A 56,561-nucleotide genomic window follows, 5' to 3' on the forward strand; every position below is an offset into this window, starting at 1 on the left:
GTCGCGAAGCTGCGGCGATAGTCCTCGATCAGGTGCGGATAGCGGGGATTGCCCTGCAACCGGTAGCCCGGCGCACTGAGGCTGTCCGCATAGGCGATGCGTACCGGCCTGCCATCGCGGGTGTCGTTCCAGGTCCAGGCGGTGCTGCCCGGTGTGTGACCCGGCATGAAATGCGCGGTGAAGTGCATTCCGCCCAGCGACACGACCTCGCCGTCCATCAGGATGCGGTCGGCATTGGCCGGAGGGAAGGTGATGTCATCACCGAAGTGCAGATCGTTGCTGCCCCCGCGCGCCAGCAGGACGGCCGTTTCGGCGTTGCTGGCGATCTGCGCGCCGGTGCGGCGCTTGAGTTCGGCCACCGCACCGGCGTGGTCGGCATGGGCATGGCTGAGCAGGATCCAGCGCAGCTGCTGCGGTGCGACGCCGCGCTGCTGCAGGTTGGCCAGCAGGTGATCGGCCATCTGCGGCATGCCGCCATCGATCAGCACCGCGCCGTCGTCGGTCTGTACCAGCAGTGCGGTCAGGTTCTCGGTGCCGATCTGCGAGGTATGGTCGGCGATCTGCAGCGGCCTCATCGGCTGCAGCCATGAAGCATCCACCGTGTAGGCCCGCAGCTGGGGCAGGGGCGGCTCTGCTGCATGTAGCGGCGGGACCGCCACGGCAAGGACGAGGGCAGGCAGGAAAGAACGCATCGTGAAGGTTCGCTGGGAGGAGGCGCAGAAACTAGCATGGGCCTCGTCGGTCGCGTTCCGCATAGATTTCATGGCTCCCATAAGGCTAGGCGAGCCCGGCCCGCAGCCGGTCGTACAGGCGGACCAGGTCGACCAGCGTGCGCGCGCCCATCTTGCGCATCACCTGGGCGCGGCGCACCTTCACCGTGATCTCGCTGACGCCCAGGTCCGCAGCGATCTGCTTGTTGAGCCGGCCCCGGACCACGCCATCCACCACGTCGCGCTCGCCGGCCGACAGCGACTCCCAGCGCTGCTGGAGGGCGCCCAGTTCGTCGCCTTCGCGGCGGCGCTGGCGATCGATGCCGATGCCCTTGTGGATCGCATCCAGCAGTTCCTGGTCGCGGAAGGGCTTGGTCAGGAACTCGATCGCACCGTCCTTGATCGCGTTGACACCCATCGCGATGTCACCGTGGCCGGTGATGAACACCACCGGCAGGTGCAGGCCACGCTGGCGCATGCCGCGGTGGAATTCCAGGCCGCTCTGGCCCGGCATGCGCACATCCAGCACCAGGCAAGCGGGTGCATCCAGCAGCGGTTGTTCGAGGAACGCCTGGGTGGACGCGAAGCCCCGTACCTGCAGGCCCATCGAGGCCAGCAGATCCTCCAGCGCCGCGCGCACCGAGGGATCATCGTCGATCACGTACACGATGGGCGCCGGCTCGACGGCCGGTGCAGCGGGTCTACGCATGGCGGTCCCCGATGGCAACAGGCAGGTCGAACACGAAGCAGGCGCCACCGCCGGCAACGCGTTCCGCGCGGATGTGGCCGTCATTGGCCTCGATCATGGAGCGGCTCAAGCTCAGGCCCAGGCCGAGGCCGCTCGACTTCGTGGTCCAGAATGCCTCGAACACGCGCTCCGGCTGTTCCGCCGGCAGGCCGATGCCACGGTCGCGCACGCTCAGGGTGATCCGTTGCCCGTCGCGCCGGCTCAGCAGTGACAGCCGGCGTTCGGCCACCGCTACGCCTTCCATCGCATCGACGGCATTGAGAATCAGGTTGCCGATCACCTGCTGCACCTGCACGCGGTCGGCCTGCACCGGCGGCAGGTCCGGCTCCAGCAGCAGGGCCACGGTCACCCCATGCTGGTCGAGTTCGCTGCGCGAGAGCGCAAGCATTTCCTCCACGGCCTGATTCAGGTCGAAGGTGTCGCGCTGGGGTGCCGCACCCCGGGTCAGTCCGCGGATGCGGGCGATCACATCGCCGGCACGATGCGCGTCGGCGAGGATGCGTGACAGCGCCTGCCGTGCCTTGTCAACATTCGGCGGTTCCTGCGCCAGCCAGCGCTGGCAGGCGTCGGCGCTGCTGGCAATGGCCGCCAGCGGCTGGTTCACCTCATGCGCGATGGACGTGGTCAGCTCGCCGACGGTGGACGCGCGGGCGACCCGCAGCAGGCGTGCCTGCGCCTCCTGCACGGCCGCCTTGGCGGCTTCCATCTTCAGCGCCAGCCAGGTGGTGATGGCGATCACCAGCATGCCGATCACCGAATTGACCAGACCGATGCGGTAGGTGCCGAAACGCGTCAGCACGAAGCTCAGGCCGGTCAGGGCGACACAGGCCACGGCCAGGGCCAGCAATCCGCGCGGCGAAAGCACCCGCGAGGCTGCCAGGATCACCGCCGCATAGAAGCAGGCGGCTGCCACCGCGTAGTCGGTCAACGTGTCGAGCAGGAAGATCGCCACTACGGAGACGATCAGGGCCAGCAGCACCAGTGGACGGCGGGACGACAGCGAAGGCATCGGGACAGCTCCCTGGCGGGATGGAAAGGATAGCAAAGCCGGATCTGCCTTCCGCGGCAGGGCGTGTGGCCCGTGATGGCAGCGGCTGCCGCGCTGCACGTGCGCGCGATGATCTCGCGTCACTCCTCCAGGCTGGCATTCCAGAACCCCTGCAGGACGCCGGGCGTGGTGGATAACGCCGCCAGGATCGCATCCAGCTCGTCGCCATCGGCGGTGGTGGCATACAGCACCGCTTCGATCTCCACATCGCGCTCGCCGAAGGGATGGTGGTCCACCGCGCGCACGGGGTACTGGGCCTGTTCCAGCAACAGCAGCAGGCGATCCAGTACCTCTGCCTGCTGTTCGCGCTGGCAGACGACATTGATGGCATAGACGGCTTCGCTGAACGTCTCCGGCAAGGGCTGCCGCTGGATGCGGTTGACCACCGGCCGCAGCAGCGTGTTGGCGGCGAGCACGAACAGCGTGGCCATCACCGCCTCCGGCAACAGCTTGATGCCGGCACAGGCCCCCACTGCCGCCGAGCCCCACAGGGTGGCGGCGGTGTTCAGGCCCGAGACCTGCGCGCCCTCCTTCATGATCGCGCCCGCGCCCAGGAAGCCGACACCGGAGATCACGTAGGCGACCACGTGCAGCGGCGACGGCGGCCCGCCGTACAGGTCGTGGAAACGGACAGCCAGGTCGACGAACACCGCCGCGCCGACGGCTACCAGCGTGTTGGTGCGCAGCCCTGCGGTACGTTGGCGCAGCTGGCGCTCCAGGCCGATGGCGGCACCGAGGACGAAGGCGGTGGACAGGCTCAGCAGCGAGCCGAGCGTGGCGCCGGCGTTGAACGCGGGCAGGTTCAGGTTGATGGCGGACATCAGGATCTCCCCAGGCACGGCCGGCAACGCCTACTGCCAGCCGTAGCGACGGATGTAAAGCTTCTTCAGTGCAGTGGTCAGTGCGGCATAGCCGAACAGGATCGCCACCAGGAACGGCCAGTACCCTGCCGGCAGTGCCTGCAGCCTGAAGTAGGCGGCCAGCGGGCTCATCGGCAGGATCACGCCCAGAGCCATGATCAGTCCCGTCATCAGCAGCAGCGGTGGCGCGGCGATGCTCTGCAGGAACGGCAGCTTCGGCGTGCGGATCATGTGCACGATCAGGGTCTGGGTCAGCAGACCGACGACGAACCAGCCTGACTGGAACAGGCCCTGGTCGGCGGGTGTGCGAGCGTCGAACACGTACCACATCAGGGCGAAGCAGCTGAGGTCGAAGACCGAGCTGATCGGTCCGAAGAACACCATGAAGCGGCCGATGTCCGCCGGGTTCCACTTCAGCGGCTGCCGCACCAGTTCCTCGTCCACGTTGTCGAACGGAATGGCAATCTGCGAAACGTCGTACAGCAGGTTCTGCACCAGCAGCTGCAGCGGCAGCATCGGCAGGAACGGCAGGAAGGCGGACGCTACCAGCACCGAGAACACGTTGCCGAAGTTGGAGCTGGCGGTCATGCGGATGTACTTGAGCATGTTGCAGAAGGTGCGCCGGCCCTGGATCACGCCTTCCTCCAGCACCATCAGGTTCTTTTCCAGCAGGATGATGTCGGCCGCTTCCTTGGCGATGTCCACGGCGCTGTCGACGCTGATGCCGATGTCGGCGGCGCGCAGCGCGGGCGCATCGTTGATGCCGTCGCCGAGAAAGCCGACCACCTTGCCCTGCGCGCGCAGCTGGCGTACCAGTCGCTCCTTGTGCAGCGGCGTCAGGCGGGCAAACACGCGGTGGTGCTGCAGGGCGTGTGCCAGCGCTTCATCGCCCATGCGTTCGATCTGCGGGCCGGTCAGGATCGTGTCCGCGTCGAGTCCGACCTGGGCACAGACACGGGCGGTGACCAGTTCGTTGTCGCCGGTGAACACCTTGACCTCGACGCCATGCATCGCCAGTGCCTGCAGTGCCTGTGCAACCGATTCCTTGGGCGGATCAAGAAAGGCCACGTAGCCGATCAGGGTCAGTCCACATTCGTCGGACTGGGTGTAGGTCGCCTGCTGTGCGCTGGTTTCCTTCATCGCCACCGCCACCACCCGCAGGCCCTGTTCGTTCAGTTCCTCGGTGGTCTGCCGGACCCGCGCCAGCCGCCGTTCGTCCAGTGGCATGTCGTGGCCGTTCTCGCGCACGGTGGAGCACACCGCGAGCATCTCCTCGACCGCGCCCTTGCAGATCAGCTCATGGTGATTCCCGCATTCGGATACCACGACCGACATGCGGCGGCGCTCGAAGTCGAACGGTATCTCGTCCACCTTCCGGTAGTCCTGGCTCAGGCGCAGCGAGCTCTGCAGTTCCACGTGCTCCAGCACGGCGCGGTCCAGCAGATTGATCAGGCCGGTCTGGAAGTGGCTATTGAGATAGGCGAACTTCAGCACGTCTTCCGAGTCACGGCCGAACACGTCGGTATGCCGTTCCAGGGCGATCCGGTCCTGGGTGAGCGTGCCGGTCTTGTCGGTGCACAGCACGTCCATGGCACCGAAGTTCTGGATGGCGTCCAGGCGCTTGACGATCACCTTGCGGCGCGACAGCAGCACCGCCCCCTTGGCCAGGGTGGAGGTGACGATCATCGGCAGCATTTCCGGGGTCAGGCCGACCGCCACCGACAGGGCAAACAGGAAGGCTTCGGTCCAGTCACCCTTGGTCCAGCCATTGACCAGCAGCACGAACGGCACCATCACCAGGGCGAAGCGGATCAGCAGCCAGCTGACACTGTTGACCCCGGCCTGGAAGGCCGTGGGCGCACGGTCGCTGGCGATGCTGCACTCGGCCAGAGTGCCGAAATAGGTGCGGTTGCCGGTAGCCAGTACCACCGCGGTGGCCGTGCCGGAGACCACGTTGGTACCCATGAACAGCAGGTTGTGCTGATCGAGCAGGCCGGCCTGCGCATCGCCCGGATGGGCGAACTTCTCCACCGGCAGTGATTCCCCGGTCATGGCCGCCTGGGCCACGAACAGATCCTTGGCCGACAGCACCCGGCAGTCGGCCGGAATCATGTCGCCGGCCGAGAGCACGAGGTGATCGCCGGGTACCAGCTCGCGGATCGGCAGGTCCAGCAGCCGTGAGGGCCGCCGGCTGTGCAGGTGCGCACCGAAGTACTGATCGGCCAGGTCTGCCGCTTCGGTTCCAGGGGTGCGCCGCAGTACACGCGCCGTGTTCCCCACCAGTGCCTTCAGCCGTTCAGCGGCGCGGTTGGAACGCCCTTCCTGGACGAAGCGGATCAGGGTGGACAACAGCACCATCGCGCCGATCACCACCGTGGCCTTCGCATCCTCCGTCAGCCAGGAGACCGCTGCCAGCACGGTCAACAGCAGGTTGAACGGATTGCGGTAGCACTGCCACAGGTGGCGCCACCACGGCAGCGGCTTTTCGTGATCGACTTCGTTCGGGCCGAGGGCGGCCAGCCGTAAGTCCGCCTCGTGCTGGCCCAGGCCATCGGCGTGCGAGTCCAGCCTGCTCAGCAGGTGCGCTTCATCGAGCTGCGCCAAGGTGACCAGGCCGGCGGTGAGGTTGAACGGTACGCTCCCGCTGTTGCCGGGACCGAAGCCGGCTTCGGGCATCGCCCGGCGCCGGAACAGGTTGCCGGCGCGCCGGCTGCGCAGGAAAGCGTTGAACCAGGCATTGAGCAGGCTCATGGGGAACTCCTTGATGGGGCCGGCGCAGGACCGGCACGCAGGGGGCAGGGCGTCGCGTCGCCGTTCAGGCGGAGCGCAGGGCCAGTACGTCAGGCGACCAGGGCTGCATGCGAAGGCGCTGGCTGCCGCCGATGCACAGCGGCTTCATCGCGTCGCGGAGGGGGTAGGGCAGATGGCGCAGGACGCTGATGCGCTCGCTGATCGGCAGCAACGAAAGGACGTCGGCCACCACGCGTGGCGAGCCCAGCGCCAGCGAACGGGCAAACAGCACTGGGCCATGCACCCACAGCTGGCTGCGCAGGGCGGTGACATCGCGCGTACCCATCAGGCGGCGCAGGGTGATGTAGAGGGTCTTGCAGGACATGGGGGCACTCTCCAGGCAGGTGCGCCTGGCGGCCCCCCGCACTCACGCAGGCAGGGACCGGCCGCCAGGCGCCCGGTACGGGAGGAAACAGGCAGGCAGGGGCGCGTTGCGCCCGGCAGGGTCGGGATCCATCGGCGTCTCCGTGCAGGTGGGAAGGGGCTGCCGGGCGCGTTTCCCGGCGGTGGTGCCATTGTCGGCCGCTGGCCGGGCACGGCCTAGAGGCCCGTGGGTTAGCGTCGCTATACCTTGGTATAGCGGCCGCAGTCGAAGCTGACGGAATTGTCAGGCAGGCGACAGCATGGTGCCGGAGGTTGCCACCCAGGATGACGGCAGGCCTGCGCAGACCGGCGCGGGCACCGGATTGGACCCCCTGCCATGCGATTGCCTGATGTCACTGCGCTGCTGCGCCGCCGCCACCTCGCGCTGGGAGCGGCACTGCTGGTTGCCCTGTTGCTGGCGATGTTGTTCCACGGCGTTTCCCGCGGCGACGCACAGCCCAGCGCAGCACCGCCACCGGTACCGGTGGTCACCACGCGCGTCGAGCAGCGTGATGTCCCGCACTGGCGAAGCGGCGTCGGCACGGTGCAGTCGCTGCAGAGCACCGTGCTGCGCCCGCAGGTGGATGGCGTGCTGACCGAAGTGCTGTTCGAGGAAGGGCAGAAGGTGCGCAAGGGGCAACTGCTCGCGCGTATCGATGATCGCGCCATCCGTGCCGGTCTGGGCGGTGCACAGGCGGCGCTGGTGCGCGACCGCGCCACGCTGGACGCGGCGCGCTCGGATCTGTCACGGCTGCAGCATCTGTCCAGCGACCAGCTGGTGTCGCGGCAGATGCTGGAGCAGCAGGCCGCCACCGTGCAGCAGTTGCAGGCCACCGGCCGCGGCAACCAGGCTGCGGTGGACGCAGCGCAGGTGCAGCTCTCGTATACGCGCATCGTGGCGCCGATGGACGGCCGCATCGGTCTGCGCCAGGTGGATCCGGGCAATCTGGTGCGCGCCAGTGACACGCAGGGGTTGGTGACCGTGCAGCAGACCGATCCGATCTCGGTGGTGTTCGCGCTGCCGCAGGACGCGCTGCCGCAGCTGCGACAGGCGCTCGCCGCAGGCGGCGCACAGGTGCAGGCACTGGACCGCGAGGGTGGCCAGCTGCTGGCTGAGGGCACGTTGCAGGTGATCGACAACCAGGTGGACGAGGCCTCCGGTACGGTGCGGCTGCGCGCGCGCTTCAGCAATGCGTCCGACCAGCTGTGGCCCGGACAGCTGGTCAGCGTGCGGGTGCGCACCGGCCAGAGCACGGGCGCGCTGGTGCTGGATGCCGCGGCGATCCAGCGTGGCGTGCAGGGCAGCTTCGTCTACCGCGTGGTCGCTGATGGCAGCGTGGAATCGCTGCCGGTCACGGTCGGTGAACAGGACGGCGGGCAGGTGGTCGTGCAGGGTGAGCTGCGGGTCGGCGATGTGGTGGTACGCGATGGACAGTCGCGGCTGCGGCCGGGCACGGTGGTGGCCGAGGCCAAACCCGCCGCGGCGCCTGCAGCGGTCCGGCGCGGGGCGGCACCGTGAGCGCGCGCACCTCGCTGTCCAGCTGGTTCGTTCATCACCCGGTCGCCACGACCCTGTTGACCCTGGCGGTGGTGCTGCTGGGCGTGGCAGCATTGCCGCGCCTGCCGGTGGCGCCGTTGCCGGAGGCTGAGTTCCCGACCATCCGGGTCAATGCCAATCTGCCCGGTGCCAGCGCCGAGACCATGGCCTCGGCGGTGGCCACGCCACTGGAAACCCAGCTGACGGGCGTGCCCGGCATCATCGAGATGACCTCGACCAGTGCACTGGGCAGCACTTCGATCACCCTGCAGTTCGATCTGGAAAAGAACATCGACACGGCCGCGCAGGAAGTGCAGGCGGCGATCAACGCCGCCGCCGGCCGCCTGCCCAGTGAACTGCCGAACATGCCGACCTGGCGCAAGGTGAATCCGGCCGACAGTCCCATCCTGGTGCTCAGCGTGGTGTCGACCCAGATGTCGATGACCGAATTGAGCGATCTGGCCGAGAGCCGCCTCGCACGCTCGATCAGCCAGATCAGCGGCGTTTCGGAGGTCGGCATCGTCGGCCAGCAGCGTCCGGCGATCCGCATCCAGGCCCAGCCGGAGCGGCTGGCGGCGATGGGCCTGACCCTGTCCGACCTGCGTGGCGTGGCGCAGAACGCCAGCCTCAACCAGGCCAAGGGTGCACTGATGGGCGAGCAGCGCACGTCCACCTTCGAAGCCAACGACCAGCTGTTCAGTGCCCAGGACTACCGGCGCCTGGTCGTTGCCTATCGTGACGGCGCACCGGTGGTGCTGGGTGATGTCGCGCAGGTGATCGACGGCGCCGAGAATGCCTACGTGCAGGCGTGGCCGAACGGCCAGCCCGGGGTCGGCCTGATCATCAGCCGGCAGCCCGGCGCGAACATCGTGCGCACCACCGATGCGGTGCTGGCCGCCTTGCCGGAACTGAGCGCGAACCTCCCGGCCAGCGTCGATGTGGAGGTGCTCAACGACCGTACGCGCACCATCCGCGCGTCGCTGCACGAGGTGGAGCTCACCCTGGTACTGACCATCGTGCTGGTGGTGCTGGTGATGGGCCTGTTCCTGCGCCAGCTTTCCGCCACGCTGATCGTCGGCGCGGTACTGGTGGTTGCGCTGGTGGCGACCTTCGCCGCGATGTACGTGGCCGGCTTCAGCCTCAACAACCTGACCTTGGTGGCACTGGTGGTTGCGGTCGGCTTCGTGGTCGACGACGCGATCGTCGTGGTTGAGAACATCCACCGTCACCGCGAGGCCGGGCTCGGTCCGGTGGACGCCGCCCTGAAGGGCGCCGGCGAAATCGGCTTCACCGTGGTCTCGATCAGCCTGTCGTTGATTGCCGCCTTCATCCCGCTGCTGTTCATGGGCGGGGTGGTCGGGCGCCTGTTCGCCGAGTTCGCGCTGACCATCACCGTGGCGATCCTGATTTCCATCGTCGCCTCGCTGACCCTGGCACCGATGATGGCCGCGCACCTGATGAAGCGCATGCCGGCGCACCGGGACAGCGAGCGGACCCTGGCCGGGCGCCTGCTGGCCGGCTACGACCGCAGCCTGCAATGGGCCCTGCGCCGCCAGCGGCTGGTGCTGGCGGGCTTCGGCCTGACCGTGGCGGTGGCGGTGGCCTCGTACATAGTGATTCCCAAAGGCTTCTTCCCCCTGCAGGACACCGCCTTTGTGTTCGCCACCACCGAGGCGGCGCAGGACATCGGCTACGAGGACATGGTGGCCAAGCACCAGCAGCTCGCGCGCATCGTTGCGGATGATCCGGCCCTGCAGGCCTACAACCACGCGGTCGGTGCCACTGCCGGCAGCCAGACGCTGTCCAACGGCCGCTTCTGGTTCGTGCTGAAGGACCGCGGCGACCGCGATGTGGACGTGCACGGCTTCATTGACCGGGTGCGGGCGAAGATGGCCAGCGTGCCCGGCATCACCGTGTACATGCGCGCGGCGCAGGACATCAATCTCGGCGCCGGGCCGGCGCGGACGCAGTACCAGTATGCCCTGCGCGGACAGGACAGCCGCGAGCTGTCGCAGTGGGCCGAGCAGCTGACCGAGCGGCTGCGGGGCCTGCCGCAGCTGCGCGACGTATCCAATGACCAGCAGGTCGGCGCCAGCGTGACCCGGCTGGAGATCGACCGCACGGCTGCGGCGCGCTTCGGCCTGACCGCCAACGACATCGACCAGGTGCTCTACGATGCCTTCGGCCAGCGCCAGATCAACGAGTTCCAGACCGAAACCAACCAGTACCGGGTCATCCTGGAGATCGCGCCGGGCATGCTGGGGCAGGTCGATGCGCTGTCCTACTTCCACCTGCGTTCGCCACTGACCGGGCAGATGGTGCCGCTGTCGGCCGTGGCCCAGGTGCAGCCTCCGGGCAATGGTCCGCTGTCGATCAGCCACAACGGCATGCTGCCGGCGGTGAACCTGTCCTTCAATCTGGCCCCCGGCGTTTCACTGGGCGAAGCGGTCGGCCTGGTGGAGCAGGCGCAGGCGCAGATCGGCATGCCTGCCAGCATCAGCGGCCGCTTCCAGGGCACGGCACAGGCCTTCCAGGAGTCGCTGGCCAGCCAGCCGCTGCTGATCCTCGCGGCCCTGCTGGCGGTCTACATCATCCTCGGCGTGCTGTACGAGAGTTTCGTGCACCCGCTGACCATCCTGTCCACTCTGCCGTCGGCCGGCATCGGCGCAGTGCTGATGCTCTGGCTGTGGGGGCTGGACTTCTCGATCATGGCGCTGATCGGCATCGTGCTGCTGATCGGCATCGTCAAGAAGAACGGCATCCTGATGGTCGACTTCGCCCTCGACGCACAGCGCAACCGCGGGCTGGCGCCGCTGGAGGCGATCCACGAGGCCTGCCTGACCCGGTTCCGCCCGATCATGATGACCACGCTGGCCGCGTTGCTGGGTGCCATTCCGCTGATGATCGGTTTCGGTACGGGTTCGGAACTGCGCCAGCCGCTGGGCGTGGCGGTGGTCGGTGGCCTGCTGATCAGCCAGCTGTTGACCCTGTACAGTACCCCGGTGATCTACCTGGCCCTGGACCGCCTGTTCCTGCAGCGTCGCCGCGAGCGCAGGGAGGCGGCGGGCGCTGCCCTGGCGGACCCTGGATGAAACTGCTGATCGTGGAAGATGAAGGCAAGACCGCCCATTACCTGCGCACCGGCCTGGGCGAGCAGGGCTGGGCGGTGGATCTGGCTGCAGACGGTGTCACCGGCCTGCATCTGGCGCGCGAGTTCGACTACGACGTGATCGTGCTGGATGTGATGCTGCCGGGCATGGATGGCTTCAGCGTGCTGCGCGAGCTGCGCCGCAGCAAGCAGACACCGGTGATCATGCTGACCGCGCGGGACCGCGTGGATGATCGCGTGCACGGCCTGGGGCAGGGCGCCGACGACTACCTGGTCAAGCCGTTCTCGTTCATCGAACTGCTGGCGCGGCTGCAGGCCCTCGTGCGGCGTGGGCGCCAGCAGGAGCCGACCGAACTGCAGGTGGGCGATCTGCAGGTGAACCTGCTGGCCCGGCGGGCTTACCGCGATGGCTCGCGGCTGGACCTGACCGGCAAGGAGTTCGCGCTGCTGGCGCTGCTGGCACAGCGGCGGGGCCAGATCCTGTCCAAGACGGTGATCGCCGCCCAGGTCTGGGACATCAATTTCGACAGCAATACCAATGTGGTCGAAGTGGCGATCAAGCGCCTGCGCGGCAAGATCGACGGCCCTTACCCGAGCAAGCTGCTGCATACCGTGCGCGGCATGGGCTACGTGCTGGAAGTGCGCGAGGACGAGGGTGGGCGGGGATGAGGATGTCGATCGCCCAGCGCCTGTCGGCGATGTTCGCGCTGGCCGCATTGCTGGTGTTTGCTCTGCTGGGCGTGGGCGTCTATGGCGTGCTCGAGCGGCAGGTGGTGCGCTACCAGCATGCGGAACTGCAGACCAAGCTGCACGCGGTCAGTGGCAGCGTCGCGATGTGCGACAGCACCGAGCGCTGGAACAAGGTGCGCGAGAAGGTCGGCAACCTGATCTCCGGGGACCGCGACACTCTGGTCTGGGCATGGAGCGAGAACCCCACATTCCGCATCGGCCAGGCAGAGCCGCAGGTGCAGGCCCCCGGCAAGGGTGACAACGGCATGGGCACGCTGGCGCGTGAGGGTGGGCACCCGCTGCGCACGCTGTATGAACGGGTGCCGGGCAAGGGTGCGCGACCGGATGTGGACCTGTGGATCGGCATCGACTCGGAGCCCTATACGCAGGCGCTGCAGCGCTTCGGCGTTGCGTTGTGGGTGGCCGGCGGGCTGGGCGTGCTGCTGGTGGCCGGACTTGGCTACTGGATCGCCCGGCTGGGGCTGGCCCCGCTGCGGGCGCTGTCCAACGAGGCACGCTCGCTCAGCCCGCAGCGGCTGTCGCAGCGCCTGGCGGCGCAGGGACTGCCGGCCGAACTGGGCCACCTCACGCATGCCTTCAACGGCGCGCTGGATCGGTTGGAAGCAGCGTACACGCGGCTGGACGGGTTCAACGCGGACGTCGCGCACGAGCTGCGCACCCCCCTGGCCAATCTGATGGGACAGACCCAGGTGGCCCTGTCCCGTCCGCGTGATGTGGCGGCGCTGCAGGAGGTCATGCAGTCCAACCTGGAGGAACTGGAGCGCCTGCGTGCGATCGTCAACGATATGTTGTTCCTGTCGCGGGCCGGCCAGGGCGATATCGCGGTGGAAACGCGTCAGGTCCAGCTGGCAGACGAGGTCGCCACCGCCGGTGAATTCATGGAATTCCTGTTCGAAGAGGCCCAGCTGACGTTGCATGTCGAAGGCGACGCCACCGCCCGCATCGATCCGTCGTTGTTCCGCCGCGCGCTGACCAACCTGTTGCACAACGCCGTGCAGCATGCGCGTCCAAGCAGCGACGTGCGTGTGCAGCTGCAGTCCGAAGGCGAGGGCGTGCGGGTGGCCGTGCTGAATGAAGGGAACGGCATCGCCGCCGAGCATCTGCCCCTGCTGTTCGAGCGCTTCTACCGGGTCGACCAGGCCCGTGAGTATCGGGGCGAGCGCCATCACGGGCTGGGGTTGTCCATCGTCAAGGCCATCGCCGCACTGCATGGCGGCGAAGTGTTCGTGGCCAGTTCGGACGGTCTGACGACGGTCGGCTTCACCGTGGCACGGTGAAGGAACGATTCAGCCGGGCTGGCCGAAACGGTCGGCGAAGTCGTCGGTCGCGCGCACCAGCGCGTCGGTCGTGGCCGCTTCGTTCGCACTGTGGCCGGCAATCACCATCTCCAGCCTGGCTTCCGGCCACGCCTTGGCCAGTTCCCACGCGCTGCGTGGCGGACAGATGATGTCGTAGCGGCCCTGTACGATCACCGCCGGGAGGTGGCGGATCCGCTCCACATCGCGCAGCAGCTGGCCGGGCTCAAGGAAGGCCCCGTTGCGGAAGTAGTGCGCTTCTATCCGGGCCTTGGCCAGGATATCCATCGGGTCGCTGCTGGATTCGGCGGTCACCTCGTGCTGCAGGGTCGCAGCATTGTCCTCTCAGCCCAGCCACGCCATTGCGGCAGCAATGCGGATGGCGGGGTCCGGGCTGTCCAGGCGTGTCCAGTACGCCTGCAGCAGGTTGCCGCGCTCATCTTCGGGAATGTGCGCTTCATAGCGGTCCCAGCGCTCCGGAAATATCCAGCGCGCACCGCCCTGCGGCTCGGAAAACCATTGGTTCTCGATGTCCCGCCCCAGATACACGCCGCGCACGATGAGGCCGGTGACGCGGGCGGGATGGGCCTGCGCGTACGCCAGCGACAACGTCGAGCCCCAGGAGCCGCCATACACCAGCCAGCGCTCGATACCGAGGTGCTCACGCACCTTCTCGATATCGGCCACCAGTTCCTGCGTGGTGTTGTCGCGCAGTTCGCCGAACGGGGTGGAACGGCCGCTGCCGCGCTGGTCGATCAGCACGATGCGGTACCGCGCCGGGTCGAAGAAGCGACGATGCGTGGGTGAGATGCCGGCACCGGGACCGCCATGCAGATACACCACCGGAATGCCGTCGGGCGTCCCGCACTCTTCGACATGCAGGGTGTGCAGCGTGCTCACGGGCAGAGTGTGCTCGCGATAGGGCGTGATCGGGGGATACAGCGTGCGCATGATGGACGTCAGTGGACCGGGGCCTGACAGCATACCCCCGGCGCGCGCCTACAATGGCGTCATGTCCAGGCAGCCCACTCTCGACGACCTGCGCCGCTACGCGGTGGCGCGCACCCTGTTCCCGCCGACAACGTTGATGGCCGCGATCCGGCGGCTGGGCTTCGTACAGGCCGATCCGATCCGCGCGCCGGCCCGGGCACAGGATCTGACACTGCGGCATCGGGTGAAGGACTATCGGGCCGGTGACCTCGAGCGGCGTTACCCGCGCCTGCCGGTAGAGGAGGACTGCCTGGTCAACTACGGCTTCCTGCCGCGCGAGTACCTGGCGTTGATGCATCCCCGCGTGGCCCGGCGTGCATGGGACGCGGACACCGAACGCCGTGCGGCGGATGTGCTGGCGTTCGTGCGCGAACGTGGCAGCGTGCATCCGCGCGAGGTCGACCAGGCGTTCGCGCACGGCCGGGTGACCAACTACTGGGGCGGCACCAGCAACGCCAGCACGCATCTGCTGGAGGGCATGCACTATCGCGGCCTGCTGCGGGTGCAGCGGCGCGACAGCGGAACGCGCATCTACAGCGTGGCCGAGCATGCGCCGGCGGAGGACAGCGAGGACGGGCGCGTGCGGCGCGCGGCGGCACTGGTCGCGCTGATCGTGCGCAAGTACGCGCCGCTTCCATCGGCCAGCCTGACCTACCTGGCCCGGCTGCTGGGCTACGGCGCACCGCATCTGGCCGAGCAGACCCGGCAGGCGCTGAAGCTGGCGAAGGAACAGCTGGCGAGCGCTACCGTGGAGGGCACCACGTGGTACTGGCCGGCGGACGAGAATCCGCGCTCACGACGGCATGCGCCGGACGAGCAGGTACGCCTGCTGGCGCCGTTCGATCCGGTGGTCTGGGACCGCCGGCGGTTCGAGCTGCTGTGGGGCTGGGTCTACAGGTTCGAGGCCTACACGCCGGCGCCCAAGCGCCAGTATGGCTACTACGCGCTGCCGATGTTGTGGCGCGAGCAGGTGGTGGGGTGGGCCAATGTGATTGTCCGTGACGGCCAGCTTGAGCCATCGCTCGGCTATGCGGGGCGCTCACTGGCGCGCGACCGGCTGTTCCGCAGTGCGCTGGAGGACGAGCTGCAGCGCATGGCGCTGTTTCTGGCGGGCGGGCGCGGGGCCGGGTAGCGCTCGCAGCAGGTTGCTGTGGGCGCGTTCGCCATGATCGCCGAGCGTCGTTTCGATGACGTCGACGGCGCCTGCATGACGGCGCAGGCACAGTGGTAGCTCTGCCCGCCGGCTTCAGGAGTTCTGCATGGCCCGCCGCAAGACGCTGCGCATCGCCACGTTCAACGTCAACGGTATCGGCACGCGCTTGCCCCATCTGCTTGCCTGGCTCGACAGGACATCGCCGGACGTGGTCGCATTGCAGGAGCTGAAGGCCACTGATGCTGCATTCCCGGCCGATGCGCTGGAACAGGCCGGCTACGGTGCACTGTGGCTGGGCGAAGCGCGATGGAATGGCGTGGCCCTGCTGGCAAGGGATGCGGTGCCGGTGGAAAGCCGGCGGCGGTTGCCGGGCGAACCGGCGGATGCGCAGAGCCGCTATCTGGAAGCGGCGGTGCACGGCATCGTCGTGGGTGGTCTCTACCTGCCCAACGGCAATCCCCAGCCGGGCCCCAGGTTCGACTACAAGCTGCGCTGGATGAAGCGCCTTATCCGTCACGCGCGCAGCCTCGTCGATCTCCCGCACCCTGCAGTGCTGCTGGGCGATTTCAACGTCATCCCCACCGAGGCCGATGTGTACGACCCGAAGGCATGGCGCCGCGACGCGCTGTTCCAGCCGGAGGTTCGCGAGCAGTTCGAGCATCTGCTCGCGCAGGGCTGGACCGACGCGCTGCGCAGCGTGCACGGTGACAGCACGATCTACACATTCTGGGACTACTTCCGCCAGCATGCCGAGCGCGACCGGGGACTGCGCATCGATCACCTGCTGCTGAACCCGGTCCTGGCGGCACGCGTGGTGGATGCAGGCGTGGATCGTTGGGTGCGCCTGCAGGACAAGGCCAGCGATCACGCGCCAACGTGGGTGACGGTGCGCACCTGATCCGGATCCGGCGTTGTCCGTCGGCACTGTGGTGGGGCGTCCGCTCAGCGCGTCTGCAACGATGCCTGCAGGGCGGCGGCCAGGGCAGCATCACCTGACACCAGGTCACGCCAGCGCAGGACCACACCCTTGCGCCGGCCTTTTTCCACCAGCTTCAGGCCCTGCGGATCAAGCGTCAGGGTGTAGTGCTGGCCGTCGATCTCCAGTTCACGCCGCAGTGGCCGGTCCAGCGGCGTCATCTGCGTGCTGCCGATGCAGGCCGGGGGGCGCGTGCCGAGACGTGCCGATGGCCGCGGACATGCCAGCGCCACGGAAAGTCGACGGCGCGGCTGATGCCGATCCGCGGGCCGATGACCGGGTCCGTCGGCGGAGGTGTGCCGTCGCGGGCAATGACCACACCGTGGCTGCCCGTCACCAGATCGGCGCCGTCGAAGCTCTTGTCCAGGCCGAATGCCTGGGACAGCTTGCCTGGGCCGCTGGCAAGATCGCGGTCGTGCCGTGCGGCTGGCCTGAGTTCCCGCATCCTGTCGATGCCCTGCACGGGCTCCGCTGCACGCAGCAGGACTGCCACGCCCTCGTGTTCCTGCCCGCACACCACGTTGCTTCCCCAGTGGATGCCGTAGCTGAAGTACACGTACAGATGCCCGGCCTCCCCGAACATGCTGGCTGTCCGCGGCGTCGGTCCTCGGTAGGAGTGCGCGGCCGGGTCCTGGCTGCCGCCGTAGGCCTCGACCTCGACGATGCGGGCCGCCCGTCCATCGCTGCGTATCAGCAGCGCATTCAGGAGTTCGGGGGCGACCTCCTGCGGCGGACGCTGGTAGAAGCGGCGCGGCAGGAGCGTCCAGTGATCGGGCAGCCAGTCAGGCACGGCGGTAGCGGGTCGGCGAACGGGGGATCAGTCTGGCGCTGGCAGGGTGAAGCGGATGCGGACGCGGCGTCAATCCGGTGAACGCGGCGCGCGAAGCGCCGCACGCCGGGCGGCGTAGACTTCCGGCGTCTGCGGTTTGACGAACAGCGCCACCAGTTCCGGGTACTCACGCTTGACGGCGTTTTCGATGCGGGTGATGCAGGCCTCGATCTGCGGCGTATGCCGATCATCCTCGAACTCCGCGCTGAGCATGGCCACCACCTGCTCTGGGCCCATCTGCATGGTGGTCACGCCATTGGCGCGGCGCAGATCGGCATCGGTTTCGGCGACGGCCAGGATGCGCTCGGCCACCGCTGGATGGGCAGGCTCGCCCACCAGCAGACCCTTGGTCTCGCGTGCCAGCAGAAACGCAGTCACCGCCAGAACTGCGGCGATGCACAGCGAGGCCACGCCGTCCAGGACCGGCATGTCCAGCAGTTGCGCCGCGACCAGCCCGGCCAGCGCGAATCCGAGACCGAGCAGGGCTGCACTGTCCTCCAGAAGCACGGTGAACGTGGACGGGTCCTTGCTGCGTCGGAACGCCTCGAAGTAGCCGAGCCTGCCCTTGGTGCGGCGGAACTCGCGCAGCGCCACCCACCACGACGCGCCTTCGAAGAGGATGGAAATGCCCAGCACGCTGTAGCTCAGCACATGGTGGGTCGCCGGTTCCGGCTGGCGGATGTGCTGGATGCCCTCGTATGCCGACACGCCCGCGCCCGCCGCAAACACCAGCAAGGCCACGATGAAGCTCCAGAAATACAGCTCGCGCCCGTAGCCGAATGGATGCACGGCGTCCGGCGCCTTGCCGGCCCTGCGCAGCCCGTACAGCAACAGCACTTCGTTCAGGGTGTCGACCAGCGAGTGCACGCCTTCACTGAGCATCGCTGAACTGCCGGAGAAGCCAGCGGCGATGAATTTGGCCACGGCAATGGCGAGGTTGCCGGCCAGGGCGGCATAGATGACGAGGCGGGGACCGGTGGGGGCGGACATCGCAGGGCGGTTCAAGGAAGGTTGCCTGATCTTCCTGATGCTGCCGTCCCCGGGGCGTGCAGGGCGTCCGTCAGCGACCCTTCGGATTCAGGTAGAGCCGCGCGCCGTCGGACTCGCGAAAGCCAGACCACCGTCCGCCACCCGATGCACGGAAACGGCCGTACACCGTGTTGCTGGTGTCGGTCAGCAGCAACTGGTTACCGGAAAGCACCCAGCGGTTGGCCGGGAAGAATCCCTCTGGACAGCCCGCCGGCACATAGGCGCTGTAGCCGCCGAACCACTCCATGCTCTTCAGTTCGATCGTGCAGGTGTTCCCGTTCTCCTCGCCCAGCGTCCACGTGCCGAACAGGTCGCTGTCACGCAGATCGCGGGGATGGCGGCGTTCCTGGCCCCAGCGATCGGTGTCATCGGGGACGCCGATCTCCAGATCCACGCCGGTGCTCTCGCTGTTCGATTCGGAATGCGTCCGGGAATGGGTGCTGGACTGCGAGGTCATCGAGCCGCTGCTGCCGAAGGCCGTGTCATCGCTGCGCTGGCTTTGGCTCTGGGTGGTCGAGGTCTGGGTGGTCTGCGAGGTTTCGGTGCTCTGCTGGCCAAAGCCGAAGGATGCATCCTGGGCCATGACGGGAAGGGACAGGCAGCACAGCGCGGCCAGGCAGGTACGCGGGAGCAGGGCGATCATGGCGGGATGCTCGGGAGGGCGACCCGGAAAGCATGAGGCCGGCAGGGTGGGAGACCGCGTGATGGTGCCATGCCGGCTGCGCAACGGCACTCGATGGCGGGCACCGTGGCGGTGCCCGTCGCCCCGGTCCCGGCCCTCAGGGCCTGGGTTTCAGCCGCGCCACGCGTCGTCGGTACTGGTAGACGTTGTCGCCCTCGATGCGGGTGGCCTCGGTGCCGCGCACCTGGCCCACCTTCTGGTCCGAGCCGCTGACGGGCGCGGCCTGCACTTCGGTTTCATGCTCGAAGGCGTGTGATTTGTCGGTATTGCGGTAGTAGCGGTACAGCGCCCAGTACAGCGCGGTCGCGCCGGCCGGACCTGCCGCCAACAGCCAGAGGCCACTGTCGTCGCTCATGCGGTCGCCATCAGAATGAGGATTGCCACTGCTTCGATGATCGTGCCGGCCGTAAGGGCTGCCAGCAGCATCTTCCACTGCTGCACGGGCACGCTTCCCATGGTTTCGCCGGTACGCCCATTCACCGCGATGTAGTGCAGCATGCCGCCGTTGCGGCCGGGCTGATGATAGGAGTACAGCCAGACCGGCAGGTACATGGATACCCAGCGGGTGCCATGCACGTCCAGCTGTTCCTGCTCCCAGCGGACGCCCCGGTTGTAGCCGCGCACCGACGCTTCCACCTGTGCGCGCGCGATCGACAGCAGCTGGTCCTCCAGCCGCGGGCGCAGCGTTTCGACATCGAGATTGCGCTTCTCGGACGTGAAGCCGGCCAGGTAGGACGCGTTCCATTTCACCGCGTTCTTGGTGTCGAACGGCAGAATGGTGTTGATGATGTTGTTGGTGTTGGCACTGATGTCCAGATTGCCGCGCTCGGCAGAGGATTCCAGCGGCAGATCGTCGACGGTGAAGTTCACCTGGCGCTCGATCTGGTAGACATCGGCATCGTATACGGTGCGCTTGTTCTTCTCGCTGCCCACGGTGTATCGGCGGGTCTGGATCTCGCCCTTGCCCGCCACGGCGGCGCTGACATTGCTGTCCACGATCATGTACGGCAGGTACACGCCGACCACGTTCTCGGGCGTGAACTGAGCCTTGAAGGCTTTCAGGGCGAACAGACGGCGCTTGTCGACGAACTGGCGGATGCGGGCAACCGCATCGTCCTTGCTGATGTGGAACGGCAGTACCGCATCCGGCACCGCGCCATTGGCGATCTGCTCGTTGACGCCGAACACATGCCGGCACCAGTGGCAGCGCGCCGTCATCGTGCTCTCGGTGTTGACCGTGACTTCGGCGCCGCAGCCGGTGCATTTGAAGCTCATCAGCGCCGACGCATCGGCATCGATGTCGCGTGCACCGCTGGCAATGATGGTGCCACGCAGCTGGTCGATGTTCTCGCCCAGACCGAATGCCTCTTCCACCCGGGCGCCATGCCATTCGTGACGGCAGTACAGGCAGACCAGGATGTCTGTGCCGAGCTTGGGCCGGATATCGGTGGCGCCGCATTTCGGGCACCGGTTCAGGCCGTCCTTCAACTCGGTGGCGGAGGTGTCGATGGCCAGCGGGTCCGGGGCGTCCACTTCGTCGCGGATCGCCTGCGGCAGCTGCGAGGTGTCCAGCGGGAAGCTGCCGGGTGGGGGAGGGACGTCCCGCGGAGAGCCCGGACCGTCCAACGCCGCCCCCGGCAACGGCGGAGGTGTCACAGGGCCGGAAGCGGGCAGCGGAGGCGGTCCGTTGCGTGGATCTGACATGTGCGGTTCGCGTCCTGCGGGTTACAGGCCCAGCGCCTTGGCCTTCAACGCATCATAGTCATCCTGGGTGATCAGGCCCAGGTCCAGCATCTCCTTGGCCTTTTTCAGCTTGGCCACCGGGTCATCCGCGGCCGGGGTGGCCGGCTGCTGCATGCCGCCGACACCGAACATGCCCGATGCCATGCCGACCCCCACCAGGCCTGCCGCGCCACCGTTCTCGCCGGCGGACTGGATGCCCTGGGCGACACTGGCCTGCAGGTTGGAGTTGCCGCGCGATCCGGCCAGCGCGTCGGCGCGCTGCACGGTCTTGAGCAGTTCGCGGGTAGTGGCGTCGTATTCGATGGAGACGATCGCCGTCTTGACGATGGCCAGGCCGCGATCGCTCTGCCACTGGTAGGCCTGCTCGACGGCGGCCGACAGGCTCTGCGCGAAGCCGATCGAATCCTGCTGCAGCCGGGTGATGCGGTTGCCCTTGCCCGGATCGTTGGTGTACAGGCTGAAGGCCGGCGCCAGCGAGCCCACCACCTCATTGAACAGCTGGGTGGCGGCAGCGTTGTCCAGGTCGGTGAAGTCGAACACCTTGCCCGGCTGCAGGTAGGCTGCGGGTACGAAGTTCTTCACGAACAGGATCGGATCAACGATCTTCAACGTGTACGAACCGCGGGTGACCGCGCCGACCTGGGTGTTGAGGAAACCGTCATCCCAGTAGATCTCCGACTGGGTGCCGAAACGGTTGTCCGGCAGTTCCTTCAGCGAGACGAAGCAGGCGGCCTGCTGGCTTCCCGGCTGGCCACCGAACTTGAAGCGCTCCCAGCTCTGCTTGATGAAGGTGCTGACCAGGCCATCGCCGGCGAAGAGGGACTGCGAGTTCAGGTCGTCCGAGCGCCATTCGTATCCGCCCGGTTCGGCGACGAAGGCGGTGATCGCACCGTCCTGGAACAGCAGCAGGCCGTAGCCCTCGGGCACGACGATCTTCGAGCCGTTGCTGATGATGTTGGACGACCCGTGGGTATTGGAGCCGCGCCCGGCATTGGTGCCCTGCGGGACCGCAGCGAACAGGGCTGCGGTGGCCGGTAGGCCGGTGGGCACGGTGTAGAAGTCCTTCCACTGGTCGGCCAGCACACCACCGACCGCACCCTTCACCGCCTGTACCAGACCCATGGCCAACTCCCTGTTGTTGCGTGGACAGGCACCATGCCTGTCGAGCCCGCCTGAATATAGCAGCGGGCGGGGGCGGGCGTGCCATCCCTTGCTGAATCAGGCGGCGGGCGGCCCTCGCAGCGCCTGCAGCACGGCCGCCATGTCCAGGCCGCCCAGGCCGAGCTGCTGGGCGCGAGCGAAGAGGCCATCGCTGGCCTCGATCAGCGGTGCAGCAATGCCGGCGTCGCGTGCTGCCGCAGCCACCAGCTGGCTGTTCTTCAGCACGTCGGTGATCGACGCCTGCACCGCATAGTCGCCGCGCACCATCTTGTCGAGCTTGATCCGCGAAACGTCACTGGCCATCGGGCCGGCATCAAGCACCTGCGCGAAGCGCTCCAGCGGAATGCCGTGCGCTTCGGCGAAATGCACGGCCTCGGCCAGCCCGGTCACCAGCGTGATCAGGTACAGGTTCACGGCGAGCTTCATGCGCAATGCCGCGGGAACATTGCCGCAGGGAACGCATTGCCTGCCCAGCGGCGCCACCAGCGCGGAGGCCTGTGCGACGTCCTCGTCTTCACCTGCCAGCAGGATGACCAGCTGCGCGGCTTCGGCCTGCACCCGCGAGCCGGATACCGGGGCTTCCACATAGCGCCCGCCGGCTGCGCGCACCTGTTGTGCCAATGCCTGCGAATAGGACGCGGAGCTGGTCCCCATGTTGATCAGCAGGCGACCGGCAGCACGCGCGGCGAATTCGGGGCTGTCGCGTGCCAGCACGCTGTCGATCGCCGCGTCGTTGGCGAGCATGAGGATGATCGTGCCGCAGGCAGCGAACACGTCTTCAACGCCATCGGCCACTTCGACACCGGCGGCGACCGCCTCGGCGTCGTTGCGGCCCGAGCGCGACCATCCCAGTACCTGGCTTCCCGTCCGCGCCAGGTGCGACGCCATCGGCGTTCCCATCACTCCGAGCCCGATGAATCCGACAGGCATGACTGCTTCCGCTGGGGACAAGGCGCCCATCATGCCGCAGGGCGCCGGCGACCGGCAGGGATTGACCGCGCGCAGTCGGGGACGCAGGCTGGGCCGGCTCATGGCCGCCCGACACCCATCGCCCCTGTCCGCATCCCCGCACGCCATTGAAGGGGTGGCGTGCGCGGAGGATGCGTGGCCCTGCCTCGTGCATGCGGGGATGCCATGAACCAGAGCCCGGAACTGCTGCGCCGGTTGCTGCGTGCCCGCGACTGCATGGACCGCGCCAGCCACGAACCGTGGCCGGTCGCCCGTCTGGCCGACGTCAGCGCAGTGTCCGTGGCGCACTTCGCACGCTCCTTCAAGCAGGCGTTTGGCACACCGCCCCATCGCTACCTGCTCAGCCGGCGCATCGAGCGGGCGGTTGCCCTGCTGCGCGAGACCGAGCTGCCCATCACCGAGATCGCGCTGGCGACCGGCTGGGTCAGCCTGGGCACCTTTGGCCGCATCTTCCGTGACATCACCGGCGCCAGCCCGGGTGCCATCCGCGAACGCGAGCGCGCAGGGGTGGCAGCGCAGGGTCGGGTACCGGAGTGCCACGCCCGCGCGGCGCGACGCCCTGACCTGAAGACCGCAGTTCTGGAGAAGCGGCGACGCGACAGCGCTGCCAACGTCGCTCCCGACTGAGGGAGGTCCCATGACGAACAGCGTGAATGTGGTCGGCCTGTACGTGCGCGACCAGGATGAAGCACTCGACTTCTACGTCGGCAAGCTCGGCTTCGAGGTGCACACCGATGTGCGCAACGGTGACTACCGCTGGCTGACGGTCCGCTGCCCCGGGCAGGACGGCGTCCAGCTTGGCCTGTTCCGGCCCGGCCCACCGGTCCACGACGCTGCCACCACGGCGAGCCTGCAGCAGTTGCTGGCCAAGGGGGCGATGCCGCCCCTGGTGCTCGCGGTGGACGATTGCCGGGCCACCTACGAAGCGTGGCGACAGCGCGGGGTCGAGTTCACCCAGGAACCGGTCGAGCGCTACGGCGCGGTCGATGCCGGATTCCGTGATCCTTCCGGCAATGGCTGGAAGATGATCGAGGCCCGGTCCGATGCGAGGCGGCGGCCATGAGCCGCGGGCGCGGGGCCGGCCCCACGCTGCATCCGGTTGACCGGATCACGCCACGGCGCCGGCCGCGTGGGCGGCCAGCAGGGCCGGCAGCTCATCCATGCGCGCGAACACCCGATGGACACCTGCGGCGCGCAGTGCCTCCGGGGTGCTGTGGTGCGGCCCGCCCTCGCTGAAGCCGAACACGGTGGCACCCGCGGCCACGCCGGCCGCAGCGCCGGTCACGGTGTCCTCGATCACCGCACAGCGTTGCGGCTCGACGCCCAGCGAAGCGGCAGCGGCCAGGTAGACATCCGGATGTGGCTTGCTGCGCGGCATGTCCTGGCCGCTGAAGACATGGCCCTCGAAGGCGTCGAACATCCCGACCTTGCGCAGTTGCAGTTCCACCTTGTGCAGGTCCGCGCCGGACGCGCAGGCGATGCGGCCGCCGGTGGCGGCGTGGATGGCCCGCACGGCTTCAGGGGCACCTTCGATGGCGGTCAGGTCCCGCTCCAGGGCACGATTGCGCTGCTGGCGGAACTCCTCCAGCCATTCGGCGGTGAAGGGTTTTCCCGTGCGCTCCTCGATCAGGCCGGCCAATCCGGCAACGGACTTGCCGAGAAAGACCTCGCCTGCCTGGGCGGGGGTCAGCAGCCAGCCGCGCGCACTCAGCATCTCGGAGAGCACGCGGGCCACCAGCGGCTCGGAATCCACCAGTACGCCATCGCAGTCGAACAGCACCGCATCGAAGGGGTAGGGGGACATCGACAACTCCTGCCAGTGAAAAGCCCATCATTATCGCCGGTTCGCGCAGCGCCGGGTTGCCGGGCTGCGCATGGGATGCCGAGGGCGCGCCGACTACAGGCCCGGTTCCCGTCCCATGCGATGCGCCAACGCGAAGATCGCATCGGCCCCGGCCTGGGCAGCGTCCCTGTCTTCCGGCTGCAGGTCGCTGGTGAACAGGTCCTCGACCGACTCCGGCCCGCACATGCCCGACTGGCCGCACAGGCGGTTGAGCAGCGGAGAGTCGATTCCGCAGGGGATGCCGAGCCGGCATCCTGCGAGCATCCAGGCCGCTGTGGCGACCTCGCTGCCGGCGGGAACGCCCTGCAGCTGCTCGCGCCTGCCGGCCGCCGTCGAACCCATCAGGTTGGAAAGAGCCACGTACGCCTCGCCATCCTCCTGCAGGAGGACGGCTTCAATCAGTGTCCTGTGATCGGCCAGGGACAGATCAGAACGTGCATGCAGGATCTGCTCTTCTATCTGCGCCACCAGACTGCCCTGCCGGGCGGCCAGGCTTCGGTAGTGCCGGACGTTCCTGATGCTCTCGAGAATGCGCAGCGACACCCCGGCACAGCGCCTCTGCAACCAGGCATGGCTGCGTATCAGGGCCGCACGGCGCGCAGTCGGGATGTCGATCGTCGCGAGTGCCGCAGGGTCGAGGGACATCATGCACTCGTCGTAGATCCGGCTCAGGGCCAGGCTGGCGTCGGCGTCGCCGGTGCGCGAGCGCTGCTCCAGGTCGGCGATGAGCAGATCCAGGCGGGCCGCCTCGCGGTAGCGCGCCATGGGTGAAAGCACGGGCTTGGCCTGTCCGGTACCTGCGGCGGCTGCCGACGCCGGCGCACCGTGCAGCGCAGCCTCGGCTCCGGTAGTGGCCGTGGGTGATTGCGTGCTGTCCGCAGACCGCCGCGAGGCGACGACAAGCGTCATCGCCAGGAGGACCAGCAGGGCGGCCACGCACGCGGCCAGCCGGAACGGGAACTTCACCATCGACCTCTTCTTGGCAACCGGATCCTCCGGCACGGGCAGGGAGCTGTCTGTATGCCTGCATCGGCACGCTCGAGCCTAGCACGCCGCATTCATGTTCAAGCCCGGCGAGACGGGGCGTTCCCGCCATGTTGCGTCGCAAGGTGTCTCCCACCATTCGCACTGGTACGGTCCGGCTCGTCGCACTGCAGCGACGGGGAGAAACGACGATGCGCAAGATGCTGCTGCTGTTGATCCTGTTGACCGGTCTGTCACCTGCCGCCTGGGCGGTGACCGTCACCACCACCCATCAGACGATACCCAGCTGGGACGGAACACCGCTCGGGGTATTCGTCATCCAGCCGCAGGGGCAGGGCGAGGGACGCCTTCCGCTGCTGGTCATGCCCAGCAGTTGGGCCGTTCCCAGCGTGGAATATGTCGGCGTCGCGCAGGCGCTCGCCCAGCGTGGCTATATCGTGCTCAGCTACAGTTCGCGCGGGTTCTGGGAGTCGGGTGGGGCGATCGACATCGCCGGACCCGCCACCGTCGAAGATGTCAGCGCGCTGATCGACTGGGCGCTGGACAACACCCGGGCCGATCCTGCCCGCATCGGTGTCTCCGGCATCTCCTACGGCGCCGGCACCAGCCTGCTGGCGGCGGCGCGTGATCCGCGCATCAAGGCGGTGGCCGCACTGAGCGGCTGGGCCGACCTGCAGGCGGCGCTGTACAGCAATGACACCCCCAGCGCGCAGGGCATTGCCCTGCTGGTGGCCGCCGGCCTGGCCACCGGCCGTCCCGGTGAGGAGCTGGCCACGATCAACCGCAGGGTGGTGACCGGCAACTTCCAGGGCGCGGTGGAATCGTTGCTGCCGGTTGCGGCACTGCGCAGCCCGTCCGCCAGCGTGGCGGAGATCAACGCCAACCGCCCCGCCATTTTCCTGGCCAATGCCTTCAACGACAGCCTGTTCCCGCCCGGCCAGCTGGTGGACTTCTTCAATGCGTTGACTGGCCCCAAGCAGCTGCAGCTGCGTCATGGCGATCATGCCCTCAACGAGGCGCTGGGTGCGCTGGGGGTGCCGAATGAGGTCTACGCCTCGGTGGGGGACTGGTTCGATCACTACCTCAAGGGCGTGGCGAACGGCATCGATCGTGCCCCGGCCGTGCAGCTGAAGTCGCAGAAGGGCAGCTGGAACACCTATGCAGACTGGCAGGCGACCCGTGCCGGGGCGACCCAGTACGCGCTGACCGCGCCGGGCGGATTGCTGCTTCCCACGGGCGGCCTGGTCGAGAACGGGCGCAGCAGCGGCTGGAGCTACCGCATCGGCAGTGGCCTGCCGACCGCTGCCAACTCCGGTGTCGCGATGGTGTCCGGCTCCCTGCAGATGATCAACGTTGCGCCTGGCGCCTACGTGCCCTTCATCGGCCGCAATGCCGCCGGCGTCTGGCAGAGCCCGGTCTACTGGAGCGCCCGTCGCCTGGACGGCATGCCGGAAGTGCGCGTCACCGTCACCCCCAGCCGGGCCGACACCACGCTCTATGCGTATCTGTTCGTCGAGGACGTCCTCGGCAACGGGCAGCTGATCAGCCACAAGCCGTACACCCTGCGCAGCGCGACCCCAGGGCAGGCCAGCACGCTCGATCTGCGTCTTGAAGCGAGCAGCTGGAACATCCCGGCCGGAAGCCGGCTGACCTTGGTGATCGACACCGTGGACCTGCGCTATGCCGGCGTCAGCCAGCTGGGCGGAACGGTCACCTTCAGTTCCCCGGCCAACGCACCTTCAGTCCTGCGGGTGCCCTTGCACTGAGGCGATGCCGCGTTCCTCGACGGGGACGCGGCCGCGTGCGGCGGAGGAAGCGCACGGCGCCGCTGCCAGCGGCGCCTGCTGCATCCGCGTGCCATGCGCCGCATACCATCGCAGGTCTTCGATGAGGCGGGCGATGTCACTGGCCGACGCCGGGTCTGCCGTGCGTTGGCGCAGTGCCGGCATCAGGGCCCGCGCGATGGCTTCGATGCCACGCTCGCCAGCGATGGCCGCGCTGCCGCAGATGCGGTGGGCCATGTCGCTGGCCTTGCCCCAGACGCCCGCCTCGACCGCGACCTGGAGATCCTGCAGGTCGCTGTCATACGATTCCCAGAAGATCTCCAGCATTCCGCGTGCGATCTCGTCCCCCGGTCCGCGGCCCAGCCAGGCCCTGAGCTGGAAGGTGGAGAGAGGTTTGGTCACGACGTGATCGAACCCCGCCTCGGCGCACTCCTTCGCATGTTCAACGCCCTCCATCGCTGAGATCGCCAGGATGCTGGCACGTCCTTGCCGCCGCGAGTGTTCAATCGCGCGGATCCGTCGGCACAGTGCGTAGCCGTCCATGTCGGGCAGGTTGCAGTCCAGCAGGATCGAGCCGAACTGAGGAGCCGTCCGGATCACGCGCAGGGCATGCGCAGCATCCGTCGCCAAGGTCACCGACAGCCCCATCGCCTCGATCTGCGCCTTGAACATCCGTGCACTGTAGATATGATCCTCCACGATCAGTACCGATGGATTCCCGTGCGTGGCGGTCGCCTGCTGTTGCAGTGCGAGCGTGGGAGCGGAAGCTTCGCAGGCTCGCGCGTGACGTGCGGGAAGCACGACGTGGAAGCGACTGCCTTTTCCGGGGCTGCTCTCCACCTGGATGGAACCCCCCAGCCGCTGCGTGATGCGCGAGCAGATGGACAGGCCCAGACCAGCACCGCCCAGGGCGCGTCCCTGCTGGCTCTGCCAGTAGTCGGAGAACAAGGCGTCGCGCTCCTCGGCACTCATGCCGATGCCGCTGTCGATGACCTCGATGTTCAGCGTGCAGTGCCCGGACGTGCCGGCCTCCACCCACAGGCGCACACGTACGTCACCGTTGCGTGTGAACTTGATCGCGTTGGACAACAGGTTGACAACCACCTGCCGCACCACGATGGGATCGATCCACAGATCGCCCGGCTCGCCACCGGGCAGTTCCACATGGCAGGTTACGTTGCGTTCGCGCGCCTGCGGGCGGAACGCGCGCACCGACTCCTCGATCAGGGGGCGCAGCGCGACCCGCGTTGGCTCCGCTGCGCGGCTGCCTCCTTCAAATCGCGAGTACTCCAATGCGTTGTTCAGCAGAAGACTGAGGCTGGAGGCACTGGCCAGGGCTGCATCGAGGGCCTCTTCCTGCTCCGGAAGCACGGGTCCCTTGCCGAGCAGGTCGATTGCCGAAAGCAGCGCATTGGCCGAGTTGCGGATTTCATGGCTGACCACGGCCAGCATCCTTGCCTTCTCCTGCGCGGCGCGTTTGGCCAGATCCCGTGATCGCTTCATCTGGTAGGCCGCGAACGCCAGCGCCAGCAGGACGAGGGCGGCGGAAATCGCTTCCGTCCGGTAGTACAGCAGGATTGCGCCGACCGAGGGCGGCGTGCGGTACACCGTCTCCAGCCAGCCATCGATCACATCCCGGTGATGGGCGACCGAAAGCGCGCGGAGTCCGCTGTCGATGGTGTCCAGCAGCGCCTTGTCCTCGCGCCTGACCACCGCACGCACCACGATCGGCAGCTCCGCGACCGCACCGGACGCGACCAGGGTATGCTGGAAGTATCGGCGGATCACCGGGTTGTACAGCGCATCGGTTCCCAGCGCCGCATCCGCCGTTCCCGACTCGACCGCACCGAGGATCTGCGGCACTCCCGTGAACTCCAGCACCTTGATATCCGGATGATGGCGCCGGATCCAGTCGACGTACTGGCTGCCCTCACGTACGGCGACCACGTGGCCGGCCAGCGCGCCAAGCGTAGCGAAACCGGGCCCCGCCGCGCGCGAGAACAGCAGTGTCCTGCCCTCGAAGTAGGGTGGCGACACCAGGAAGCGGTCATCCTGCGGAAGATCCAGGTCCATGACCGAAGGCACCAGATCCACCTTGCCCGACTGAAGCTGACGGTAGGCCTCCGTGGGCGATCCGGTGGGTACGAACTGGAAGCGGACGCCCGCGAGCCCGGCGATGTGCATCATGTAGCGATAGGCGGAAGCACCTTTCCCGGTGGCGAAGCCAACCGCACGCCCTCCATCCAACTGCGGATCGGCGGCCACACGGATGATGCGCGCCTGCGTGACGTCGTCGTTGCGGGAGGAGTGATGGACTCCCGTGGCAAGCGCGCAGAGCAGAAGCGCGGCTGCAGCCAGCAGCCCGGCCATTCCTGTTGATCGTTTCATCGGCCTTCCAGAGGCGGGCAAAGCACGTGAGCGGATCTCACGGGACGTTGTGCTGAAGAAGCCGTGGCGACGCGGTGCTGTCACCCCGCGGTGCTCCTCCATTTCGGTGCTGGAAGGCTAGCAAAGAGTGCCCGATGCGTCTTTGCAACTAATTGTATTGGAGAACCTGAACGAGCCGTACATCATTCCTGCCCCGGCCCGCTGCCGCCTTCCCACTACACGAGGTGCCAACGCGACCCTGGGCGCGCCCGTCGGCAGACGCGCTCATTCCAGTCCCAACTCCGATGCGAACCTGAAAAGTTCGGCATTGCTGCTCACGCCGAGCTTGCGCATTGCCGCACGCTTCTGGGTGCTGACCGTCTGCTTGGTGACCGCCAGCTCAAGCGCAATCTCATTCACGCCCTTGCCCGCCAGGAGCAGATGTACCACCTGTGCTTCGCGAGGCGAGAGCAGTTCGCCGGCGGAATCGAATCCGTTCACATCGCGGCTGGCCAGGATGGCGGGTGAGAAATACCGGCGTCCCTGGGATGCGGCCAGCAACGCTCTGGCGACATGCCGCAGGTCATCCGACTTGCTGACCACCGCGGCCACCCCGCGCGTGAGCAGAACCTGGATGATCGGCCACTGGTCCAGCGCGGTGAGAACCACGATGCGCAGTGCCGGGTACCTGCTGCACAACGTATCCACCAACGCCAGGCCATCGCAGCCGTCGCCAGCGGGCATGGAGTAGTCGACGACGGCAACATCGGCAGGCTGGACAGCGAGGAGGTCCAGCAGTTCGACGCCGTTTGCAACGCTGGCCAGGCATTGGAATCCTGCCTGCTCATCGACGATCGCCTCAACCGCAAAGCGTGTGATCGGATGATCGTCGGCAATGACAACATCCTCGACTCGGTCTTTCATAGTGTTTTCCTTCGCATTGCGTTTTCGCGAACAGGAAACTTCACGGCCAACCTGACAAGCGTCAACAGAAGGAGGCGCGAAACATGCCTGTCGAATTCATCATCGCCGATGATCACCCTGTGGTCACCATCGGCGTTGCCCGGCTCATCGCCGCACACCCGGACCTGTCCCTGCGCGGGTGTGCCAGGAATTCGAGCGAGCTCGTCAACCTGCTGGCCACCACCAGCGTGCAGGTCGCGGTGATCGACTACTCGATGCCGGGTGGCGAGTACGGAGACGGTCTGTCATTGATCCGCTTCCTCCTGCGACGCTTTCCTCGCACGGCGCTCGTCCTGCTCACCGGGAACGACAGCAGCCACATCATCGAGCATGCGCAGCGGGCCGGCGTGAAATGCATCGTTGCCAAGTCCGATCCGCTGGAGTACCTGCCACCGGCCATCCTCGCCGCGGCGGTCGGCAGGAACCACCTGTCGCCGCGGATGCTCGAACTCGCTTCGCTGCATGAGCAGTTGCCGGGCGTGGTGCTGTCCGGGCGCGAGCTGGAGGTCCTGCGCCTTCTGGTCGAAGGTTACAGTCAGCGCGAGGTGGCCCGCCAGTTGTGCCGCAGCGTACAGACCATCAGTGCACAGAAGCGCTCGGCGATGAAGAAGCTCGGCCTCAACAGCACCATCGATGTCCATCGCTATGCTGCTGCCAATGGCTGGGTGACCTGTGCCGATGGCGGATAGGCCTGCGGCATTTGCAAACTAGTTCGATTGTGGAAGTGAACTGCCATCCATACAGTGACTGCAACTTAACTCGTAGTCCGGGGGAGCGGAATGACCATTGAACTGGATGCCTGCGTAGCCGGAGTGCTTGCACGGTTCGCTGCACTGGATGTCGAGCAGCAGCGGTGGTTCCTTGATTCATTGAACGGCTACATGTATGCGTCCGCGCCGCAGCGGAGGCAGCTGCGCAGCACGTGGGAGAACCATCGTCACGACGAGGTGGGCGGTCGCAGCGCCGTGCCCCGGCAGGCCTAGGCGACCACGCGGGTGGAGTGGGGCGCCCGCACACATCATCGCTGTTCCGTGACGCCCACGATCTGCACCGATTCCCGATACAGTGCAGCAACGCCGGACCTCGCCGCGCTTGCCTGCTCCAGTAGTGTCTCTTCCACGGGCAGAAGCCCGGAGCGACATGCCTGCACCACGTCCTTGCACTCCATCATCATCCACTTCGTCTGACTGTCGTCCATCACGATTCTCGACAGCACGCGCGAGGCTTTGCGCAGTGCGATCTCCCGCGATGTCGCATGGGCACAGACGTAGGCGTAGAGCGGGGGCGCGAGGCCATGGCGATCACGCCGCAGGTCGAACTTCATCAGAAAGCACACACGCATCCGAACACCGCATCTCCGGCCGGGTCAAACGGCGCGCCATCGCGCCGACAGTGCAACTCCAGCGGGTTTCGCTGCAGTGCAATATGGCAACAGTGCAATCAAGTCCGCGTTCTTTCCATAGAACTTTTATCAATCATTCGTTGCCGAGCTGGCCGGACAGGGCGATCCGCGCTGAACTTCGGAGTTGTTCGATTGAGTGCTCCAGCCGGCGGACATAGCATGGACGGCGCGCCGGCGCAGGAAGCGGCGAGGGGGCTGTTACCTACATGGACCATGTCGAGGGGGTCAAGACGATGTTCGCAGCGGGAGCCGGAGTACTGTCGGATCTGCGTCACTGCCTGTGCCGGGACTCCGCAACGATGCCCCATGATGAAGGTGCCATCCTGGGGCCGTCATCTGCATCGGAAGAGGCAGGCGTGCGCAGCCACATTGCCTTCCTGTGCCGATTCCCCGATCGCGATGTGCCGGTGATCACCAGCCGGTTCATGGGCCGGTCACTGACGGTAAGCATCGGGCTGGAGCCCCGTGGCGTCGGTCACGCAGGAAGGCAGGGCGCCGGGGCAGAGCAGCGTGCGCTGCGCAGCGCGTGCGGCCGCGGTCGCATCCATACCGTTGCCATATCCACACGCACCGCCGCTCCGATCACCCTGCACGGCATGTTCCGTTCGGTGCCCGATGGCGAAGGCGTGATGATCCTGTGCGCCGACGATGCGGTCCGCCAGCATGTGATCGCTCTGATGGGCCTGTCGAACCACTGTTCCAGCTGCGGCGCGACCCGCTGATTCCCTGTTACAGCGCGCGCAGTACACGAAGCTGAGCCGTTCATCCGCGCGGCCCGGGATCTCGAATTATTCGGAATAGTTGCATACCCAGGCAGAGTATCCGTCCCTATCGTAGCGCCCTTCGATGAAGAGGGTGTCGGCAACGCCGCACCCCGACCTCAAGGAAGCTCCGATGAAACGCCTCATTCTGCTGGGCGCAGCACTGCTGTTGCCCGCGTTCGCCAGCGCCGAAATGCCGTCGATCCACGTCGGCGCCATGTACGAGTACCTGTTGCCGGACCAGGGCGCATTGCTGAAGCGTGTCCGCAACAGCGGTGACGCCACGGCATTCGTGCGTGTGCAGGTCACCGAGGTGCGCTACACGGAGGACAACACGCCTTACGAGGTCGATGTGGAGCCGGGTGTGTATGGCGGTGGTGGCAATGCCCTGATTGCCAGCCCTTCGCGCCTCATCGTTCCGCGCCAAGGGCAGCAGGCCACGCGGCTGCTCTTCCACGGCAATCGTGACAAGGAGCGCTATTACCGCGTCCGCTTCGTGCCTGTGCTGCCGAAGAAGGAGGACGAGTTCGCACTGACCGAGGCGCAGTCCGAGGACTATCGCCGTTCCATCGCGGCCGGCGTCAACGTGCTCACCGGTTACGGCGTCTTCGTCATCGTGCATCCGGAAGCGCCGTCGTCCGATCTGCGCACTGATCGCCAGGCCGACCGCACCGTGGTGCACAACGCGGGCAACAGCACCGTGGTGCTCGACAACGTGCGCCAGTGCAGCACCGGCACCCAGCCCGGGCAATGCGGAGCGTCGCGCAGGGTGCATCTGTTGCCCGGACGCAGCGAGGCATTCGCACATCTGCCTGGCCAAGACCATCGCTTTGAAATCGTCGAGGGGAAATCCCGCAAATCCGTCCTGCTCGACTAGCAGCTTCCTCTGAAGCTGCGCCCACCGCCGCACACGTCGGCATTTTCCAACCCTGGAGCAATATTGCAATGAACCTGAAGTCCATCACCGTGGCCGCCCTGGCCGCCCTTGCCCTGTCGCCGGCCGTCGCCTTCGCCGATCCGGAGCAGTTCCCGCTGCAGATCAACGTCACGGCCACCGTGCCGTCGCCGACCGGCCTGCAGATTTCCCCGGTGGGTGACTGGGCCGGCGAAACCCAGGACCTGCCGTGGAACATGACCACGCAGCGCCTGGAGCCGGTGCAGAAGCAGATCGACATGAAGAGCGGCCTGGGTGCGATCACTGCGCACCTTGCCTACGACGCCAAGCTGGCGGCAGACGCCGGTGAAATGCCGATGACAGTTTCCGTGGCCGGCAAGACCCTGGACGTGGGCCCGGCCGCCGCCGTTGAAGTCGCGACTGAAGTCGAGGCTGCGGCTGGCAAGCGTGCCCTCGTGTCCATCGCAGCCGCGCCGGTCGGTGGCGACTACCAGCAGGGCAACTACAGCGGCACCGTTTCGATGATGTTCGAAAGCCGTTCGCCGTAAGCAAAGACCTGTGCAGAACGGGCGCGTCCGTTCCCCGCTGGTGCGCGGGCGCGCCCCTCAGTCTTACTCAACAAGAGAACATCATGTCTCCGCGTACCCTCCCTCTCGCCATTACCCTCGCGCTGTTCTGCAGCGCGCGTGCCGTGCTGGCTGCCGAGGGCGCGCTGGACACACTGAATCTGCTGGAGCAGTCCGATGCCCTGCCGGATGACTTCCGCGATCACTTCTTCGATGTGCCGCTGGTGGTCCGGGTAGAGCGGGACGGCGAGTATCTCGGCGACGCGCGCGCCGTGCTTACCCGCGACAACGCGGTGTCGTTGCTGGAGTTCACCGATGCGCACGGCAGCACCCAGCCCGAAGGCGAGCGCGAGCGTTGGCTGGCCGTGCTGGCCTCCCCTCATGCCCTCGGCCCGTGCACGAGGCCGTGCCGCGATGGGCTCGCCGGCCTGCACTACAGCCTCGAGAGCTCCCTGCTTTCAATCGCCTCCGAGGCGGCCGGCCAGGCGTTGGCGGTGCGGCGCCACCTGTCGCTGCCCGATTCCGGCAGCAGCGGCCTGATCCTGCGCCACCAGTTGAATGCCTACGGCGGAGAGGGCCAGCGGGCTGCCGGTCGCTACGCGCTCGCCGCACAGGGCAGCGTCGGCAACTGGACACTGGACGCCAGCTACCAGGCGGACCGCAGCGGCGAGGATGATCGTCGCGTCCGCCATGTCCTGCAGTCACTGCACGCGCAGCGTGAGTTCAAGGACCATTTCCTGCGTGCAGGATGGTTCCTCCCGAATTTCGACGGCGTTACACGGCAGCCCCGTGGCGCCGGACGCACCCGTTTCACCACCTTCGGGGTGATGGCCGGTTCGTCCGATACGCTGCTGGTCGACAGTCGTTCGCCCAGCCTGTACCCGGTATACGTGACTGCCAACCGCGAGGGCAGCGTCGAGGTCTACCGTGACGGTAGCCTGATCCTGACCCAGGCGGTCCGTCCGGGGCTGCAGCAGGTGGAGACGCGACGTCTGCCTGGCGGCATCTATGAAGTGGAACTGCGTGTGATCGAGGACGGACGCGAGACGTCACGCACGACATCCATCATCCACAAACCCACCCAGTGGCGCGATCCCAGCCGGCGTTGGCGCTACAGTGCCTTTGCCGGCGTGCAGGACAGCCTGCTGGACAGCTTCGATGATCCCGGCGCGGGCCGGCCTGCCGTGGGCGGCGTGGTCAACTATCTTGCGCATCCGCGTGCGGTGCTCGGTGTTGCCGTGCAATCCATCGGGAACGATCGCTCGCTTGCCGGTTCAGTCGACTGGCAGGTCAATGACTGGGCCAATGTCTACACGAACGCCTATACTTCCAACCGGACCGGAAAGGGCGTGGACCTGCAGGGCCTGCTGCGCTACCGCAATGGCAGCGTGGTCGCCTCGCATACGCGGAGCTGGCAGGTGCAGGGCGACCTCATCGAGCCTCCGCCGTTTCCCGGGTACACCAGCGCGCCCGTGCGCGAGGGCTGGTTGCGCACCTCCGCAGTCGGGGTCAATCACGGGTTCGGCCGGCATGGCCAGCTCTCGGCCCGGATCTCACACAGCCAGGGCATCAGCCGCGGCACCGGCTTCGACCTTTCATTCAGCCGTCGGCAGACGCTGTTCGGCAGTGACGCCAACTGGCGGGCCTCGGTCTTCGATCGCCCCGGCAGCATCAGCTCGGGCCTGCGACGCAATCGTGGCGTGGAGTTCACCTTGAACATCGCGCTCGGCCAGGATGGGCGCCGCTACAGTGGCAGCCTTGGCTCACGGACCGGGGCCCGGGGTGGCCGTGACGTCTACGCCAGCGCAGGCGTACAACAGCGCTTCGCAGACAGCATCGTGCACAGTGTCGCCGGGCAGGTCACCGTGGACAGCACCGGCATCGGCCTGGGCGGCAACGCCCACTTCGAGTCGGCTGCACTGCGCGGGGATCTCCATCTGCAGCGCTCTTCGCTGGACGGTGGTGTGAGCGGGGGCGTCAATCTGGAAAGTACGCTTGCCGTGGGCGGAGGCACCCTGGCGATCGCAGGCGACGGCCAGGCCAGCATGGTTGACACCGGCATGATCATCGATGTGCGTTCGGACCTGGCCGGCGCCACGATCCGCGCGCACGACAGCCGTGGCGGCTCCCACATCCTGCGCCCCGGCCGCAATCTGCTGCCGGTGTCCGCCTACAGGCCCGGGTCGATCCAGCTCGACTTCGATGATCACCATGCGCCTGCCGCCGCTATCCAGCCGTCGGTGCTGCCCTATCACCTCAACAAGGGTGGCATCGCCTACAACCAGGTCGATGTCGTCAGCACGATCACCGTGCTGGGTCACCTGCAGGATGCCCAGGGGCGGCCGTTGGCCGGTGCGCACGTGATCAATCATGCCGGGCGCAGTGTCGCCGAAGCCGATGGATTCTTCGCTTTGGAGATGAACAGCCGGATGCCGACGCTGGTCGTGCGTCATCCGGACATCAGCACGTGCAGTTTCGAGCTCGATGGCCGCACAACCCGGCCGCGAGGGGAGATGTGGATGGCCGGCATCCTCAGATGTCCACCTTCGGCCGTGGCCGCACAGACTGCGGCCGGCCATGCTGGAGAAGCCCCATGATGTTCCGTCTGCTGCGCCGCTTCCTTCGCCGGCTCACGCTCGGCGTGTCGATGCTGCTGCCTGCGCTGGCCGCTCAGGCGGGCGACGTGTACATCACGGCCGAGTTCAAGCCTGACCTGGCAAACCCCAACCAACGGGGATTCGTCAATACCACGCCGTGGAGCGGGGTCTGCGCCAATGCGCATATGGCGACCTGCATCGCCAACAACTGGTGGAGCATCGATACGACCGTCCGTGGCAGCAAGGAGGTAATCCGCAATGCGGACTACGGCCCGGACGGCTTCTATATCGGCATGCCGGCACCGCGCATCGTGACCGTTACGTCCGAGGATGGCGCCAGCAGTTTCGACCTCACCCTGCGGGTGATCGGCGCGGCGATGCGGTTTACCGACGAGGACAGGGACGGGGCGTCGAGCGGGTTCTACTCCAGCGGCGGACCGAACAACTGCTCGTATGGGGTGACAGGATCAAGTGCCTATACCGTCATGCGCATGCTCCTGCGCCGCGACGATGGACAGGGCGCCGTCGCCTGCGGCCTGCACTGGGTGAACACCAACAACTATGCCATTCCAGCACTGGATTTCGTCTATGCGCTGGAAACCCCGGCGCCGCTGGAGATGCGCAGTGGCATCTACACCGGTTCGACCCGCTTCTCGTTCGGGGGAACCGGGCAGGGCAGTGACTTCGACCTCGGGCACCGGGTATCCCTGTCCGACAGCCTGGTGAACGTGCATTTCCGCCTGGAGGTGCGCCATGCGTTCCGGTTGGATGTGGCCCCCGGCATGGATCACGCGGTGCTGGCGCCCAGAGGCGGGTGGAGCCAGTGGACCGACCATGGCATCGCACCGGCGCGGCTGCAGCAGGAAGTTCCGTTCCACATCAGCAGTTCCGGCCAGTTCAGTGTCTCGATGCAGTGCGAGCACCTGCAGGCAGACGGGCGCTGCGGGATCCGCAATACGAGCGTTGATGCCGATGACGTTCCGTTGGATGTCAGCCTGACATTGCCAGGTTTTCGTGATCGCGCGAGCGGCCGCCAGGTGGTGGATCTGCCGCTGCGGGTGAACCAGCCTCCGCCTGTATTCACCGCCGATGCCGTCATCATCGGGCGTTCGTCGACGCTTCGGTTCGCCGTGAACGGCGAGCCGGTACGGAAGATGCTGGATCACCCGGGCACCACGTATCAGGGCAGCGTCACCGTGGTGTTCGACGCAGATCCATAGCGCTGCGACGTGTGGTGTCTGGCATCATCGGCAGAGCATTCGGACGAGTGCTCTCCATCCGGTCCTTCCTGGGAACCTCTGATGCCTGACAATTTCGCCCCCCTGCGCGTACTCGCTTTCGCCGGCAGCCTGCGCCGGAACAGTTACAACCGGCACCTGATCGACGCTGCAACAGGCTCGGCGCCGGCCGGCCTGTCGCTGACCGTCCATGACAGCATCGCTGACATTCCGCTGTTCAACGAAGACCTGGAAGCAGACGCTGCGGGTGGTCCGGACGGCGTGATGCGCCTGCGTGCTGCGGTTGCTGCGGCCGACGGCGTGCTGATCGCCACGCCCGAATACAACCAGTCCCTGCCGGGCGTGTTGAAGAACACCCTGGACTGGCTGTCGCGCAACGATGCCGCGCTGGGTGAGGTGCTGTCCGGCAAGCCGGTCGCCATCATGGGCGCCACCCCGGGGCGGTGGGGCACACGGCTGGCGCAATCGCAGCTGCGCCACGCGCTGGCCGCGATGGGGGCACTCGTCATGACCTCGCCGCAGCTGTACATTGCCGAGGCGGCATCGGCACTCGACACCGCAACGAATGACTTCGATGACGCCACCCGCAAGCGGCTGCACCGCTTCCTGGAGGGGTTCCAGAGCTGGATTCACCAGTTGCGCGGGGAGCGCACGCCATGAACCACACTCGCATGAAACCGATTGGATGCCTTGCCCTTGCACTGGCCGCGATGCTGACCGGCAATGCCTGGGCCGAGTCAGACGAGAGCACCAAGCGCCCGTCGGCCGAGCAGTTGCAGCGGCTGATTGTCGACCGCTCGCCGCAGACTCGCGTCGAACGTCCTGACAGCGAGCGGATCACAGCCCGCCGCATCGACATCGTGGATGACAAGGGCGTGATCCGCATGACGCTGTCGGGGCAGACGCCGGCACCGATCATCGATGGCATCCAGTACAAGCGCGCGTTCAACGTCGCGGGCATGGTGCTGTACGACGACAAGGGCAGTGAGCGCGGCGTGTTCGGCACCGCTGACATCGAGGGCGGGATGGCCGTGCTGGCGCTGGATCACCCGGCCATGGATGCGATCGGCTGGCGGGTATCGCCCGATGGCGAGGTCCGCTTCTCGATCAACCAGGCACCGCCGCCGATCCGCGATGCCGCACTGGGCAACAAGCTGGTACCGGGGGTGCAGGTTCCGACGCGTATCCAGATGGTGGTGGGCGCCGACGGCACGCCGGCCATCGCCTTGAATGACAAGCAGGACCGGACCCGCCTGCGCCTGACCGTCACTGCCGAAGGCCATGGTGCCATCGAGTTCCTCGATGCACAGGGCAGGGTGGTGCATACGCTGGCCCCGGAAGCCGGTGCGCAGTAGACGCCGGACGCGGCGGTCGATGGCATCGGTCATCTGCAGATGGATCGCCGGTGGGCTGGCAATGGCCTTGCTGGCGACAGCCGCACAGGCGGAGACTCGGGCGCGCGCGCCCGTCGTGCGAACCGATGATGTGACACGCTTCTTCGCGGTGATGGACGCCAGCGGTGGCAGGCCGGATGCATTGTTGCTGCAGCGCCGCTATCTGGAGCCGGGCAGCGATGCGCTGCATCAGTTCAGCGAACTGCGTATCGGCTCGATGCAGCGGCTCGCCGATGCAATCCAGCAGAAGCCGGCGCTGTATGTGAAGGCGCGCACGTGTGCTGCGGCACTGCTGGGCATCCGCAGCGGAGTGACCCGTGCGCTGCGGAATCTCGGCGATATCGTGCCGTCGGCCCGTTTTGCTCCGGTCACCCTCCTCGTCGGACGGGGCACCACCGGTGGCGTTACCACGCCCGACGGCGTGGTGATCGGCCTGGAGACACTCTGCAACGCGGACTGGATGCAGGCCGATGTGACGGAACGCTTCGTGCACCTGATCGCGCACGAGTATGTGCACGTGCAACAGCACGGCGCCGCTGTTGAAGTACCCGCGCCTACGCTGCTGTACCAGACGCTGCTGGAGGGCGGTGCAGAGTATGTGGGTGAACTGATCTCCGGGCAGCCCGCCAACAGCCATCTGCAGCGCTGGACCGCAGGGCGCGAATGCGCCCTGGAACGGGAGTTCGTCGCGCAGCGCGACAGCACCGACCTGTCGCGGTGGCTGTACAACGGCCCTGGCGACGACACCCGCCGCGGCGATCTGGGTTACTGGATCGGGCAGCGCATCGCGCGGACGTACGTCAACCGCGCCGACGACAGGCAGAAGGCCATCGCCGAGCTGCTGGATGTAAGGCCCGAATCCGCAGAGGCGCTGTTCAGCGCCAGTGGTTGGACGCCGGCGTGCGTTCCCGACAGTACCGCGGCGCGGTAGGCAGGTCGTGCTGAAGCCATGACTTCAGGCACTGCAGGCGATCTGCCTCCATCGCCACTCTGACCGCATGTCCCAGGAAGGAGCATTGCCTTGTCTGCCATCCGACACGTGGCGTCCGTATTGCTGGCGTTCGCGCTGTACTGTCCTTTCGCCGAGGCCAGGCAGTCGCCTGCCGATGTGCTGGCGGATATCGAGCGTAACGGGCGTGCTGCCCATTCCGACGCTCTGCTGATCCAGAAGGACGGTGTTCCACTGCTGGATGTGGCCTCGACCAGCGAGCCGATTCACCTCATGTCGGCCACCAAGTCGATCATGGCGCTGGCGATCGGCCTGCTGCTCGATGACGGGAAGCTTGCGTCGCTGGACGAACCGGTCAGTGCGATCTATCCGGAATGGCGCCAGGGCCAGAAGCGGGACATCACGGTAAGGATGTTGCTGCAGCATACCTCCGGCCTGCAGAACGTTCCCAACGCGGGGGTCGAGCTGGAATCCGCGCCGGATCTCGTGCAGCTCGCGCTGGCAGCGGAAATCACGTCCGCGCCCGGCAGCGCGTTCTCCTACAACAACAAGGCCACCAATCTTCTGCCGGGCATCATTGCCCGCCTGGCCGGCCAGCCCGTGGATGCCTATCTGGAGGCGCGCCTTTTCAGGCCCCTGGGGATCACGCGCTACGACTGGATGAAGGATGAAGCGGGCACGCCCTTGGGCATGGCCGGGCTCTCCCTGTCAGCCCGGGACCTGGCCGCCATTGGTCAGCTGATGCTCGATGGCGGCGTGGCCAAGGACGGAACGCGCCTGATGAGCGAACACGCGATCTCCTTGATGACCGTCGAGAGTGCGCAGTCTGCGGACGTCGGACTACTGTGGTGGCGGCTGCCGGAATGGGAGCGATACACGCTGCGGAATGATGTGCAGCGCACGCTCCGGGAGCGCGGCGTATCTGACCGGCTTCAGCATGCGCTGCTGGCGGCGGAAGGCAGCACCTTTGCCAGCAAGTCCGCGCTGATGGCGCATCTCAGCCAGCAGCTGGGCGACGATTGGCAGCCGTTGTACGCCACCGAGATCACCGGCCGCGGGCTGAAGATCGCTGATCTTTTCCAATCCCAGCGTGGTCCGGTCAGCGCCTACGCCGCCAATGGATATCTTGGCCAGCACCTGGTGGTCGTACCGGAGCAGCGCATCGTCGCGGTCCGGCTGATCCAGCGCAGGGAAAGCCATGCCTTCCCGGTCGACGATTACGCCACGTTTCCAGCGGAGATCATTCGCCTGGCGAAGTCGATGCCTGCGTTGGCTGCGCCCGCCACGGGCATCGGCGGGGCGCAGGATGATGTTGCAGTGCACACAGAAGTACGCAGCACAGCTAGTCCCATCCGGCTATAGGAGCCCAGCGCCGCTCGACGCACACTTCGTCCCGTGAAGGCCGAAGGGAGGGGCGTGAGATGAGTCTGTACATGGGGAGACTGCGCAGGCTGGCAGTGCTTTTGTTGCTGCTGAATCCCTTGCTTGCGGGTGCGGCGCCGGCGGCATCGTCGGTGCCTGCACCCGAGGTGGTTCCGCTGTGGCCGCAGGACCACTGGCAGCAACGCGCGCGTGGCCCGGAACGGATCGGGATCGAAGGCAGTGCGAAGGGTGCGGTCTCGGGCATCAGCGATGCGCGCATGGAAATCTATCGCCCGCTGAAGCCGAACGGCTCCGCGGTGGTGATCTTCGGCGGTGGCGGCTACTTCCGGATCCAGATCGGCAGCGCCGCCAAGCCGACGGCGCAGTGGCTGCAGTCGCTGGGGGTCACGGCTGCGGTCGTCTACTACCGGCTGCCTGCCGATGGATGGGCACCTGTCTCGCCCTTCCAGGATGGCCAGCGCGCCATGCGGCTGATGCGCGCACAGGCGCCCAGCCTGGGGGTCGATCCGGAGCGCATCGGCGCGTTGGGCTTTTCCGCTGGAGGCAACCTGGCCGGGATCGTCGCCACGCGCTTCGATGCCCCGTTGTATGCGCCGGTGGATGCGGCCGACCAGCTGTCGGCGCGGCCGGATTTCCTCGGCATGATCTATCCGGTCGTTTCAATGCGTGCGCCGCTGGACCAGACCCGGTCGAAGCGGGAGCTGGCGAGCCAGAACGACGCCCAGCAGGCGTATTCGGTCGAAGAACACATCCGCAAGGACATGCCGCCGGTGTTCCTGGCCCAGGCCGTGGATGACCGCATCGTGGATGTCGGCCACAGCGTGGCGATGTACCAGGCCGCGCATGCAGCGGGTATTCCGGTGGAGCTGCATCTGTTCGAGGCCGGAGGCCACAGCTGGGGGCTGGGCCGGCCCGGCACATTGGTGGCGCAGTGGCCGCGGCTCTTCGCCAACTGGGCACGCAGCCACGGCTACCTCGGGCCAGCGCCTGCGCGGCTGCCCCCGAACGGTGGCCAGGCGATGCCGGCCGCTGCACCTCAGCCCCAGCCTGCGCTGGACGACGATGGCGCGGGCGACTGAGCCGCGCACCGTACTTCATTCGGGAGAACTCCATGAATTCACTGAAGCGTGCCGCGCTCGCCGCGGCTGCCGGCGGCGGCCTGTTGCTGGCGTCACCCTCCGTGCTGGCCGCGGCCAGCGATACCGAAGCCGGGTTGCGTGCACAGGTGCAGGAGCAGGCCAGACAGCTGCGCGAACAGGCAACCCTGCTGCAGCAGCTGAGCGCACGCCTGGCTGCGCTGGAAGGGGGAACGCAGGGCGCTGCCGCAGTGCCCGGCAGCGACGCCAACGTTGACGCGCAGGTAGCCGCCGCAATCGCCGACACCCGGCAGGACGACCTGGCCATTCTGCAGGCACAGGTGGCCCAGCTTGCCGCGACCGGTGGGGGAGGCGATGGCAATGTGCGCTGGCGCAAGGGTGGCCCCGAGCTGCGCAGCAGTGATGGCCGGTTCACCTTCCATCCCCGTGGCCGCGTGCTGGTGGATTTCAGCACCACCCACGGTTCCGGATTCGATGCGCGCAACGTCACCGGCACCGATCTGGCCAGCGGCCGCCTGGGCGCAGAGGGACAGATGGGACCGCTGGGCTACAAGATCGATGCGGACTTTGCTGGCAACGAGGTATCACTGAAGGACACCTACCTGTCCTGGGACACGCGGATGGGAGGGCTGCCGACAGAGATCTACGTGGGCAACAAGCTCAAGGACCGTGGCCTCGACGGTGGCACCAGTGGAGTGAACACGCCTTTCATGCAGCGCAATGCCGTGGCCTCGGTGGGCGCCCAGCAGAGCGGGTACTACGGACTGGGCGTCACCACCAAGGTGATCGGCGATGGCTGGCATGCCAGCGTCGCGGTGACCGGCGACGATATCGGCAATGACAGCACGGCCAGCGACACGATTGCGTATCTGCTGCGCGCGCACTGGAACCCGCTGCGTGGCCAGGCCGGCTTCCTGCACCTGGGCGGCTGGTACTGGTACGAGGATCTCGGCCAGGACGTCGGCAGCATCAACAAGACCTCGCCGATCGCACTGGGCTGGAACGGCAACGTGCGCGTATCGGCCAGTTCCATCGCCAACGTCACCGACAACCGCGCCTGGGGCCTGGAACTGGGTGGGGTGTACGGCCCGGTGTGGGCCTTTGCCGAACACACCACGCGCACCATCGAGTCGCGCACGGTCGACCCGGTCGACCAGCAGGCCACATCGATCTACGCAGGCTGGCTGATCACCGGTGAGCGCCCTGGATTCAGCAGCCGCTCCGGGGTATGGGGTACCACGCGCGTACTTCGCCCCGTGCAGGAAGGCGGCATCGGCGCCTTCGAGCTGGCGGCCCGCTATGACCGCTACGACTTCCTTGATGCTGCCCGCGGTGGCGAGGGCACGGCATGGACGCTCGGGCTGAACTGGTACCTCAACAACTGGTCACGCCTGATGCTGAACTACGTTCACTGGAAGACCGACAACAAGGTGGGCACTGCCCAAGGGCCGGATTCCGGCAATACTGTCGGCGTACGGGCGCAGGTCTCGTTCTGAGCCCGGCCGCCGATCCGGGTGCGGCATCCGCGGAGCATCCCTTGACAGGCCACGGCGCCACCACCACGCTGCGTGCCATGCATATCGATATCAAGGCGCTGGACGAGCGGCAGCTGAAGGCACTCATCGCGGCCGCCGAGCGGCGGCTGCAGCTGCTCGCACAGCGACGTTCCGCGGCCGTCGTCAGGCGTGAGCTGGTCGCCGCCGCCGCAGAATGCGGTTATTCAATCGAGGAACTGTTCGCCGGCGCCAGCGCGGTGTCCGTACCTGCGGGCGGCGCTTCCCGCAGGCGCCGGAAGACAGGCAAGGTCGCACCCAAATATCGCGACCCCGAGAACCGGCGGAATACCTGGACCGGTCGCGGGCGCATGCCGCGCTGGCTTGCGGACAAGACCCGGCACGGTCGCAGCGCGACCGATTTCCTGATTCCGGGCCTGGCCAGGCCGACGACGGGCAAGGATGTGGTCATCGGGCGCAGGAGTGTGTTCAAGCAGAAGTGATGGGCGCCCCTAGTAGCTCCCGAAACGGATCTGCACTGCGCCGTCCACCACGTTCACGACGCCGATCTCCGCAGGGCCGAGCTCGACCACGGCGGGCCAGGAATGGCGGAAACCCAGCGGCCATGCGGGAGGCGTTACCGTGCGCCAGCTCGATCCGCTGTCCTCGCTCCAGCTGACTTCGTTCAGGCACGAGGTCACGAACATTACCCCGCGCGTACTGGTCATGACGTGGGGGCCGCAGCGCTGGTCGGCGAGCGGCGTACCGAGGCCGGCCGGCCAGGTCCGCCCGTCCGTCGAGACCTTGTACGACACCGGGCATTGCGGATCATCGCCGCAGGTCTCGAACACCATCAGGTAGCCACCGGCGGGGCGGCGTGCCATGACGGGCATGCCGGGCCGGAGCTGCCCACCGCCGGGCTGTTCGGCAATCGTCATCGCAGGTCCCCAGGTGCGCCCGCCATCGTTGGACAGTCGCTGTGAAACGACCTGATTGTAGGACGGATGCTCATCGGCGCGGGTTTCATCGGCATACACCACCGACAGCGTGCCGTCGTCCAGGCGCGTCAACACCGGCTCCCACACGCCGCGGTCCTTGCGCCCGTTCGGTGCCTCGTTGCCGGCGAGGGTGCTCAGGAAGGTCCAGTGTCCTCCCAGGTCGTCGCTGGCATAGAGATGCAGCCGGTAGGAGACGCCTTCGACCAGGGAACGCATCGCCAGCAGCACACGCCCCTCCGGCAGCACCAGCAGTTCGCCGTTGTCGATCATCCGGCCGGGCTCGGCCACGTCGGACCAGGGCGCCCAGCTGCGGGCCCGGTCACTGCTGATCGAGAGCTGCAGGGTGGTCGGCTGCCCTTCATTGAAGCGCGTGGTCACTGCCAGCCAGCGGCCATCCGGCAGCTGCGCCAATCGCCCCCAGCCCGCGTTGCGGGCGGCCACGGTGGCGGTGCCGGTCCATGTGATCTCCGCTGCGTGCAGCACAGAGGCGAACCCGCTCACGGCCAGCAGGGCCAGGCAGCGCATACCACTGCGCAGAACGAATGCGTGTCGGACAGTCAGGCGCATCCAGGTCACCAGTAGGTTGCGTAGAGGGCCACCAGGATCGCCAGCACCGCCAGCGAAGCGATGTTGAACGATGGGGCGGTGGCATAGCTCACATCGTCGGTGCGGATACGATCACGATCGCCACTGGCGCGGGTGCCCAGCGCGACGCCTACGCCCAGCAACAGCGTGACCAGGAACACCACACCCATGCGGTCCATGAAGGGCAGCGAGGGCCACAGCAGCTTCAGGGCCAGCGACAGTACGAAGGAGCCGACCGCCGCAGCCAGCGCACCGGCTTCGTTCGCACGCTTCCAGAACAGGCCCAGCAGGAAGATCACCACGATGCCGGGGGTGAAGAAGCCGGTGAACTCCTGGATGTACTGGAAGCCCTGGTCGAACCCGCCCAGCAGTGGGCGCGCGGTCAGCACCGCCACGATGATCGACACGGACGCCGCGAACCGGCCGACACGCACCAGTCTGGCTTCCGAGGCATCGGGCGCGCGCTTGGCATAGAAGTCGAGCGTGAAGATGGTGGCGACGGAATTGATCTTCGATGCCAGCGACGCAACGATGGCGGCCACCAGCGCGGCGAACACCAGGCCCAGGATGCCGCTGGGAAGCAGCGCCAGCATCGTCGGGTAGGCCGCGTCCGGGCGTTCCAGGCCGGGGGCGAGCATGACCGCGGCGATGCCGGGCAGCACCACGATGGCCGGAATGAGCAGCTTCAGGAACGCAGCGAATACCACGCCCTTCTGCGCCTCACGCAGATCCTTGGCGGCCAGTGCGCGCTGGATGATGTACTGGTTGAAACCCCAGTAGCTGAGATTGGCGATCCACATGCCGCCCAGCAACACCGACAGCCCCGGCAGATCCCTGTAGAACGGGTTGTCCTTGCTGAGGATCATTTCAAAGCGTTCGGGATGCTGCTGCCACAGCTGCATGAAGCCGTCGGTGACGCTGCCGTTGCCGATCTGGCCCAGCGTGATGAAGGTGACCAGCAGTCCACCCAGAACCAGCAGCGAGACCTGCACGATGTCCGTAAGCGCGACCGCCTTCAGGCCGCCATACAGCTGATAGGCCAGTGCGAAGGCGCCCAGCAGCACCAGCGCCACGTCCTGGTTGAGGCCTGCCACGCCGGCAATGGCGATCGAACCCAGCCACAGGATCGAGGTGAGATTGACGAATACGTACAGGCCCAGCCAGAACACGGCCATCAGCGTGCGGATGCGGTTGCCGTAGCGCTCCTGCAGGAACTGCGGCATGGTGGTGATGCCGTTGCGCAGGAAGATCGGCAGGAACCATTTGCCGACGATCAGCAGGGTGATCGCCGCCATCCACTCATAGGATGCGATGGCCAGGCCGATGGCATAGCCCGAGCCGGACATGCCGATGATCTGTTCGGCCGAGATGTTGGCCGCGATGAGGGAGGCACCGATCGCCCACCACGGCAGGCTGCGGCTGGCCAGGAAGTAGTCCTGGGCCGACTTCTGCCGGCCGGCCTTCTCGCGGGAAACCCACTGCGCGAGGATGAAGATGCCAGCCAGATAGGCCAGCACGATGCTGATATCCAGGGGGGAAAGGCTCATGGAAGCTCCGCGATGGGTCCGCGCTGTGGGCACGGCGGCACGTCGTTGGGGTTGCCGGCGAACCGGGGTTCGGGAACGCCGGCGATGCCGGCGTCGGTGGCGAACAGATGGCCGGCGAAGGGGTCGCGCGCGCGCGCGGCCGCGTCCAGGCCGTCGTGCGCGCTGGTGATGAACATCGTTCGCAGCATGCTGCCGCCAAAGACCGGGCGGGTGGGCTGCGCGACCGGGACGGAAAGCGTGCGGTCCTGCCGGCCATCGGGCCGGTAGCGCACCACGCGCGAACCGCCCCAGCGGGCATTCCAGAGTCCGCCTTCGGCATCGACCACACTGCCATCGGGCTCGCCATCCTCGGCCCGCAGATCGGCGAACACAGCTACCGCTCCCGGGCTGTCGCCGTAATCGCAACGCAGGATCTGCTTCTGCAGCGAGTCGCAGAAGTACATCGTGCGGCCGTCCGGACTGAACGCTACGCTGTTGGCAATCGCCACGGTCGGTAGCGGAAGCGTCTCGAGCACGAGCTCGGCGGTGAGCCTGTAGAAGGGTGCGACGGCCTGCTTCGGACCGTTCGTGGGCTCATGCAGCATGCCGAACACGAAACGGCCCTGGCGGTCACAGGCGCCATCATTGGCGCGCAGACGCGCCCCTGTGTCGGGCAGCACAAGCACGTCACGCAGCTCGCCGCGCGCCGGATGGAAGAATGCCAGCCGCGACGCCAACGCCAGCAGCAGCCAGCCTTCGGCTTCGCACAATGCCAGTGCGGCCAGCCGCTCCGGCATCGGCCAGCGGGTGAGCGCGCCGTCACCGGGGCGATAGCGCCACAGCTGCGCCTGCGCGATGTCGGTCCAGTACACCACCGATTCGCGATCACACCACAGCACGCCTTCGCCCAGGGTGTTTGCGGCCGGCACCGCGACAGTGGCGGACCCGCTCACACCCAGCCTCCGTCGATGATGAAGTCCTGGCCGGTACACATGCGGCTGTCATCGGCGGCCAGGAACAGGGCGGCGCGCGCCAGGTCATCCGCGCGCAGATAGCCCGGCAGGCATTGCGCACGACGCAGCTGTGCTTCGCCCTCCGCGTCCAGCCACAGCCGCTGCTGCTTCTCGGTGATCACCCAGCCCGGTACCAGCGCATTGATGCGGATGCGGTCCTGCCCCAGTTCCCGGGCCAGGCCGTTGACCAGGCCGTGGACCGCGGATTTGGCCACCGCGTACAGCGGATACCCGCTGTTCTTGATCATCCAGCCCGTCGAACCCAGGCAGATGATCGAACCGCCGCCGAGGGCGCGCATGTCCGGCACCAGCGCCTGGATGGCGAAGTACTGGTGGCGCAGGTTCACCGCCATGCTGCGTTCAAAGTCCGCGATGCCGGTGTCGGCCAGGGCATGACGGGCATCGTTGGCGGCATTGTTGACCAGCACCGAGAACGGTCCAGCCAGGATGCGCGCGTGGGCGATGGCGGACCGGAGTGCCTCGATATCGGTGATGTCGCAATGCAGATAGCGCGGGGCAGTCGCAACGTCGCGCAGGCTTTCCAGCAGCGCTTGGGCGCCGCTGTCGTCGATGTCGAGAAAGACGACCTTCGCACCCTGCCGCGTGAAGTGCTCGACGAAGGCGGCGCCGATGCCGGTGGCACCACCGGTGATCAGCACCGCGCGGTTCTCAAGGCTGGGATAACGTGCCTGATCGGTCATGGCGCTCACCACTCGGCCACGCTGCCATCGGCATGGCGCCAGATGGGGTTGCGCCAGCGGTGGCCTTCGGCGGCTCGCTCGTCAACGTAGGCCTGGTTGATCTCGATGCCCAGCCCCGGGCCGTCGGGAATCCTGACGAAGCCTTCCCTGTACTCGAAGGGCGCGCGGTCCACCAGGTAGTCCAGCAGATCGTTGCTGGCGTTGTAGTGGATGCCCAGGCTCTGTTCCTGGATGAAGGCGTTGTAGCAGACCGCATCCAGCTGCAGGTTGGCCGCCAGCGCGATCGGGCCGAGCGGGCAGTGCAGAGCGATGGCGACGTCGTAGGCTTCGGCCATGGCCGCGATCTTGCGGGTTTCCGTGATGCCACCCGAGTGCGATGGATCCGGTTGCAGGATGTCCACGCCACCGGTCTGCAGTACGCGCTTGAAGTCGAAGCGGGAGTACAGGCGTTCGCCCAGCGCGATCGGCGCAGGCGAAAGGGCGGCCAGTTCCGGGATGGCTTCCAGGTGCTCGGAAAGCACCGGCTCTTCGATGAACATCAGCCCGAAGGGCGCCAGCTCGCGCATCAGCACCTTGGCCATCGGCTTGTGCACGCGGCCATGGAAGTCCACGGCCACTCCCACATCGCGGCCCACCGCATCGCGCACGGCCTGCACGTTCTCCAGTACCCGCGTGACCTTGTCATGGCTATCGACGAACTGCACTTCCTCGGTGGCGTTCATCTTCACCGCAGTGAAACCGCGTGCCACGGCGTCGCGGGCGGCACGGGCGGTGTCGGCCGGCCGATCGCCGCCGATCCATGAGTACACGCGGATGCGGTCGCGCACGGGGCCGCCCAGCAGGGCATGCACCGGCACGCCCAGTGCCTTGCCGTGGATGTCCCACAGCGCCTGGTCGATGCCCGCCAGTGCGCTCATCAGGATCGGACCACCACGGTAGAAGCCGCCACGATAGAGCACGTTCCAGTGGTCTTCGATGTGCCGGGGGTCCTTGCCGACCAGATAGTCGGACAGCTCTTCCACGGCCGCCGCCACGGTGTGCGCGCGTCCTTCGACGATGGGCTCGCCCCAGCCGCAGATGCCGGCGTCCGTATCGATGCGGACGAACAGCCAGCGCGGGGGCACCAAGTAGGTCGTGATGGCAGTGATCTTCATGCGGGGGAGTCCGTGTTCGTTCTGTTCCAGGCGTCGATGAACGCACGCGCGCGGCGTGCGACGTCGTCCGCGGGGGTCTTGGGGGCATACAGGGCGGAGCCGATACCGAAGCCGGCGGCACCTGCCTGGCGGTAGGCGGCCATGCGCTCCGGGGTGATGCCGCCGACGGGCAGCAGCGGCGTGCCGGCGGGAAGCACGCTGGACCACGCCTTCAGCACCGGGGGGGGCAGTTGTTCGGCGGGAAACAGTTTCAGTGCATCCGCACCGGCCCGCAGGGCAGCGAAGGCTTCCGTGGGCGTCGCCACGCCGGGCGTGCAGACCATGCCGCTGGCGTGGGCGGCGGCAATGACCTCCACGTCCGCGTGCGGCATCACCACCAGCCGGCCACCGGCATTGTTCACGTCCTGCACCTGCGCGGTGGACAGGACGGTGCCGGCACCGATCAGGCAGCGATCGCCGAGCTGCTTTGCGAGCAGTTCAATGCTCTGCAGCGGCTGCGGCGAGTTCAGCGGGACTTCCAGGATGTGGAAGCCGGCCTCGGCCAGCGCCGCGCCGATGGCGGGCGCTTCCTGCGGGGTGAGCCCGCGCAGGATGGCAACCAAGGGGAGGGGTTGCATCCAGGCGGTGCTCATGGTGTTTCCTTCAGCGTGGGGGTTTTCTGGACTGCCGCGCGCCCTTCAGATTGGCGCGGGAGTCGGCAATCATGTCCAGCATGGCGGCGCGCGCCGCGTCCGGCTGCTTCTGCCGGATGGCGTCGTACACGTCGAAGTGGCGCGGCAGCGAGTACTTGAAGTCCTGCGCGGTCTGCGCCGAGAGCAGGAAGAAGGTGCCCAGCGCCGCGTCGATGACCGAGAACAGGGATGCCAGCAGTTCGTTGTTGGTGGCTTCCAGCACGCTCTCGTGGAACATCAGGTCGGCCTTGGCCCACGCATCCTGGTCCGGTGCATCGGCCATGGCCTGGTACGCGCTCTTGATCCTGGCCAGCTGCGCGGGCGAACGCCGCTCGGCTGCGGAAGCCGCGGCCGCCGGTTCGATCACCTCGCGCATCTCCACCAGCTTTTCCACGAAGTCCTGGGTGGGCATCAGCGCGCAGCGCCACGCCAGGATGTCGCTGTCCAGCTGCTTCCAGTGACGCGGGTCGCGCACCCGCGAACCGGTTTTCTGCCGGGTTTCGATCAGCCCTTTGGAGCCCAGCACCTTCAGGCCCTCGCGCAGGGCGGAGCGGCTGACGGACAAGGTCTGTGACAGCAGCTCTTCCCTGGGCAGGAATTCGCCCGGCTGAAGTGCGCCGCTGATGATCCGCTGCCCGATCTCCTGGGCCACTTGGTCGTAGAGGTTGCGTACCTCGATCGGTTTCACAGGCATCCCTTTGGCTTGGTGCACCGCAGGCTGCGGTCACTCCTATTATCCGACAAAAGGACGGGTGCAGGGTGTGAGGCATGTGGGGGAGCGTCCTCATCAGAGCTTGAACCGGAAGCCCATGCCCAGGGTCTTGTCCTGGTAACGGATGTCGCGCGGCCGCGTGTTGCCGCTGCCCCAGTACTGGTGCAGGTTGTTGCCCAGCAGGTTGGTGGCCGAGAACACCACCGTGGCGCGCGGGGTCACGTCGTAGCTGATCGAGAAGTCCAGCGAGCTGGCCGGCTCGACCTGGTCTTCCGTTCCGGCGACCGTGGGCTGGGTGAAGAAATCGATGTACCGGCTGCGGTAGCCGTAGGCCAGGCGCGCACTCAGGCCGAAGTTCTCGTAGAACAGCACGGCGTTGTAGTTGTTCTTCGAGACGTTCTGCAGCGGCCGCGAGATCACGGGCCCGCCAAGGAACTCCGGAGACTTGGTATCGCCTTCGATGTAGGTGTAGTTGAACTGCGCACCCAGGCCGCTCCAGGCGCCGGGCAGGAAGTCGAAGGTCTGCTGGTAGGCCAGCTCGACACCCTGCAGATGGCCGCTGCCGGCGCTCTGCGGGGATGACAGCTCGTAGTCCTCCCCGGCGATGACCACATTGGTGATGTAGTTCTGGATGTAGCCATCGATGTCACGATAGAACACGCCCGCACTGACGTAGCCCACCGGGGAGAAGTACCACTCCAGCGACATGTCGTAGTTGGTCGACTTGATCGGGCTCAGGTCGGGGTTGCCACTGCTGGCCACGCCCGCACGGTTGACGGTGCCGGGATTCAGCGAGATCGACGGGTTCAAGGCACCGAAGTCCGGATAGCTCAGTGTCTTGGCCGCCAGCACGCGCAGCTGCCAGGCATCGTTGAAGTGCAGGTTCAGGCTCGCGTTGGGCAGGGCATTGGTGTCCTGCGTGCTGCGGGTGATGGCACTGTAGACACCCGTGCCCGCGTCGAACGAGAAGGCGTTGAGTTCACGCTTGATCTTCTCCGCACGCACGCCCACCAGGCCATCCACGCGCAGGCCGCCCAGCTCGAAGTCGTACTTCGCCTGCAGGTAGCCGGCGCTCTTGCGTTCTTCGATATCGAAGAAGCGGCCGGGATTCTCCGCCGCCAGTCCGTCCGGCAGACCGTAGTAACGGCGCAGCGCGTCGGCGTTGTCGATCAGGTAGTCGTAGCAGGGCGTCAGGAACGACTGGCTCAGTGCGGAGTTGCCGCGCTTGCTGCAGAAGAAGCTGCTGGCCGGGAACAACCCCACCACCTGGTTGGCCGGGTTGGGCGAGGCGGTGATGTTGCCCGTACCGGCACCGCCTGGCGGCGGCGTGCTGATTTCCACGCTGCCCTTGGCGCTGGCGGTACGGTCGGCATAGCGCAGGCCGAACTGGAGGTTGGCGATCGGGCCGTCGAGGAACTCGAACGTTCCGTCGCCGCGCCAGCTGTTTTCCTCGCCGCGCGACTCGCCCCAGGTCTGGAACAGGCCATTGAGGTAGAAGCGCGACGGATCCATGGCCGGGTTGCCGGCCAGGTGCCAGTTCTGGTGCTTGCCCGAGGTGCCGTCCCATACGGTGGTGATCGGCCCGGCCAGGAAGGTGTCGATGATGAAGTTCTCATCGCGGTAGTAGCCGGACGTACGGGCCACTTCGGTGGACAGCCGCAGCTGGTCGCCGCGCCACTTGAAGCCCAGCGCGTTCTGGGTGTCCTGGCCGCGCTGCTTGTGCGCCTGGGTGCTGCTGGCGGCATAGCTGTCGCCGGTCCATGTACCTGCGGTGGCGTCGCAGATGGTCTGGCCGGACAGCGGCCCATCCAGGCGGTTGGCATAGCAGTTGTCGCCGACCTGCAGCCCCGTCGGCGGCACCACCCCGACCGGGAAACTGAACAGGAACGCCTGGTCATAGTCGTCTCGCACGAAATCATAGAGGCCCTCGACATAGACCTCGGTGCGTTCGCTGGGTTTCCACTGCAGGGCATAGTTGAACGCACTGCGCTTGCGGTCGCCATGGTTGTAGTTGGTGCCCCAGCCATTGGGGGCGGCGATCAGGTTGCCGTCATCGGTACGTGCCGGCGTGCCATCCGGATTCTCCAGCACCTTCGGGAAGTCACCCCACACCGCATCGTACGCATAGCGCTTGCCGACATAGCCGAAGTTGACCATGGCGCCGATCTCGCCGGCATCGGTGTCCCAGCGGTTGCTCAGCAGCAGGCTGGCGGAGGGATCGATGTCGCCACCGTACTTGCTGTGCGTACCGGTCACGGTGCCGGCGATCTCCGCACCGTCGAAATCCAGCGGGCGGCGCAGCTGGATGTCCACCAGGCCCGCGATGCCGCCCAGTGGCAGGCTCGCCTCGCTGCTCTTGTAGACGTTCAGGCTCTTGATGGCGGTGGCCGGCAGGTTCTGGAAGGCGTAGCCGCGGCCGGAGCTGCTGAAGATCTCACGGCCGTTGAGGGTGCTGATCACGTTCGGCAGGCCGCGGATCACCACCCCGGTGGTCTCGCCCTGGTTGCCCTGCGCCACCTGCACGCCGGTAACGCGCTGCAGGGCGTCGGCCACGCTGTTGTCGGGCAGCTTGCCGATGTCTTCGGCAACGATCGAATCGACGACCATCTCCGCCTCCTGCTTGATCGACTGGGCGGTCTGCAGGCTTTGGCGCAGCGCGGTCACGGTGACCGTGTCCAGGTTGACGGCCTCCTGCGAGCGGGCCTCCTGCGCCTGCACCAGAGAGGGCAGGGCGAGGGCCGAAAGGATGGCCAGGGAAAGCACGGTGCGGGAAGAACGAGCGGTCATGGCGGTATCTCCGGATTCCGGAAAGCAGTCGCGGTTGAGTGGCGCGCCCTAAATCGAAGGCGGGCGCCAGTAGGGTCAGAAAGCGGGAACGGAGGTGCGCGGGGTCTTGGCCAGCCTGCGGAACAGCTCGGCTTCGCGTGCCCGGTAGGGCGTGCCGTCGGCCTTCAGCAGATCGTGGAACCACACGGTGGGGGCTTCCATCGTGTAGGGGCGCTGCCAGCTGTCCCACGGGAAGCGGGTCTGGATCGCGCCGTCCACGAACCCCCAGTTGATCATGCCGATGTTCTCGCGGCGGGCGATCGGAAGGATCGTGTCCACGTTCGAGCCTGCGCCGCGTGCCAGCCATTCGGTGCAGATCAGCGGGCGGCCGTACCTGCGCAGCTGTGCAATGCGGGCAACGAATGCCTCCGGCTGCTCGTAGTTGTGGAAGGTGATCACATCCGACTGCTCCAGCTGCGTGCGCTGGATCGCGGTGAGCGATGCGGCGCCCGGCGACCAGTCATCGCCGATCCACACGCCGCTGGTGAGCGGCTGCACCGGCTTCTTCGCGCGTGCCCAGTCGAAGATCTTCGGCAGCAGTTCGGCGATGCGTTCCTGCTCGTCCGGCAGCTGCTTGTCCATGTAGTTGCCACCCCCGGGGTTGTCCGGCTCGTTCCACAGGTCCCAGGCCAGCACGCGCGTGTCATTGGCGAAGTGACCGATCACGCCCTCCACATAGGCCTGGAAGTGCGCGTCGTTGGCGCGGTCCACCAGCATGTGGCGGCTCGGGCTCTGCACCCAGCCGGAGTTGTGCACGCCGGGAATCGGGCGGCGCTGCGGGCCGAGCACCGGATCCGGGTCCCAGCAGCTGTCGAACAGCACGAGCATCGGGCGGATGCCGTTCTTCTCGGCGATGGACAGGAAGGTGTCGATGCGCTTCAGCAGGCCCTGCGGGTCCTGCTGCCACAGCAGGTCATGCAGGTAGACGCGCATGGTGTTCATGCCGAACTGCTCGTGCGCCCAGCGGAGTTCGCGGTCGATGGCTGCCGGATCGAAGGTCTCGGCCTGGAACATCTCCAGCTGGTTGATGGCGTTGGAGGTGGTGTAGTTCGCGCCCACCAGCCACTGCTGTCTGGAATACCACGCGTCGGCTTCGGCCGGGGTCCAGCGTGCGGCGTCGGTCGCATGCGCCATCGGTGCGACGGCGAGCAGCGTTGCCAGCAAAGGGGTAAGCCACTTTCGCATGAGATGCATCTCCTTGGTTCATGAGCTGCCCGTCCTGGCGTGAGCCAGGAGGCGGGCGGTGCGTACTGCGTCGGATTGCCGGTGCCGTGGGCGACCGGTGTGCCAGCTGCGCGGGATCAGCGGCCGGGCGGTGTGCGGTCGGTCGAGAAGTCGTAGACGATGCGGTTCACGTAGGTCTCGCCCGGGGCCAGCCGCGCCGAGCCGAACGACGGCTGGTTCGGTGTGTCCGGGAACAGCTGCGGTTCCAGCGCGATGGCATCGCCCTGGCGATAGACACGGCCACTCTTGCCCACGGTGCTGCCGTCGAGGAAGTTGCCCGAATAGAACTGCAGGCCAGGCTGCGTGGACAGCACGGTCATCACGCGGCCCGAGCGCGGGTCGTGCACGCGGGCGACTTCGCGCGGCTCGCGCGTGGGCGATCTGCTGATGACCCAGTTGTGGTCGTAGCCGCGGCCATGCAGCAGCTGCGGCTCATTGCCCTGGCGCAGGTCGCGCCCGATCGGCTTGGCCGTGCGGAAGTCGAAGGCGGTGCCTTGCACCGGCTGCAGCACGCCCGTGGGAATCAGGCTCGCATCCACCGGCGTATAGGCGCTGGCCGGAATGGTCAATTCGTGATCCATCGCCGAGCCGGAACCCTCGCCGGACAGATTCCAGTATGCGTGGTTGCTGAGGTTGACGATGGTCGGTGCATCGGTCGTGGCGCGGTACTCCACCTCCAGCCGGCCATTGCCC

General features: G+C 67.0%; 52 protein-coding genes and 1 pseudogene (2 of these 53 running past the window's edge). 23 read left to right on the forward strand and 30 right to left on the reverse strand.

Translation table 11 applies throughout. From position 1 onward, the window contains the following. From blaL1 to ABE543_RS00955, 6 genes are all read right to left on the reverse strand, one after another. A protein-coding gene (gene blaL1 / locus ABE543_RS00930) for a L1 family subclass B3 metallo-beta-lactamase (protein WP_346475136.1) crosses the window boundary here: on the reverse strand, positions 1-692 show its 5' portion. 175 nt of this gene lie to the left of the window's left edge; the window shows 692 of its 867 coding nt (coding positions 1-692); its start codon is at positions 690-692; its stop codon lies off the left edge, out of view. Positions 693-777: 85 nt separating this feature from the next. After that, positions 778-1,419 carry a response regulator transcription factor gene (locus ABE543_RS00935; RefSeq protein ID WP_197571380.1) on the reverse strand — a complete coding sequence of 214 codons (642 nt, stop codon included), beginning with the start codon at positions 1,417-1,419 and terminating at the stop codon, positions 778-780. Then, a complete protein-coding gene (locus tag ABE543_RS00940; RefSeq protein ID WP_197571381.1) occupies positions 1,412-2,467 on the reverse strand; it encodes an ATP-binding protein in 1,056 nt (351 codons plus the stop codon). Before ABE543_RS00940 ends, ABE543_RS00935 begins: the two co-directional genes overlap by 8 nt. A gap of 119 nt (positions 2,468-2,586) precedes the next feature. Next, complete coding sequence (locus ABE543_RS00945) at positions 2,587-3,327, reverse strand: MgtC/SapB family protein (RefSeq protein WP_262218188.1); 741 nt, start codon at positions 3,325-3,327, stop codon at positions 2,587-2,589. A gap of 30 nt (positions 3,328-3,357) precedes the next feature. Then, entirely contained in the window at positions 3,358-6,117 is a 2,760-nt protein-coding gene (gene mgtA, locus ABE543_RS00950) for a magnesium-translocating P-type ATPase (RefSeq protein ID WP_346475137.1), read from the reverse strand. 64 nt (positions 6,118-6,181) lie between these two features. After that, positions 6,182-6,481, reverse strand: a complete 300-nt coding sequence (locus ABE543_RS00955) for a hypothetical protein (protein WP_065182320.1) — start codon at positions 6,479-6,481, stop codon at positions 6,182-6,184. Between the two features lie 375 nt (positions 6,482-6,856). Here ABE543_RS00955 and ABE543_RS00960 point away from each other — a divergent pair, with 375 nt between their 5' ends. The 4 genes from ABE543_RS00960 to ABE543_RS00975 are packed head-to-tail and all read left to right on the forward strand — an operon-like array spanning position 6,857 to position 13,192. Beyond that, positions 6,857-8,038 (forward strand): efflux RND transporter periplasmic adaptor subunit, encoded by a 1,182-nt coding sequence (locus ABE543_RS00960; RefSeq protein WP_053515919.1) that lies wholly within the window; start codon positions 6,857-6,859, stop codon positions 8,036-8,038. Further along, positions 8,035-11,148 carry a multidrug efflux RND transporter permease subunit gene (locus ABE543_RS00965; RefSeq protein ID WP_111186906.1) on the forward strand — a complete coding sequence of 1,038 codons (3,114 nt, stop codon included), beginning with the start codon at positions 8,035-8,037 and terminating at the stop codon, positions 11,146-11,148. The genes ABE543_RS00960 and ABE543_RS00965 overlap by 4 nt, the downstream gene beginning before the upstream one ends. Continuing rightward, on the forward strand, positions 11,145-11,834 hold the full coding sequence (locus ABE543_RS00970) for a heavy metal response regulator transcription factor (RefSeq protein ID WP_053515914.1): 690 nt from the start codon (positions 11,145-11,147) through the stop codon (positions 11,832-11,834). Before ABE543_RS00965 ends, ABE543_RS00970 begins: the two co-directional genes overlap by 4 nt. 2 nt (positions 11,835-11,836) lie before the next feature. Next, positions 11,837-13,192, forward strand: a complete 1,356-nt coding sequence (locus ABE543_RS00975) for a heavy metal sensor histidine kinase (protein WP_346475138.1) — start codon at positions 11,837-11,839, stop codon at positions 13,190-13,192. A gap of 9 nt (positions 13,193-13,201) precedes the next feature. Here ABE543_RS00975 and pip read toward each other — a convergent pair. After that, positions 13,202-14,161, reverse strand: a pseudogene (gene pip, locus ABE543_RS00980) (prolyl aminopeptidase). A gap of 61 nt (positions 14,162-14,222) precedes the next feature. On the opposite strand from pip, the gene ABE543_RS00985 reads away from it, so the two are divergent. Next, complete coding sequence (locus ABE543_RS00985) at positions 14,223-15,332, forward strand: crosslink repair DNA glycosylase YcaQ family protein (protein WP_197600027.1); 1,110 nt, start codon at positions 14,223-14,225, stop codon at positions 15,330-15,332. 127 nt (positions 15,333-15,459) lie between these two features. Then, on the forward strand, positions 15,460-16,251 hold the full coding sequence (locus tag ABE543_RS00990; RefSeq protein WP_197600026.1) for an exodeoxyribonuclease III: 792 nt from the start codon (positions 15,460-15,462) through the stop codon (positions 16,249-16,251). A gap of 44 nt (positions 16,252-16,295) precedes the next feature. Here ABE543_RS00990 and ABE543_RS00995 read toward each other — a convergent pair whose 3' ends face one another. The 8 genes from ABE543_RS00995 to ABE543_RS01030 all read right to left on the reverse strand — a co-directional run bounded on the left by ABE543_RS00995 (position 16,296) and on the right by ABE543_RS01030 (position 22,703). After that, positions 16,296-16,490, reverse strand: coding sequence for a hypothetical protein (locus tag ABE543_RS00995; protein ID WP_111186911.1), 195 nt, complete (start codon positions 16,488-16,490; stop codon positions 16,296-16,298). Beyond that, positions 16,487-17,119, reverse strand: a complete 633-nt coding sequence (locus tag ABE543_RS01000) for a DNA-3-methyladenine glycosylase (protein WP_065176091.1) — start codon at positions 17,117-17,119, stop codon at positions 16,487-16,489. The genes ABE543_RS00995 and ABE543_RS01000 overlap by 4 nt, the downstream gene beginning before the upstream one ends. Positions 17,120-17,188: 69 nt before the next feature. Further along, a complete protein-coding gene (locus ABE543_RS01005; RefSeq protein WP_346475139.1) occupies positions 17,189-18,148 on the reverse strand; it encodes a cation diffusion facilitator family transporter in 960 nt (319 codons plus the stop codon). Positions 18,149-18,218: 70 nt separating this feature from the next. Further along, positions 18,219-18,830, reverse strand: coding sequence for an AprI/Inh family metalloprotease inhibitor (locus tag ABE543_RS01010; RefSeq protein WP_065182310.1), 612 nt, complete (start codon positions 18,828-18,830; stop codon positions 18,219-18,221). A gap of 136 nt (positions 18,831-18,966) precedes the next feature. After that, positions 18,967-19,224, reverse strand: coding sequence for a hypothetical protein (locus tag ABE543_RS01015; protein WP_053515893.1), 258 nt, complete (start codon positions 19,222-19,224; stop codon positions 18,967-18,969). After that, positions 19,221-20,573: a TFIIB-type zinc ribbon-containing protein gene (locus ABE543_RS01020; RefSeq protein ID WP_346475140.1), complete on the reverse strand. Its 1,353-nt coding sequence runs from the start codon at positions 20,571-20,573 to the stop codon at positions 19,221-19,223. Before ABE543_RS01020 ends, ABE543_RS01015 begins: the two co-directional genes overlap by 4 nt. A 21-nt stretch (positions 20,574-20,594) precedes the next feature. After that, positions 20,595-21,734 (reverse strand): SPFH domain-containing protein, encoded by a 1,140-nt coding sequence (locus tag ABE543_RS01025; protein WP_346475141.1) that lies wholly within the window; start codon positions 21,732-21,734, stop codon positions 20,595-20,597. A 96-nt stretch (positions 21,735-21,830) separates the two neighbouring features. Continuing rightward, complete coding sequence (locus ABE543_RS01030; RefSeq protein ID WP_081279798.1) at positions 21,831-22,703, reverse strand: NAD(P)-dependent oxidoreductase; 873 nt, start codon at positions 22,701-22,703, stop codon at positions 21,831-21,833. A gap of 204 nt (positions 22,704-22,907) precedes the next feature. On the opposite strand from ABE543_RS01030, the gene ABE543_RS01035 reads away from it, so the two are divergent. Both ABE543_RS01035 and ABE543_RS01040 read left to right on the forward strand, forming a co-directional pair. Further along, positions 22,908-23,369, forward strand: a complete 462-nt coding sequence (locus tag ABE543_RS01035) for a helix-turn-helix transcriptional regulator (RefSeq protein WP_111186918.1) — start codon at positions 22,908-22,910, stop codon at positions 23,367-23,369. A gap of 10 nt (positions 23,370-23,379) precedes the next feature. Next, positions 23,380-23,805, forward strand: coding sequence for a VOC family protein (locus ABE543_RS01040; RefSeq protein WP_346475142.1), 426 nt, complete (start codon positions 23,380-23,382; stop codon positions 23,803-23,805). A 45-nt stretch (positions 23,806-23,850) separates the two neighbouring features. Here ABE543_RS01040 and ABE543_RS01045 read toward each other — a convergent pair whose 3' ends face one another. After that, entirely contained in the window at positions 23,851-24,546 is a 696-nt protein-coding gene (locus tag ABE543_RS01045; protein ID WP_283219769.1) for an HAD family phosphatase, read from the reverse strand. A gap of 93 nt (positions 24,547-24,639) precedes the next feature. Further along, positions 24,640-25,554 (reverse strand): hypothetical protein, encoded by a 915-nt coding sequence (locus ABE543_RS01050; protein WP_346475143.1) that lies wholly within the window; start codon positions 25,552-25,554, stop codon positions 24,640-24,642. 206 nt (positions 25,555-25,760) lie between these two features. Here ABE543_RS01050 and ABE543_RS01055 point away from each other — a divergent pair, with 206 nt between their 5' ends. Then, complete coding sequence (locus tag ABE543_RS01055) at positions 25,761-27,335, forward strand: CocE/NonD family hydrolase (protein WP_346475144.1); 1,575 nt, start codon at positions 25,761-25,763, stop codon at positions 27,333-27,335. Here the strand turns inward: ABE543_RS01055 and ABE543_RS01060 are convergent. Together ABE543_RS01060 and ABE543_RS01065 are read right to left on the reverse strand one after the other, a co-directional pair. Then, positions 27,309-29,741, reverse strand: coding sequence for an ATP-binding protein (locus tag ABE543_RS01060; protein ID WP_262218172.1), 2,433 nt, complete (start codon positions 29,739-29,741; stop codon positions 27,309-27,311). The genes ABE543_RS01055 and ABE543_RS01060 overlap by 27 nt on opposite strands. A 264-nt stretch (positions 29,742-30,005) precedes the next feature. Next, a complete protein-coding gene (locus tag ABE543_RS01065; protein ID WP_065182300.1) occupies positions 30,006-30,644 on the reverse strand; it encodes a response regulator transcription factor in 639 nt (212 codons plus the stop codon). A gap of 83 nt (positions 30,645-30,727) precedes the next feature. Between ABE543_RS01065 and ABE543_RS01070 the strand changes: the two genes are divergently transcribed. Next, positions 30,728-31,372, forward strand: coding sequence for a response regulator transcription factor (locus ABE543_RS01070; protein ID WP_065182299.1), 645 nt, complete (start codon positions 30,728-30,730; stop codon positions 31,370-31,372). Between the two features lie 90 nt (positions 31,373-31,462). Continuing rightward, a complete protein-coding gene (locus ABE543_RS01075) occupies positions 31,463-31,666 on the forward strand; it encodes a hypothetical protein (RefSeq protein WP_065176077.1) in 204 nt (67 codons plus the stop codon). A 35-nt stretch (positions 31,667-31,701) separates the two neighbouring features. Here the strand turns inward: ABE543_RS01075 and ABE543_RS01080 are convergent, their stop codons facing one another. Beyond that, a complete protein-coding gene (locus ABE543_RS01080) occupies positions 31,702-32,007 on the reverse strand; it encodes a hypothetical protein (RefSeq protein WP_154582308.1) in 306 nt (101 codons plus the stop codon). A 434-nt stretch (positions 32,008-32,441) separates the two neighbouring features. On the opposite strand from ABE543_RS01080, the gene ABE543_RS01085 reads away from it, so the two are divergent. The 12 genes from ABE543_RS01085 (at position 32,442) to ABE543_RS01140 (ending at position 44,961) form a co-directional block, all read left to right on the forward strand. Then, the gene (locus tag ABE543_RS01085; RefSeq protein ID WP_193395816.1) at positions 32,442-32,807 is read left to right on the forward strand and encodes a hypothetical protein; all 366 of its coding nucleotides are present in this window, start codon (positions 32,442-32,444) and stop codon (positions 32,805-32,807) included. Between the two features lie 172 nt (positions 32,808-32,979). Beyond that, on the forward strand, positions 32,980-33,723 hold the full coding sequence (locus ABE543_RS01090) for a CS1 fimbrial subunit B flags: Precursor (protein WP_346475145.1): 744 nt from the start codon (positions 32,980-32,982) through the stop codon (positions 33,721-33,723). 68 nt (positions 33,724-33,791) lie between these two features. Continuing rightward, complete coding sequence (locus ABE543_RS01095) at positions 33,792-34,289, forward strand: CS1 type fimbrial major subunit (RefSeq protein WP_346475146.1); 498 nt, start codon at positions 33,792-33,794, stop codon at positions 34,287-34,289. Positions 34,290-34,372: 83 nt separating this feature from the next. Continuing rightward, the gene (locus ABE543_RS01100; protein ID WP_346475147.1) at positions 34,373-36,904 is read left to right on the forward strand and encodes a TcfC E-set like domain-containing protein; all 2,532 of its coding nucleotides are present in this window, start codon (positions 34,373-34,375) and stop codon (positions 36,902-36,904) included. Next, positions 36,901-38,124 (forward strand): hypothetical protein, encoded by a 1,224-nt coding sequence (locus tag ABE543_RS01105; protein ID WP_197600015.1) that lies wholly within the window; start codon positions 36,901-36,903, stop codon positions 38,122-38,124. The genes ABE543_RS01100 and ABE543_RS01105 overlap by 4 nt, the downstream gene beginning before the upstream one ends. Positions 38,125-38,205: 81 nt before the next feature. After that, complete coding sequence (locus tag ABE543_RS01110) at positions 38,206-38,802, forward strand: NADPH-dependent FMN reductase (protein ID WP_053515860.1); 597 nt, start codon at positions 38,206-38,208, stop codon at positions 38,800-38,802. An 11-nt stretch (positions 38,803-38,813) separates the two neighbouring features. Continuing rightward, positions 38,814-39,497, forward strand: a complete 684-nt coding sequence (locus ABE543_RS01115) for a hypothetical protein (RefSeq protein WP_346475148.1) — start codon at positions 38,814-38,816, stop codon at positions 39,495-39,497. Between the two features lie 61 nt (positions 39,498-39,558). Beyond that, positions 39,559-40,467, forward strand: coding sequence for a lytic murein transglycosylase (locus tag ABE543_RS01120; protein ID WP_346475211.1), 909 nt, complete (start codon positions 39,559-39,561; stop codon positions 40,465-40,467). 120 nt (positions 40,468-40,587) lie between these two features. Continuing rightward, positions 40,588-41,847 (forward strand): serine hydrolase domain-containing protein, encoded by a 1,260-nt coding sequence (locus ABE543_RS01125; protein WP_346475212.1) that lies wholly within the window; start codon positions 40,588-40,590, stop codon positions 41,845-41,847. A 59-nt stretch (positions 41,848-41,906) separates the two neighbouring features. Beyond that, positions 41,907-42,947, forward strand: coding sequence for an alpha/beta hydrolase (locus tag ABE543_RS01130; protein ID WP_263174315.1), 1,041 nt, complete (start codon positions 41,907-41,909; stop codon positions 42,945-42,947). 32 nt (positions 42,948-42,979) lie between these two features. Beyond that, on the forward strand, positions 42,980-44,461 hold the full coding sequence (locus ABE543_RS01135) for a porin (protein ID WP_346475149.1): 1,482 nt from the start codon (positions 42,980-42,982) through the stop codon (positions 44,459-44,461). 77 nt (positions 44,462-44,538) lie between these two features. After that, a complete protein-coding gene (locus tag ABE543_RS01140) occupies positions 44,539-44,961 on the forward strand; it encodes an H-NS histone family protein (RefSeq protein ID WP_053515935.1) in 423 nt (140 codons plus the stop codon). 9 nt (positions 44,962-44,970) lie between these two features. Here ABE543_RS01140 and ABE543_RS01145 read toward each other — a convergent pair whose 3' ends face one another. The 10 genes from ABE543_RS01145 to ABE543_RS01190 all read right to left on the reverse strand — a co-directional run. Continuing rightward, positions 44,971-46,023, reverse strand: coding sequence for a sialidase family protein (locus ABE543_RS01145; protein ID WP_346475150.1), 1,053 nt, complete (start codon positions 46,021-46,023; stop codon positions 44,971-44,973). A gap of 5 nt (positions 46,024-46,028) precedes the next feature. Further along, positions 46,029-47,588 (reverse strand): sodium/sugar symporter, encoded by a 1,560-nt coding sequence (locus ABE543_RS01150; RefSeq protein WP_346475151.1) that lies wholly within the window; start codon positions 47,586-47,588, stop codon positions 46,029-46,031. After that, the gene (locus tag ABE543_RS01155) at positions 47,585-48,520 is read right to left on the reverse strand and encodes an SMP-30/gluconolactonase/LRE family protein (RefSeq protein WP_346475152.1); all 936 of its coding nucleotides are present in this window, start codon (positions 48,518-48,520) and stop codon (positions 47,585-47,587) included. Before ABE543_RS01155 ends, ABE543_RS01150 begins: the two co-directional genes overlap by 4 nt. Beyond that, on the reverse strand, positions 48,517-49,281 hold the full coding sequence (locus ABE543_RS01160) for an SDR family oxidoreductase (RefSeq protein WP_262218155.1): 765 nt from the start codon (positions 49,279-49,281) through the stop codon (positions 48,517-48,519). The genes ABE543_RS01155 and ABE543_RS01160 overlap by 4 nt, the downstream gene beginning before the upstream one ends. Positions 49,282-49,286: 5 nt before the next feature. Continuing rightward, positions 49,287-50,435, reverse strand: a complete 1,149-nt coding sequence (gene dgoD, locus ABE543_RS01165) for a galactonate dehydratase (RefSeq protein WP_065182278.1) — start codon at positions 50,433-50,435, stop codon at positions 49,287-49,289. Next, positions 50,432-51,067 (reverse strand): 2-dehydro-3-deoxy-6-phosphogalactonate aldolase, encoded by a 636-nt coding sequence (locus tag ABE543_RS01170; protein ID WP_065182277.1) that lies wholly within the window; start codon positions 51,065-51,067, stop codon positions 50,432-50,434. The genes dgoD and ABE543_RS01170 overlap by 4 nt, the downstream gene beginning before the upstream one ends. A 10-nt stretch (positions 51,068-51,077) precedes the next feature. Next, positions 51,078-51,800, reverse strand: coding sequence for a FadR/GntR family transcriptional regulator (locus tag ABE543_RS01175; RefSeq protein ID WP_262218153.1), 723 nt, complete (start codon positions 51,798-51,800; stop codon positions 51,078-51,080). 93 nt (positions 51,801-51,893) lie between these two features. Then, on the reverse strand, positions 51,894-54,605 hold the full coding sequence (locus ABE543_RS01180; protein ID WP_346475153.1) for a TonB-dependent receptor: 2,712 nt from the start codon (positions 54,603-54,605) through the stop codon (positions 51,894-51,896). 75 nt (positions 54,606-54,680) lie between these two features. Further along, positions 54,681-55,829: a cellulase family glycosylhydrolase gene (locus tag ABE543_RS01185; protein WP_346475154.1), complete on the reverse strand. Its 1,149-nt coding sequence runs from the start codon at positions 55,827-55,829 to the stop codon at positions 54,681-54,683. 116 nt (positions 55,830-55,945) lie between these two features. Beyond that, a protein-coding gene (locus tag ABE543_RS01190; protein ID WP_253118501.1) for an aldose epimerase family protein crosses the window boundary here: on the reverse strand, positions 55,946-56,561 show its 3' portion. The gene runs 527 nt beyond the window's last position; the window shows 616 of its 1,143 coding nt (coding positions 528-1,143); its start codon lies off the right edge, out of view; its stop codon occupies positions 55,946-55,948.

The sequence above is a fragment of the Stenotrophomonas sp. TWI169 genome, assembly GCF_039674705.1.
GTDB lineage: Bacteria > Pseudomonadota > Gammaproteobacteria > Xanthomonadales > Xanthomonadaceae > Stenotrophomonas > Stenotrophomonas maltophilia_P.

Coding starts and splice junctions, on each gene's coding strand:
- ABE543_RS00935 (WP_197571380.1), bottom strand. CDS start 1,419: ATGCGTAGACCCGCTGCACCGGCCGTCGAGCCGGCGCCCATCGTGTAC.
- ABE543_RS00940 (WP_197571381.1), bottom strand. CDS start 2,467: ATGCCTTCGCTGTCGTCCCGCCGTCCACTGGTGCTGCTGGCCCTGATC.
- ABE543_RS00945 (WP_262218188.1), bottom strand. CDS start 3,327: ATGTCCGCCATCAACCTGAACCTGCCCGCGTTCAACGCCGGCGCCACG.
- mgtA (WP_346475137.1), bottom strand. CDS start 6,117: ATGAGCCTGCTCAATGCCTGGTTCAACGCTTTCCTGCGCAGCCGGCGC.
- ABE543_RS00955 (WP_065182320.1), bottom strand. CDS start 6,481: ATGTCCTGCAAGACCCTCTACATCACCCTGCGCCGCCTGATGGGTACG.
- ABE543_RS00960 (WP_053515919.1), top strand. CDS start 6,857: ATGCGATTGCCTGATGTCACTGCGCTGCTGCGCCGCCGCCACCTCGCG.
- ABE543_RS00970 (WP_053515914.1), top strand. CDS start 11,145: ATGAAACTGCTGATCGTGGAAGATGAAGGCAAGACCGCCCATTACCTG.
- ABE543_RS00975 (WP_346475138.1), top strand. CDS start 11,837: ATGTCGATCGCCCAGCGCCTGTCGGCGATGTTCGCGCTGGCCGCATTG.
- ABE543_RS00985 (WP_197600027.1), top strand. CDS start 14,223: ATGTCCAGGCAGCCCACTCTCGACGACCTGCGCCGCTACGCGGTGGCG.
- ABE543_RS00990 (WP_197600026.1), top strand. CDS start 15,460: ATGGCCCGCCGCAAGACGCTGCGCATCGCCACGTTCAACGTCAACGGT.
- ABE543_RS00995 (WP_111186911.1), bottom strand. CDS start 16,490: ATGACGCCGCTGGACCGGCCACTGCGGCGTGAACTGGAGATCGACGGC.
- ABE543_RS01005 (WP_346475139.1), bottom strand. CDS start 18,148: ATGTCCGCCCCCACCGGTCCCCGCCTCGTCATCTATGCCGCCCTGGCC.
- ABE543_RS01010 (WP_065182310.1), bottom strand. CDS start 18,830: ATGATCGCCCTGCTCCCGCGTACCTGCCTGGCCGCGCTGTGCTGCCTG.
- ABE543_RS01015 (WP_053515893.1), bottom strand. CDS start 19,224: ATGAGCGACGACAGTGGCCTCTGGCTGTTGGCGGCAGGTCCGGCCGGC.
- ABE543_RS01020 (WP_346475140.1), bottom strand. CDS start 20,573: ATGTCAGATCCACGCAACGGACCGCCTCCGCTGCCCGCTTCCGGCCCT.
- ABE543_RS01025 (WP_346475141.1), bottom strand. CDS start 21,734: ATGGGTCTGGTACAGGCGGTGAAGGGTGCGGTCGGTGGTGTGCTGGCC.
- ABE543_RS01030 (WP_081279798.1), bottom strand. CDS start 22,703: ATGCCTGTCGGATTCATCGGGCTCGGAGTGATGGGAACGCCGATGGCG.
- ABE543_RS01035 (WP_111186918.1), top strand. CDS start 22,908: ATGAACCAGAGCCCGGAACTGCTGCGCCGGTTGCTGCGTGCCCGCGAC.
- ABE543_RS01040 (WP_346475142.1), top strand. CDS start 23,380: ATGACGAACAGCGTGAATGTGGTCGGCCTGTACGTGCGCGACCAGGAT.
- ABE543_RS01045 (WP_283219769.1), bottom strand. CDS start 24,546: ATGTCCCCCTACCCCTTCGATGCGGTGCTGTTCGACTGCGATGGCGTA.
- ABE543_RS01050 (WP_346475143.1), bottom strand. CDS start 25,554: ATGGTGAAGTTCCCGTTCCGGCTGGCCGCGTGCGTGGCCGCCCTGCTG.
- ABE543_RS01055 (WP_346475144.1), top strand. CDS start 25,761: ATGCGCAAGATGCTGCTGCTGTTGATCCTGTTGACCGGTCTGTCACCT.
- ABE543_RS01060 (WP_262218172.1), bottom strand. CDS start 29,741: ATGAAACGATCAACAGGAATGGCCGGGCTGCTGGCTGCAGCCGCGCTT.
- ABE543_RS01065 (WP_065182300.1), bottom strand. CDS start 30,644: ATGAAAGACCGAGTCGAGGATGTTGTCATTGCCGACGATCATCCGATC.
- ABE543_RS01070 (WP_065182299.1), top strand. CDS start 30,728: ATGCCTGTCGAATTCATCATCGCCGATGATCACCCTGTGGTCACCATC.
- ABE543_RS01075 (WP_065176077.1), top strand. CDS start 31,463: ATGACCATTGAACTGGATGCCTGCGTAGCCGGAGTGCTTGCACGGTTC.
- ABE543_RS01080 (WP_154582308.1), bottom strand. CDS start 32,007: ATGAAGTTCGACCTGCGGCGTGATCGCCATGGCCTCGCGCCCCCGCTC.
- ABE543_RS01090 (WP_346475145.1), top strand. CDS start 32,980: ATGAAACGCCTCATTCTGCTGGGCGCAGCACTGCTGTTGCCCGCGTTC.
- ABE543_RS01095 (WP_346475146.1), top strand. CDS start 33,792: ATGAACCTGAAGTCCATCACCGTGGCCGCCCTGGCCGCCCTTGCCCTG.
- ABE543_RS01100 (WP_346475147.1), top strand. CDS start 34,373: ATGTCTCCGCGTACCCTCCCTCTCGCCATTACCCTCGCGCTGTTCTGC.
- ABE543_RS01105 (WP_197600015.1), top strand. CDS start 36,901: ATGATGTTCCGTCTGCTGCGCCGCTTCCTTCGCCGGCTCACGCTCGGC.
- ABE543_RS01110 (WP_053515860.1), top strand. CDS start 38,206: ATGCCTGACAATTTCGCCCCCCTGCGCGTACTCGCTTTCGCCGGCAGC.
- ABE543_RS01115 (WP_346475148.1), top strand. CDS start 38,814: ATGAAACCGATTGGATGCCTTGCCCTTGCACTGGCCGCGATGCTGACC.
- ABE543_RS01120 (WP_346475211.1), top strand. CDS start 39,559: ATGGCCTTGCTGGCGACAGCCGCACAGGCGGAGACTCGGGCGCGCGCG.
- ABE543_RS01130 (WP_263174315.1), top strand. CDS start 41,907: ATGAGTCTGTACATGGGGAGACTGCGCAGGCTGGCAGTGCTTTTGTTG.
- ABE543_RS01135 (WP_346475149.1), top strand. CDS start 42,980: ATGAATTCACTGAAGCGTGCCGCGCTCGCCGCGGCTGCCGGCGGCGGC.
- ABE543_RS01140 (WP_053515935.1), top strand. CDS start 44,539: ATGCATATCGATATCAAGGCGCTGGACGAGCGGCAGCTGAAGGCACTC.
- ABE543_RS01145 (WP_346475150.1), bottom strand. CDS start 46,023: ATGCGCCTGACTGTCCGACACGCATTCGTTCTGCGCAGTGGTATGCGC.
- ABE543_RS01150 (WP_346475151.1), bottom strand. CDS start 47,588: ATGAGCCTTTCCCCCCTGGATATCAGCATCGTGCTGGCCTATCTGGCT.
- ABE543_RS01160 (WP_262218155.1), bottom strand. CDS start 49,281: ATGACCGATCAGGCACGTTATCCCAGCCTTGAGAACCGCGCGGTGCTG.
- dgoD (WP_065182278.1), bottom strand. CDS start 50,435: ATGAAGATCACTGCCATCACGACCTACTTGGTGCCCCCGCGCTGGCTG.
- ABE543_RS01170 (WP_065182277.1), bottom strand. CDS start 51,067: ATGAGCACCGCCTGGATGCAACCCCTCCCCTTGGTTGCCATCCTGCGC.
- ABE543_RS01175 (WP_262218153.1), bottom strand. CDS start 51,800: ATGCCTGTGAAACCGATCGAGGTACGCAACCTCTACGACCAAGTGGCC.
- ABE543_RS01180 (WP_346475153.1), bottom strand. CDS start 54,605: ATGACCGCTCGTTCTTCCCGCACCGTGCTTTCCCTGGCCATCCTTTCG.
- ABE543_RS01185 (WP_346475154.1), bottom strand. CDS start 55,829: ATGCGAAAGTGGCTTACCCCTTTGCTGGCAACGCTGCTCGCCGTCGCA.